Genomic DNA, 57,671 nt, shown 5'->3' on the forward strand with positions numbered 1-57,671 from the left:
AGCGTCACCCAAGGCATCCCCACGCTGGAGCGTGAGGAACGATAGGTGTCTGGCAGAAACTCCGCGTCCGGCCCTGGATCGCTCAGTCGCTGTACAGCGCCTGAGTGCGGCGCAGGCGCATGCGGCTGCCGTTGAGGTGCAGGTACATCGCCGAGCGCGCTGCGTCGACGTTGCCTTCGGCGATGGCGTTGTAGATTTGCCGGTGTTCGGTGTTGATTCCGGCCAGGTAGGCGTTGCGATCGCTCTGCCCTGTGTAGGCCGAGTTCATCCGCGTGCGGGGAATCAGCTTGGTGCCCAGATGTTTCATGATATCGATCAGGTACGCATTGCCTGACGCCTTGGCGATCTTGAGGTGAAATTGAAAATCGGCATTGATGGTGGTTCCGGATTTCTGCGGGCCTTCAAGCAGCGCATCAAACGCCCGCTTGAGCTCAAGCAACGCCTCAGGGCTGCGTCGTTGCGCAGCCAGCCCTGCTGCCTCGACTTCCAGGCTCAAGCGAAACTCCAGCAGGTTCAGCACATCGGACAAGGTGGCGATGGTCGCAGGCCCTACCGAAAAACCTTCAGGCGGTGGCATGTCGAGAACAAAGGTGCCGACGCCATGCCGGGTTTCCACCAGCCCGGCGGCCTGCATCCGCGACAGCGCATCGCGCACCACCGTGCGGCTGACACCCTCGGCTTCCATGATGTGGATCTCGGAAGGCAGTTTCTCGCCGCGCACCAGCACGCCGTCACGCATGCGCTGGGCGAAGCGGTCGACCAGGGTTTCTGCCAGGCGTCGATGGTTCTTTTGCGAGGAAAGCGCGTTGTCCGACATTGCAGCCTCAGTTCTGTCCGATACGCGAGTATAGGCTGCGATCCCCACACAAAACACGCCTTGAGTACGGTTATACTCAGCCACCCGACACGGACCCGATCATCCGCCATGGAACAACCTTCCACATCAAAAGGCCGTCGCTCCAGCCTGACTCAGCAACTGGTCGCCGAGTTTTCGCGCAGAATTCACGAAGGCGAGATCCAGAGCGGTGAAAAGCTTCCTACCGAACAGGTGATCATCCGTGAAACCGGGGTCAGCCGCACCGTGGTTCGTGAAGCGATGTCGCGTCTGCAAGCCGAAGGTCTGGTCGAAACCCGGCATGGCATCGGCACCTTCGTGGTCGATGCAGCGCAGCCAGGGAATTTCCAGCAGGTTGAACCGCCAATCGGCACACCCGGCGACGCGGTATCCATCATCGAGCTGCGCCTGAGCATCGAGCCGGAATCTGCCGCGCTGGCGGCTCAACGCCGCACGCCCGAGCAACTGGATGCCATCCGTCAGGCACTCGATGAGCTGCATCGCTGCGCGCGCCTGGGACACGACACCATGAAGGCCGACTTCGAGTTTCACCGACAGATATCACTGTGCACCGCCAACAGCTTCTTTACCGACGTGATGAGCCAGCTCGGCAGCAGCATCCTGCCTCGCACCCGCAGCGGCTTCGGCAATATCACGTCGTTGCACGCAGAGGATGATCCGGGCATCCAGCAACGCGAACAGGAGACCATCTTCGACGCCATCGTCCATCAGGATCGGGATGCCGCCCGAGCCGCGATGCGCCTGCATCTGATCAACAGTCTGCTGCGCCTGCGCGCAAAGGATTAGCCACTAAAACGCTTATAGTTTACCATGCCGCCCGTCGGTTTCCGAGAGGAACTAACAGGGAATTCGCACGCTTTGTCTGCACAAGGCCAAAACGAAACTGCCCCCGCAACTGTAGGCATCGAGCCTGCTCCATGACTGCCACTGGATTCAGCTCCGGGAAGGCCGGAGCCCGGCGATGACATGCCAGTCAGGAGACCTGCCGACCTGCTTCAACCCACTAACCGGCGGGGTGTCCGGGAAGGACATCCGCACGCGGCGGCATTTTCCGTCGTGCCCGGTCATTTGCCGGGGATGTGTTTCCTGATGTGCATTGCGCCTTGGCACCTGCTCCAACGGAGACCGCATTTCATGTCGCTGCCCCGCCTTGCCGTACTTGCCGCCAGCCTGACGCTGTCCACCCTGACCCTCGCCGCCCCCACTCAGTATCCGCTGACCCTTGAAAACTGTGGTTCGACCCTGACGTTCGCGCATGCACCGACCAAGGCAGTGACCATTGGTCAGGCCGGCACTGAAATGCTCTACGAACTGGGCCTGGGCGACCGGCTGGTGGGCACGTCGCTGTGGTTCAACAACGTTTTGCCACGCTTCAAGGCGCAGAACGATAAGGTAGAACGTCTGGCCGACAACGACCCAAGCTTTGAAGCGGTGATTGGCAAACGTCCGGAACTGGTGGCGGTGCAGCTGGAGTGGATGGTCGGCAAACAGGGCGTGGTCGGCACACGCGAGCAGTTCCATGACCTGAAAATACCCACTTACATTCTGCCGTCCGATTGCGAAGGCAAAGATAATCTGGTCGGTGCCGACGGCACACGCCTGGAGCCGTTCCGCATCGAGACCATCTACAAGAGCATCGAGCAACTGGCGCAGATTTTCGATGTACAGGACCGCGGTGACACGCTGGTTGCCGACCTCAAGGCCCGCTTGAGCGCCGCGATTGCCAACGTCAAACAGAACAAGGCGAACGACGTCTCGGCGCTGTTCTGGTTTTCCAGTTCCGATCTCGCCAGCGACCCGTTCGTGGCAGGCCGCAAAGGCATCCCGGACTTCATGCTCAACAGCCTGGGCATGCGCAATATCGTCAAGTCCGACGAAGAATGGCCGACAGTGGGCTGGGAGACCATTGCCAAGGCCAATCCAAGCATTCTGGTGATTGCACGCATGGATCGCCGCCGCTTCCCGGCCGACGACTACCTGAAAAAGATCGAATTCCTCAAGAGCGACCCGGTTACGCGCAACATGGACGCAGTCAAGCATGACCGGATCGTGATCATCGACGCCGAGGGCATGCAGGCTGGCCTGCGCCTGTTTACCGGGTTCGAGGAACTGGCTGACGCCGCCAACCGTTTCAACGCTGCACAATGAGATTACAGGTAGCGCTGGGCCATGTGCTCTGGGTCTCGGCAGTGCTGGTGCTGGCGATCATGGTCGGCGCGGCGATTGGTGAAACCTCGATCAGCCTGAAGGTGGTTTTTCAGGTGCTGGCCAACAAACTCTGGGCTGCCGGCTATGTGCTCGACCCTATCGACGAAGGCATCGTCTGGAACTACCGGCTGACCCGCGCGATTGTCGCGGCAGCCTGCGGGGCCGGGCTGGCGATCTGTGGCGTGGTGCTGCAATCCTTATTGCGCAACCCGCTGGCAGACCCGTATCTGCTGGGAATTTCCGCCGGGGCCTCGACCGGCGCGGTGCTGGTCGCCATTCTGGGCTTTGGTGCGGGGGCTATTTCGATGTCGGCAGGCGCGTTTGCCGGGGCCGTGGCGGCGTTTTCGCTGGTCGCCCTGCTGGCCCACTCGTCGCGAGGCACCACAGCAGCCGGGCAGATCATTCTGGCCGGAATCGCCGGTTCACAGCTGTTCAATGCCCTGACCTCGTTTCTGATCACCAAATCCGCCAGCTCCGAACAGGCACGCGGCATCATGTTCTGGCTGCTGGGCAACCTCAGCGGCGTACGCTGGCACTCGGTATGGCTGGCAGTGCCGACGGTGCTGGTCGGTCTGCTGGTATGCCTCTGGCACCGGCGAGCGCTGGACGCGTTCACCTTCGGCAGCGACTCGGCGGCGTCACTGGGGATTGCCGTGCGGCGCGTGCAGATCATCCTGATCGCGACCGCAGCCCTGGTCACCGCAGTGATGGTGTCAATCGTTGGCTCCATCGGTTTTGTCGGGCTGGTGATCCCGCACGCGGTGCGTATGCTGGTCGGTGTGCGCCATGCACGGCTGGTGCCGTTGAGCGCATTGAGCGGCGCGCTGTTCCTGATCGCTGCCGACATCCTCTCGCGCACGCTGATCAAGGGTCAGGCGCTGCCGATTGGCGTCATTACCGCGCTGATCGGCGCACCGGTCTTCGCTTTGATTCTTATCCGGGGCAATAGCACGCGATGAACGCCTTTCCTCATCTGGCCAACGCACCGGTGCTGGGCTGCACGGGGCTGGGTTATTCGGTGCGTGGCGCTGCGCTGCTGCGCGACGTCGACTTGAGCATCGCAGCCGGCGAGACACTGGCCGTGGTCGGCCCTAACGGTTCAGGAAAATCCACCCTGCTGAAACTATTGGCCGGTATTCAGAAACCGATCTGCGGTAAGGTCAGACTGGGCGGGCAACCACTTGAGACAATGAGCCGCAGAGACGTGGCGCGCCTGCTGGCGGTGGTCGAACAACAAGCAGAAACCAGCGATGCCGTGACGGTTCTGGATGCCGTCGAGCTGGGCCGCACGCCCTGGCTATCGGCACTCGAGCCGTGGAGTACCAACGATGACGCAATCGTTCGCCAGGCGTTGCAGGATGTGGACATGCTGCATATGCAGAAACGTGCCTGGCACACCCTGTCCGGTGGCGAGCGGCAGCGCGTGCACATCGCCAGGGCGCTGGCGCAACGACCCAGGATCCTTCTGCTGGACGAGCCGACCAATCACCTGGATATCCAGCACCAACTGACCATCCTCGGTCTGGTCAGGGCCTTGCCGGTAACCACTGTGATAGCCCTGCACGACCTGAATCAGGCGCTGGATTGCGACCGCGTGGCGGTCATGGAGAAAGGCCGGCTGGTCGCACTGGGTGCGCCGGTCGAGGTGCTGACCCCGGAACGCCTGCTGAGCACCTTCGGCGTCGTGGCGCACTGGCTGACCGACCCGTTCGACGGCGCGAAAATCCTGCGTTTGCGCTCTCACTAAAGACGCGCCGATGGTCAGCCGGTCACCTGGCGCATGCTTCAACAGGTGCGCCGCGCGGCCTGTAGCACTACAATGCGCGCTTTGCCCGCCGCAGGATCCCGTTGCCATGTCGTTACCCAAGCACCACCTGGAATTGCTCAGCCCTGCACGGGATGTAACCATTGCCCGTGAAGCCATCCTGCATGGCGCCGATGCGGTGTACATCGGCGGGCCGAGCTTTGGTGCGCGACACAACGCCTGCAACGAGGTCAGCGACATTGCCGAGCTGGTCAAATTCGCTCATCGCTATCACGCGCGGATCTTCACCACGATCAACACCATCCTGCATGACGACGAACTGGAACCAGCCCGCAAGCTGATTCACCAGCTCTACGACGCAGGCGTAGACGCCTTGATCGTGCAGGACCTCGGGGTGATGGAGATGGACATTCCGCCCATCGAGCTGCATGCCAGCACCCAGACCGACATCCGCACCATGGGCCGGGCGAAGTTTCTCGATCAGGCCGGTTTCTCGCAACTGGTGCTGGCCCGCGAGCTGAACCTGCAGGAAATTCGTGACATCGCCCGCGAAACCGATGCTGCTATCGAGTTTTTCATTCATGGCGCGCTGTGCGTGGCGTTCTCCGGGCAGTGCAATATTTCCCATGCGCAAAACGGCCGCAGCGCCAACCGCGGCGACTGCTCGCAGGCTTGCCGCCTGCCCTACACGCTCAAGGATGATCAGGGCCGCGTCGTCGCGTTCGAAAAGCATCTGTTGTCGATGAAAGACAACAACCAGAGCGCCAACCTGCGCGATCTGGTGGACGCAGGCGTGCGCTCGTTCAAGATCGAAGGTCGCTACAAGGACGCAGGCTACGTCAAAAATATCACCGCTTATTACCGCCAGCGTCTGGACGAGATTCTCGAAGACCGTCCGGACCTCGCCCGCGCTTCCAGCGGCCGTACCGCGCACTTCTTCGTGCCAGACCCGGAAAAGACCTTTCATCGCGGCAGCACCGATTATTTCGTCAGTGACCGCAAGATCGACATCGGTGCGTTCGATACGCCGACGTTTACCGGTCTGGCAGTCGGCACCGTCGAAAAACTCGGCAAGCGTGACCTGATCGCCGTGACCCATGAGCCGCTGTCCAACGGTGACGGTCTCAACGTGCAGATCAAGCGTGAAGTGGTGGGCTTCCGTGCCAATATCGCCGAGCTCAAAGGCGAGTTCGAAGAAGACGGCCAGAAACGCTGGCGCTACCGTGTAGAACCCAACGAGATGCCTGCGGCCCTGTCCCGTGTGCGCCCCAACCATCCGTTGAATCGCAACCTGGACCACAACTGGCAGCAGGCGCTGCTCAAGACCTCGGCCGAGCGCCGCATCGGCATTCAGTGGCAGGTTACCCTTCGTGAAGACCAACTGCGCCTGGAAGCCATCAGTGAAGAAGGTGTGAGCGTCGCGGTAAACCTTGACGGTCCGTTCGGCGCAGCCAACAAGCCCGAGCAGGCACTGGATCAGCTGCGCGATCTACTGACCCAGCTGGGCACCACGATCTACCATGCGCAGGACGTCAGGCTCGACGCGCCACAGGCGTTCTTCGTGCCCAACTCGCAGCTCAAGACCCTGCGCCGCGATGCCATCGAGGCGCTGACCGAAGCGCGCATCAAGGTGCATCCGCGCGGTGGCCGCAAGGCCGAAACCACCCCGCCGCCGGTGTACCCGGAGTCGCATTTGTCGTTTCTGGCCAACGTCTACAACCAGAAGGCCCGCGATTTCTACCATCGCCACGGCGTACAGTTGATCGACGCGGCCTACGAGGCCCACGAAGAAACCGGTGAAGTGCCAGTGATGATCACCAAACACTGCCTGCGTTTCTCGTTCAACCTGTGCCCGAAACAGGCCAAAGGCGTGACGGGCGTGCGCACCAAGGTCGCGCCCATGCAACTGGTGCAGGGTGATGAAGTGCTGACCCTGAAATTCGATTGCAAACCTTGCGAAATGCACGTGATCGGCAAAATGAAAGGTCACATTCTCGACCTGCCGTTGCCCGGCAGCGCTGCGGCTAAATCGGTGGTCGGCCACATCACCCCGGAAGACCTGCTCAAGACTGCGCGTCAGCGTTCTCCGCACTGATCGATACAAGGGGGTTGGCGCCCTGCCAGCCCCCTTCCGTCTTCTGACAAAGCCCTCTTAAAGAACGCGCTCCATATGGGTCGTATTCCACACCGGGTCGTTTTCCACATCGGTCACAGCAAAACCCTGTTTCTCCCAGAAACGGATCGCGCCGGGCAGAAACGGATGAGTATGCAGGTACAAAACCTCTATGCCACCTGCCTCGGCATGGGCCCAGAGCGCCTGACATAAACGGCTGGCAAGCCCGTCGCCGCGAAACTCCGGCATTACGAACAGGCGCACGATCTCAACGGTTCTGCGCCCGCGATAATCGAGCTGCGGGAAACGATGATCGAACGGCAGGTAGCCCACAGCCGCGATGATCTGCCCTTCACTGCAGGCGATCAGAAACTTGCCGTCCTCCCCGTCCAGATACACCTGCTCGAAACCGGCCAGATCGGGCGGAACGGTGACGGTGTCGAGCAAGGGAAAGATTTCGGCACGCGCACGCATGACGAAATCGACGGTGTGCGGGATCTCGGAGGGGTGTACCTCAGTAATAGTGATGTTCATGAGCACGGACTTATTGGGGGAATTGCAGGGTGATACAAATGTTACGCCAGACTTGGGCTTTTGAACGCACGGCTTAACTATAGAGCAGGCGGCGCGGCGCAGAATTGTGACGCGGAGCGTCACGACAGGCATTCCCACGCGGATTGAGGAACGATATGTGCCTGGAGCGACTGGGGTGCCCAGAGGCAAAAACGCCGATTATCGTGAGCGGGCAATGCGGCGCACAGCTTTACAGCGCAAACCCTTCGATGCGCACCAATGCAAGGCAGGAAAAATCATGCGCCAGACACCTCGTAAACGCGGCACAGCCTTGCGGGCATTGCCAATGCGCGTCTGAACCGCTGCAACCGCAAGCTGGCACAGCCCCTGCATGATGTTGGATAACCCCACCATGAATGTGGTCGGGCTGCCCCGGTTGATCGACGTTGATCGCCAGTCTCGAAGAGACCAGAGGGCCACATGGGTGCATCCGGCAACGTGGCTTGATGGCATCCCCGAACACCCAATAAGAGAACAGGCAAAGGCGCCTGGAACCGAAAGGTTCCGGGCGCTTTTTTTTGCTTCAAAAAACCTGATTGGCCTCGGCCGGGACTTGCTATGAACACCACAGTCTTCCCCATGAACGATGTAAAAACCCTGATCGTCGTCGGTAATGGCATGGTCGGGCACCATTGCGTCGAGCAGTTGATCGCAGGCGGCGCACTGGAGCGTTATCGCATCCATGTATTTGGCGAAGAAGCACAGCGTGCCTACGACCGCGTGCATTTGTCCGAATACTTTACCGGCCGCGATGCCGAGTCGCTGGCCATGAGTGAAATGTCTGTCTACGAACAACCTGGCCTGACGCTGCACCTGGGCGTACCGGTGCTGGAGATTGATCGTGATCGTCATGAAATCATCACTGCCGAAGGCTGCTTCAGCTACGACAAGCTGATCCTGGCCACCGGCTCCTTCCCGTTCGTACCGCCGATCGAGGGCGCACAGGGCAACTCGCGGCTGGTCTATCGCACGCTTGAGGACCTGGACACCATTCGCTACGCCGCCTCGAAAGCTCGCCGTGGCGTGGTAGTCGGCGGTGGTCTGCTCGGGCTTGAAGCGGCCAACGCACTGAAGTCGCTTGGCCTGGAAGCCCATGTTGTCGAGTTCGCCCCGCGCTTGATGCCGGTGCAACTGGACGAGCACGGCGGGGCCGCCTTGAAAGCGCGTATCGAAGCGCTGGGCGTTGGCGTACACCTGTCGCGCGCCACACAATCGATCAGCGACGGCAAGCAATACCGCTATCGCATGAACTTCGCCAACGACGAATTTCTGGAAACCGATCTGATCGTGTTCTCTGCCGGTATCCGCCCGCAGGACGCTCTGGCTCGCCAGTGTGAACTGGAACTCGGCCCGCGTGGCGGTATTGCAATCGACGAGCACTGTCGCACCAGTGACGCCGATATCTATGCAATCGGAGAGTGCGCGGCCTGGAACGGCAGCGTATTCGGCCTGGTAGCACCCGGTTATCAGATGGCCCGTGGCGTCGCCGCACAGTTGTGCGAAAAGGACACTGAGCCGTTCTTCGGTGCCGACATGTCCACCAAGCTCAAGCTGCTGGGCGTGGATGTCGGCTCCATTGGTGACGCGCACGGTGCGCTGGCCGGGGCTGTCAGTTATCGTTTCATTGACGAAGCCACCGCCAGCTATCGCCGGCTGGTGGTGTCGGCAGATGGCAAGCAAGTGCTCGGCGCGGTGCTGGTCGGCGACAACAGTTACTACGACACCCTGCTGCAATACGCCCAGAACGGCATCACCCTGCCCGCCGACCCGTCCAGCTTGATTCTGCCGCGTGGCGAAGGCGCGCCGACGCTGGGTGCCGATGCCCTGCCCGCCACCGCGACCATCTGTTCCTGCCATAACGTCAGCAAGGGCTCTATCTGTTCGGCAATCGACAATGGCTGCACCGACCTCGCCGGGGTCAAGGCCTGCACCAAAGCAGCCACCGGTTGTGGCGGCTGCACTGCGCTGCTCAAGCAGGTGTTCGAACATGAGTTGATGGCGCGCGGTGTGGCGGTCGACAAAAGCCTCTGCGAGCACTTCGCCTACACCCGCCAGGAGTTGTACTCGATGGTCCGCGTCGAAGGTATCGAGACCTTTGACGAACTGCTGACTCGCCATGGCAAAGGCGCGCATGGCTGCGACATCTGCAAGCCTGCGGTCGGCTCGATTCTCGCTTCGTGCTGGAACCGCCCGATCACCGAACCTTCGCTGGTGCCACTGCAGGACACCAACGATACCTTGATGGCCAACATGCAGAAAAACGGCACCTACTCGGTCGTACCGCGTATTCCGGGTGGCGAAATCACCCCTGACGGCCTGATCGCGATTGGTGCCGTGGCCAAGAAGTACGACCTGTACACCAAGATCACCGGCGGCCAGCGCATCGACCTGTTCGGCGCGCAACTGCATGAACTGCCGGACATTTGGAGTGAGTTGATTGAGGCGGGTTTCGAGACCGGGCATGCCTACGGCAAATCGACCCGGACGGTTAAGTCCTGCGTCGGCAGTACCTGGTGCCGCTATGGCGTGCAGGACAGCGTCGCCATGGCACTGCGCATCGAGGACCGTTACAAGGGTCTGCGCTCACCGCACAAACTCAAGTTCGCCGTATCCGGCTGCACCCGCGAGTGCGCCGAAGCGCAGAGCAAGGATGTGGGTGTAATTGCCACCGAGAACGGCTGGAACCTGTACCTATGCGGCAACGGCGGCATGCGTCCACGCCACGCCGAGCTGTTCGCCACCGACCTGGATGACGAAACCCTGATTCGCTACATCGACCGTTTCCTGATGCTCTACATCCGCACTGCCGACAAGCTGCAACGTACCTCGGTCTGGCGTGAATCGCTGGAAGGCGGCCTCGACTATCTCAAGGCAGTCATCATCGACGACAGCCTGGGCCTGGCCGCAGAGCTGGAGTCGCAGATGCAGCTAGTGGTCGACCGCTATGAATGCGAATGGGCCAATGCCCTCAAGGACCCGGAGAAGCTCAAGCGCTTCCGCACCTTCGTCAATGACGGGCGTGGCGACCCGGACGTGCATTTCGTCAAGGAGCGCGCCCAGCGTCGTCCGGCAAAACCCGAAGAGCTGGCCCTTATCCCGCTGTTCAAGGAGGTGGTGTAATGAATTCGTCCAACACCGTATTGGCGGGCGAAAACGCCCATTCTGCACTGCAACTGCACTGGCATGCCCTGTGCGGACGCAAGGATCTGGTCGCCAACTCCGGCGTGGTAGCGTGGCTGGACGGCACGCAGGTAGCGCTGTTCTACCTGCCTGAAACCCCTGAGGGCGAACAGCTCTTTGCCATCGACAACCGCGACCCCAAGTCCGGTGCCAATGTGATCGGTCGCGGATTGATTGGCCATATTGCTGGCGAGCTGGTGATTGCCTCGCCGTTGTACAAGCAGCATTTTCGCCTGCACGACGGTAGTTGCATCGAGTACCCGGAGCAACGTCTGGAGGTCTGGTCGGTACGGCTTAACGGAGATCAGGTAGAGATTGCCGTCTAGCTGATAACAATAGGGCCAGACAACCTGGTCGCTGGCCGACCAGGCTGTTGCGTGGGATGAATGACCGACTATTGCAGCTCGGACACCAGCGCTTTGTTGAAGCCCTGCGGATCTTCCATCTGCGGGGCATGCCCCTTGCCCTTGAACTCCACCAGTCTGGCGCCAGGGATCATCTGCGCCACCTGCTTGCCCAGTACCTTGTAATTGCCGATCTTCGCCTTGACCTCGGGCGGCGCGATGTCGCTGCCGATGGCGGTGGTATCGGCATCGCCGATCATCAACACGGTCGGCACCTGCAGCCTGGGAAACTCGTAGAACACTGGCTGGGTAAAAATCATGTCGTAGATCAGCGCCGAGTTCCAGGCAACGATCTTATGGCCCGGCCCCTTGTTCAGGCCCGCCAGCATGTCGACCCATTTGTCGTATTCAGGCTTCCAGCGCCCGTCGTAGTAGGTCTTCTGCTCGTAGGCGCGAATGCCTTCGGCGGTGGTCTTCAGTTCGCGCTCATACCACTGATCGACGCTGCGGTAAGGCACGCCAAGGGCCTTCCAGTCTTCCAGTCCTATTGGGTTGACCATCACCAGTTTCTCGGTCTGTTTCGGGTACATCAGCGCGTAACGCGTGGCCAGCATGCCGCCGGTGGAATGGCCGACGACCGACGCCTTGTCGATACCCAGCTTTTCGAGCAACGCGTGGGTGTTCATCGACAACTGCTGGAAGCTGTATTGATAGTGCGCAGGTTTGGTCGAGGTGCAAAAACCGATCTGGTCAGGCGCAACAACGCGATAGCCCGCAGCACTCAGCCCCTCGATAGTGTCTTCCCAGGTCGCGGCGCAGAAATTCTTGCCATGCATCAGCACCGCGGTGCGGCCATTGGCCTTGCCGGTGGGTGCGACATCCATGTAACCCATTTCCAGCGTCTGGCCCTGGGACTGAAAACTGAATTTGTGCAGCGCGTGGGGGTAAGTGAAACCTTCCAGTTGCTGGCCATAACCGGGCGTTTCAGCCAGTGCTGCGCCTGACAGCGTCAACGACATCAACATGCCGGCAATCTTTGCAGCCCGCATAAGGGGCACCTCCTGTAGCCTGTGGATAGGGGTCGAAATCTGCAGCCGCTTCCACGTTAAACCGCAGACCAGCAAGTAGACCTTGTTTCCCGCTACAGATTCGCCCCTTTCCTGCCTGTAGAACCGTAAGCAGACGTTTCATCATGCCAGCCCGACGGCGGCAAAACGCTGGACGCCCCCTGCCACGCTTGCCTAGACTGAGCCGTCGGTTACAGGCCGTCGTGGTCAGCCAGGTCTGATGCCAAGGAACAGCAATGAATCGAAATGAACTGCGCAAGGCCGACATCAACCTGATGGTGGTCTTCGAGACATTAATGCAGGAGCGTAACGTCACCCGGGCAGCCGAAAAGCTGTTTCTCGGCCAACCCACGATAAGCGCCGCACTGAATCGCCTGCGCAACCTGCTCAATGACCCGTTGTTCATCCGCGTGGGGCATCGTATGGAGCCGACCGCGCGTGCCCATGAAATTCTCAAGCACCTGACGCCAGCGCTGGATGCCATGTCTACCGCGCTGAGCCTGACCACCGATTTCGATCCCTCGGTCAGCAAGATGACTTTTCGCATCGGCCTGACCGACGACGTCGAATTCGGCCTGTTTCCCGCCATGCTCAAGGCCATCCGCGAGGAGGCGCCTGGCGTGGTGATCGTGGTCAAACACGTCGACTACCTGAATATCTCCGAAGTGCTGATGTCCGGCGACATCACCGTCGGCGTCTGCCTGACCCGTGAGCTGCCGGCCAATGCCAAACGCAAGACGCTGCGCAACGTGCAGCCACGGCTGGTGCGCGCCGACAAACCGCGCAGTCCGATGAGCATCGACGAGTATTGTTCACGACCTCATGTGGTGGTGTCGCACGTGGCCAGCATCAGCAGCTTTGCCGACGAGTGGCTGACCGCACTGGGTCGCAAGCGTCAGGTCGTGTTGTCAGTGCCGCAGTTCGCCACCCTGCCCGCACTGATGGCTGGCACCGACATGATTTCGGGCCTGTCCGACTACGCGGCCAAGGCCATGAGCGCATTGGGTTTGCTGTATGACGAGCCGTTGCCCTTCCCCACGCCGGGGCTGGACCTGTCGATGACATGGCTGAGTGTGATGGACAGCGACCCTGCCGAGCGTTGGCTGCGCAGCAGGATCGAGGAGTTCATGGGCGAGCGCCAGGAAGCGCCCGCCCTGGCCGGTTGATCAGCCGAAACGACCGGTAATGTAGTCTTCGGTCTGGGTCTTGGAGGGCTTGGTGAAGATGGTGTCGGTGTCGCCGTGCTCGATCAGTTCACCCATGAACATGAAGGCGGTGTAGTCAGAGCAACGCGCCGCCTGCTGCATGTTGTGGGTCACGATGATCACGGTGAACTGCTCCTTGAGTTCAGTGATCAGCTGTTCGATACGCCCGGTCGAAATCGGGTCAAGTGCCGAAGTGGGCTCATCGAGCAGCAACACCTGAGGGCGCAGCGCGATGGTGCGGGCGATGCACAGACGTTGCTGCTGACCACCGGACAGACCGGTTGCGCTCTGCTTGAGCTTGTCCTTGACCTCATCCCACAACGCCGCACCACGCAGTGCCTGCTCGACGCGATCTTCCATTTCCCGACGCGACAGCTTTTCGTGGTGCTTGATGGCATAGGAAATGTTGTCGTAGATCGACATCGGGAACGGCACCGGCTTCTGGAACACCATGCCCACATGACTGCGCAGGCGGTTCATTGAATAGCCAGGCGCCAGGATGTTTTCGCCATTGAGCAGCACTTCGCCGCGTGCTTCCTGTTTCGGGTACATCGCATAAATACGATTGAAAACGCGCAGCAGGGTCGATTTACCGCAACCCGACGGGCCGATGATCGCAGTGATGCGCTTCTCGGGGATGGTCATGTCGATGGACTTCAACGACTTCTGGTTGTTGTAGAAAAACTCCAGACCGCGCACTTGGATCTTGGTCTTTTCGTTGGCCAGGGAAAGGTTGTTCATCAGGACGCCCTATTGCGCAGAAGAATTAAGCGAGACAGCAGACTCAGTATCAGTACGAACAACGTCATGACCAGTGCACCGGCCCATGCCAGGGAGTGCCAATCATCGAACGGGCTCATGGCGTACTGGAAAACCACCACCGGAACACTGGCGATTGGTTTGAGCAGATCACTGCTCCAGAACTGGTTGCCGAAAGCGGTGAACAGCAGCGGCGCGGTTTCGCCGGTGATACGTGCCAATGCCAGCAATACGCCGGTAACCACACCCGCCTTGGCCGCACGCAGAACGATTTGCAGGGTCAGCTTCCATTGCGGCACACCCAGCGCCAGCGCGGCTTCACGCATGGTCGAGGGTTGCAGTTGCATCATTTCGTCAGTGGTACGCACCACCACCGGGATGACCAGCAATGCCAGAGCCAGTGCACCGGCAATCGCCGAAAAGCCCACCTGATGGCCTGTCACTGCGTTGAGCGGCAGTACCACAACGGTATAAACGAACAGGCCGAGTACGATGGAAGGTGCCGAAAGCAGGATGTCGTTGATGAAGCGTACTGCGTTACCCAGCTTGGTGTAGCGGGCAAACTCGGCCAGCCAGATACCGGCCATCAAGCCGATTGGTGTACCGATCAACAGGCCTATGCCAGACATCAGCACGCTGCCGTAGAACGCGTTGGCCAGGCCACCCTCGGTGCCAGGTGGCGGGGTCATGCCGGTGAACAACTGCAGGTTTAGCGCGTCGATACCCTTGATGATAGTGGTCAGCAGAATCCACACCAGCCACAGCAGGCCGAAGGCAGTGGCACCACAGCTGAGCACCATCGCAATCTTGTTCTTGATGCTGCGAACCCGATACAGGCTCTCGCTGCCTGTCACATCCTTACTCATAACCCCTCCTTACGCGAAAGGCGCGACAGCATCAGACGTGCAAGGGCCAGCACGATGAAGGTGACCACAAACAACAGGAAGCCAAGGGCGATCAGTGCCGAACGGTGCAAGTCGGTATAGGCCTCGTTGAACTCGTTGGCGATCACCGAAGCAATGGAACTGCTCGGCATCATCAGCGATGCAGAGAACTGATGGGCGTTGCCCAGTACAAAGGTTACCGCCATGGTTTCGCCGAGCGCGCGTCCCAACCCGAGGAACACACCACCGACCACTGCCGAACGGGTGTAAGGCAGCACGATGTCCCAGACCACTTCCCAGGTCGTGCCGCCCAGTGCGTAGGCCGACTCTTTGAGGGCCACGGGCACGGTACGGAAGACTTCCTGCATCACCGAGGTAATGAACGGCGTGATCATGATCGCCAGCACGATACCGGCGGTCAGCATGCCGATACCCAGCGGCGGGCCCTGAAACATCGGACCGATCAGCGGCAGTGCGCCGAGGTTTTCGGTGATCCAGGGTGACAGGTGTTCAGCCATGAACGGGCCAAAGACAAACAGCCCCCACATGCCGTAGATGATCGAAGGGATACCGGCCAACAGCTCGATGGCCGAGGCAATCGGCATGCGCAGCCAAGGCGGAGCCACTTCGGTCAGAAAGATTGCAATGCCGAAACTCACCGGTACGGCGATCAGCAAAGCCAGAAAAGAGGTAACCAGAGTGCCGTAGATCGGAACCAGTGCGCCGAACTTGCCGGCGTTTACGTCCCACTCGGTGCTGGTCAGAAAGCCAAACCCGAAAGTCTGGAATGCCAGACTGCCGCCCCACAGGGTCGACAAGGCAATACAACCCAGCAAAGCAAGCACCAGCATCGCTGCGGCCTGCAATGAACGCTTGAACCACAGGTCATGACGATGATCCCGTTTGGCGCGCTTCTCGCCCTCGGACTCACCAGCGGAGACGTTAGCGGACAGGTATTGGGTGTTTTCAGTCATGTTGAGGCCACTCGCAAGGAAAAGCCCCTGTCACCGAGCCGATATCGCGGCTGATGACAGGGGTGGTACGGGTTGAATCACTTACTTGGTGAATTCCGTTTTCCAGTAGCTTTCCACGCGTTCAACCAGCGATTTCGGCAATGCTACATATTCCAGTTTCTCGGCTTGTTTCTGGCCGTTTTCCAGGGACCATTTGAAGAAGTCGAAAGCGGCTGCGCTTTTCTCTTCGTTCTTGGCTTTCTTGTACATGATGATCCAGGTGGTCGCGGTGATCGGCCATGCAGCCTCACCCGGCGCGTTGGTCATGATCAGGTTGAAGTCTTTGGCGCTCGCCCAGTCGGCAGTGTCAGCAGCGGCAGCAAAAGCCTTGGCGTCTGGCTTGATGAATTTGCCGGCAGCGTTTTTCAACTGGGTGTAAGACAACTTGTTGGTCGTTGCGTAGGAGTACTCAACGTAACCGATCGAACCCTTGATCTGTTTCACGTAGGCAGAAACACCTTCGTTACCCTTGCCGCCCACACCGGCTGGCCATTGCACGGTCGAACCGAACTTCAGCTTCTCGTTCCACTCCGGGCTGACTTTGCTCAGGTAGTTGGTGAAGTTGTAAGTGGTACCCGAACCGTCCGAGCGGTGAACAACAGTGATCGCAGTATCAGGCAGCTTCACGCCCGAGTTCAGGGCAGTGATTGCCGGGTCGTTCCACTTCTTGATGTCGCCCATGAAGATCTTGGCGATAGTTGGGCCGTCCAGCTTCAGCTCGCCACTTTCAACGCCTTCGACGTTGACGATCGGCACGATACCGCCGATGACGCTTGGGAATTGACCCAGGCCGCCAGCCTGCAGGTCCTCAGCGGACATAGGGGCGTCGGATGCACCGAAGTCAACAGTCGCTGCCTTGATCTGGGCAATACCGCCGCCCGAACCGATGGACTGATAGTTGATACGGTTATCCTTGGTTTTGCTGTAGTCCTGGGACCACGCTGAAATAACCGGGTAGACGAAACTCGAACCAGCACCTGTGACATCAGTCGCATGGGCCACACCGCTGAGGCACAGCGAAGCGATCAGAAGCGACAAGCGTTTTTTAGTCAGCAGTATCACGGTAATACCTCAGTCCAGGAGATTGTGTGGTGGCCCAGTTAAGGAGGCCCGAGGCGGATTTAAAACCTGAAATGTTGCTGTTTCATGACAATCCAACGAATCGTGTCAGCGAAGGAACTTTTTTGTAGGCGATTTCCTACGCTGCCGACGTTGAAAAAACCCGTAGAGCCCAATGTTTACGGCGAAATCATGCCCCACAGCGCTAAATAGCTTTGTGCCACCTTTAGATGGATAGCCAAACGCCATCTGCGTTATAAAAATGTAAGAAAGTATGATTTTAAGAATCGTTGGGGATGACCGAACGGTCACGTTATAGCTAAATCAACTTAAAAATGTTCCATCAGCGCTCATCACATCTATGCAAACCAGCGAATGCAAAAGGTTTGAAACCGCCGACGCAAGGAGTCGGCATTGGTGGGAGCGGGTCGCACGAAGCTACCGTTCGTCGGGTTCAACGGCACCTATGGCCACTGGCCAATGACCAATATACGTACGTTAAAGAACTACTTTAAAACAACGGAGTAAGCATCATGATCAAGACTAAACTGACTGCCCTCACCCTGGCAGGCCTGATGGCCGTCGCTTCGGGTGCAGCTTTTGCCGAATCGACGACCAGCTCTGAAACGCCGATCAACAAGAATGCGACCAAGCTGCCGGGCACTAACACCCAGCCGATGGACCGCACCTCTTCCGAAACTCCTGGCGCGCAAACAGACAGCAAAAAAGCGGCTGCCGAAAAGTCGATGAAACATGACAAGGGCGCGCATGGCACGCACGACAAGAGCAACGTTACTGAAAAAACCAAGACTCAGTAATCAAGCTTCTGACGCGGGCAGGACAACAGGCTCTGCTCGCGTGTCAGTGACAGGCCCCGTAACACCGTTCTACCCCATTGCATTCACGGAGGTTGCAGCATGATCAGGAATAGATTGGGGGCATTAGGCCTTGCAGCACTGCTGGCGCTCTCGGGCGCAAACGCATTCGCAGGCTCTACAGGCCCGACGAACCCGGTAGGCGACGGCCCGAAAGTGCCCGGCACCGGAGCGGAAAAGAATGTCGACGGAACCAGTCCCGGCGCGCCAGGCACAAGCCCAGGCACCAAAGGCATGGACCCGCAGCCCGGAAACAACGGCAGTGCGGCTGACAAGCGTCATGACTCGAAACAACCGCATGACGCCAATCATCAAGACAGTCAGGATGAACATAAAGCGCCTTGATGGCAGGCCAACTCTTCAATGACGTCGGCAGCATGTTCAGTCGCCCACTGCACATAACACACCTCCACCGGCATACCATGCTCGGCGCAGAAGTCCAGCCAGCGCAGTTGGTTGTCCTGGAGACGATCCCCTGGTCCCTTGACCTCTATCATTCGATAGCGCCGCTGCTCCGGGAAGAACTGGATCAGGTCCGGCATTCCGGTGCGGTTGGCTTTTACATCCTGCAACAGACGATGAAACCAGTGACGCAGGTGCTCAGCGGGCAGGCAATACAGTGCCTGCTCCAATAGCTGCGGCGTCAACGCAGCCCAGAATACGAAGGGTGACTGCAGGCCGAATTTGCTTTGAAAATGCTCGCGAATGGTCGCCAGATATTCACCTGACTCCAGTTGCATCAGGCAGGCATCGAACAATGCCACCCTGCGCTGATAGAAATCCGGGCTGTACAGGTCGCTGGGTGCACTGTGAAACGGGTGAAAGAATGCGCCCGGCAAGGGCGCGAAAATGGCCTTCCAGCACAGCAGACCAAACAGGGAATTGACCAGCGCATTCTCGACGTAATGCACTTCCCCACCCTGCTCTTGTTCAAGGTGCTGGCGTATCAGACGCTCGACACTTATTCCCGATACTGGCGTGATCTGAACGTCCAGCCGCGCAATGGCCTGCACGGTGCGCTTGCGCGCGCCCGTCAGGCCGAGCTTGCGTTGCAGCCGTGGCAGTACGCGTGACAGGTGCTGGACCTCGGCATCACTTTCAGGAGCCAGACGGGCCTGTTCCGCCAGCGTCAGCGCCGCGGTGTACTCGGCGTTGCGCTCCAGCACGCGGATTTGCCTTGAACGCGCACCGGGATAGCTGGACTGACGGTACACCGCCATCGCCAGAGGCCAGTCCTGCAGGCGCTCAGCCTGTTGCCCGATACGAAACAGCAGTTTGGCGCGGCGCATATGCAACCAGGCATTACCGCACTGGACCGAGATGACCCGCTCGGCCAGCGCATGCAGCTCGACACAGGTTTCCAGCGCCTCTCGGCAGGCATGCAATTGCAGGCACACATCGATGTCAGCGCGCTGATTGATGACGCGCGACTGCACCGAGAACTCGACCTTTTCGTAGCGGTAGATGCCCAGATCAGCCAGCACGAACTCCGACCACTCCTGATAAAGATTGCCGAAGTACAACAATCGCAGGCGGTCACAGAGCGGCATGATATTCAGGCTGAACACGGCGTCAGACAATGTCGGGTGCCATTGCTCAAGTGCCTGCGGCGCTTCATACAACGGCTGCAAGCGCTCCAGCCATGCCTGCTTGCGCTCTGGCCCCTTGACCGCATGGGCTTTGAAGCACTGGGTCAGCTCGTCCCGGCGCAGCAGCTGGAACAGTTCGCTCAAACCCAGTGGCGGACTGGCGGCGACCCACCCCCGCTCCAGCAGCGGCTGCACCGCCTCATGGGGATCGCCGATCTCGACGTAACTCAGTTTGCTGGCCCGAAACAACACGCCCTTGCGCATCACCATGCGCACCAACAGGCCTTGGGCACACACGGGCACCTCGGCAAACTCGCTGATGAAGCGGCGCTCGGATGCGTCGAGCAGGTCGTCGTAGCGCCGGGCAATCCAGGCGAGGACCTGCCGGAAGTTTTCCAGGTAATAAAACGGATTGTCGAGAGGTGCAGTATTCAAGGCCAGCGTTCACATGACGAATGAGCAGACTGGGCAAGGATACTGGTTATCCGTACAGATTCCAGCGCAAACACCTGCCAAGCGCCGGTCGGCCGATCAATGGCATGTATCGCGGCCAGACAGTCGGCCTTAGAATCAGCCGGATAACATCTGTAGTCGAGAGCCGGATATGCAAGCGCCACTGATTTATCTCGCAGGCTTCGACGTGTTCCGGCCCGACGCCGTCGAGTACGGACGCTACCTCAAGGCATTGTGCTCGGCACACGGGCTTGAAGGTTTGTACCCCTTTGACAATGAAGTGCCCCTCGGGCGCACGCCGCACGAAACTGCGCAGCAGATTTACTCGATGAATGTCGCGATGATTCACCGCTGCGCTGCCGTACTGGTCAACCTGAATGTGTTTCGCGGTCTGGAGCCGGATTCGGGCAGCGCATTTGAGGTCGGTTTGGCGGTGGCATTGAACAAGCCCGTTTGGGCGTACTTTGAGCCGGTGACCTCGTTGCGCGAACTGGTTCCTCATGATGAACACGGGTTTGATCGCGACGGCTTCATGGTTGAGGACTTCGACTTGCCCCGCAACCTGATGCTCGCCTGTAGCTGGGCGGGTACCAGCTCTACCGTGGAGCTGGGTGCCGAGGCACTGGCAAGGTACCTGAGTGGCTTTGAGGTCATGCCCGGCGAGTAGCTGAACGCACGCGCTCAACCCCACCCCAGAAAGTCCCCACCGTTGTCACGCAGCATCTGCAACATGCCCTCTGCCGCTGGCGACAGGTAGCCGCCCTTGCGCAGGGTCACGCCGATGGTGCGTTTGAGAGTGGTCTGTTCCAGTGGCACTTCACGCAGGTGTTGCATGGTCTTGCCAAACTCCAACGACTCGCGGGCGATGAAGCTCAGCAGGTTGCTTTGGGCAATCAAGCCTGGCAACAGGGAGATCGAGTTCGCCTCGATCTGCACTGTCGGCAGCGGCAGGCCGTTGGCAGCAAAGGTCGCGTCCAGCCACTTGCGTGATGAAACGCTGACCGGCGGCAGTACCCAGCGATACGCGCAGAGGTCACTCATCTTCAATGAGGTCTTGAAGATCGGGTGTTTTTTGCTGGCGACCACCACGGCTTCGTCCCTGAGTATGGCAAAGCTGGTGACGTCTTCGCTGTCGGGCGCCAGTGCGCAGATGATCATGTCCAGTTGCCCTGAACGCAGCGACTCACGCAACAGGTCATCCTGGCCTATCACCAGCTTGAAGGTGACATCCGGCGTACGCTGCAACAAGGCCGAGGTCAGTTTCGGCATCAGGTATTCAGCCATCGTCGCGGCGCAGCCGACGCGAATGTTGCCCACCATGCCACTGGCGAAATCCCGTACCTCCCGTTGGGTCTGGGCAATGCTCTGCTGCAGTTCCTTGCCGCGTGCCTGCAACAGCTCACCCACCGGGGTCAGCTTGATGCGTCGACCGTCACGCTGAAACAGCCGTGTTCCGAATGATTCCTCCAGCCGCTGAATGCTTTTTGTCAGCGCGGGCTGACTGCGATTGAGCTTTTCTGCGGCTCGCCCGAGGTGGCCCAGTTCGGCAATGGTTTCAAAATAAGTCAGATCGCGCAGGTCCATATCTATCAACCAAAGTTATCAATTCATGATTATTAGAAAATAGACTTGATCGGTTGCCAAGTCGATACTGTTTGCATGTGATCCACCCGATTCAAGGAGAACGTCCTTGTCACACGCTTCACGCTTTTCGCTTTCCACCCTTGCCCCGTTGACTCAATGGACGGGCCTGATCCTGATGGCCGGTGCTGCCGGTCAACTGCTCAAACTGTTCAACATGCCTGCTGCGATGTTCCTCGGCCCCATGCTGGTTGCTATCGGCTTTGGTGTGTCGGGCGCCACCATCCGCATGCCCAAGCGGGCGTTTCAGCTCGGCCAGGGCACCGTTGGTGTGCTGATTGCGCATGCCATGTCAGTCAGCGTATTGCTCACGGCGCTACAGTCCTGGCACGTCATGCTGCTGGCCACGATCCTGACCGTGGTGCTGAGCGCTGCGGTGGGTCTGGTACTGGTGCGCTTTGGCGGAATCCCGAGTAACACGGCTGCCTGGGGCACGTCGCCCGGCGCGGCTTCGGCGATGGTCGCCATGTCCGAGGATTACGGCGCAGACTCGCGAGTCGTTGCCACCATGCAATATGTGCGCGTGGTCTGCGTAGTCACCATCGGCGCACTGGTCAGCCATTTCATCGGCGCACCGGATTCCGGCGCCGACCTGCACAGCACCGCAGCCGCCTTACCCGGTCTGAACCTGATCGATCTTGCCCTGAGCCTGGCAGTGATCGTAGCGGGCGTAGCATTGGGCTCGCGCTTGCCGGCGGGTGCCTTGCTGGTGCCGTTGATGCTGGGCGGCGCGCTGCAACTGAGCGGCGTCATGCAGATCAGCATTCCTGACTGGCTGCTGCCAATCGGCTATGGCGCTATCGGCTGTTATGTAGGGCTGCGTTTCGACCGGCCGACAGTTCAATACGTGTGGCGGCGGCTGCCGATGATGATTCTGGCCTCACTGCTGCTGATCGTACTGTGTGCCCTGTCGGCCTGGCTGATTGCAGCGATGATGGGCAAGGATTATCTCTCGGTGTACCTGGCAACCAGCCCGGGCGGCCTGGACACCATGGCCATTATTGCCATCGATACTCATGCCGATGTCGGCTTCGTGCTGGCCATGCAGACCCTGCGCCTGTTCGGCGTGATCCTGACCGGCAGCTTCCTGGCCCGGCAGATTATCCGCCTGAGCGACAAACGCATCCCTGCTCTCTGATTGCCGATGCCAGGCTCAGCCGTTCACTCATGCCCCGCCAGAGCACTGGCCAGGCTGGGTGCCAGCGGCAACACCGGCAACAGCGTCGCCTGATAGGCGTGATAAAGGTCAGGCTTGCCCGGCCAGATATCAGCACTGGGTTCGTTGCGCTGGTTCAGCTCATGGCGCCAGCTGCCATGCTCATGATCGATGAACAGGGTCTCGTTGAACTCCCAGAAGCAGCGATACCAGTCTTCATACTGTTGCTCGCCGGTACGTTGCAGCAACGCGGCGGCAGCAGCGGCCGCTTCGCAGTGGGTCCAGTGCAGACGATGACGGACCACTGGCTGGTTCTGCCAGTCGAGGGTGTAGACGATACCCGGCGCACCGTCGACATCCCAGCCGTAGCGGCAGGCATTGGCAAACAGCTGGCGGGCGTCATCCAGTAACCATTCAGGATTTGAACGCCCGGCGTGACGACGCGCGGCCTCCAGATGCAGCACCAGCCGTGCCCACTCGAACGCATGCCCCGGCGTGGTGCCGAACGGCCGGAAGCCGTCGGCCGGGTTTTCGCGGTTGTAATCGGGCAGCGGTTGCCAGTTTTGTGTGAAGTGCTCGATGACCTGAAAATTGTTGGCCCCGGCATGTTGGTGGATTACCCGCTCGACAATGCTCAGTGCCCGGTCGAGCCATTGAGCATCGCCAGTCACGTCGGCCAGCGCGAGGAAGGCTTCGGTGCTGTGCATGTTGCTGTTGGCGCCGCGATAGGCTTCTTCGTTGCTCCAGTCCTGCGCGAACGATTCACGCATGGCGCCTTCCTGCTCGCTCCAGAAACGGGTCTGGATGACCTGGATGGCGTCGGACAGCAACGCCTGCGCGCCAGGCCGCCCCGCCACCACGGCAGAACTGGCCGCCAGTGCGACGAAAGCATGCAGATACGCCTGTTTTTCGGTTCTGCCGCCGTCTTCCAGCGCGGCACTGAACCAGCCATCGTGTTCGGCATCGCGCAACGGGCCACGCAATGCGGCGATGCCATGATCGACCAGCGCGGCACAGCCGGGTATGCCTTGCACATGGGCCATGGCAAAACAGTGGGTCATACGTGCGGTATTCATGGTTTCTGCCGTGGCACCGACCATCAGACGGCCGTAGTCATCAAGACTGCCAAAACCGTTGTCGAGCCGGGAAGCCTTGGCGAAGGTCAACAGACGGTTGCCTTCCAGTGCCAGCCATTGGTGATGGGCTGGCGAGCGCAGCCAACTGCTGAAGGTGTGATTATTATTATCCATGACGCGATGCCGCCCCCTTCGATAAGGTTGTGCCCAGACTGTACCGGAGGTCATTTCGACCGAGGGCATAATGCGCGCCCGGTCGATCGTCGGCAAGCAGACACAATCTGTATCAATGTAGGGTTTTACACCTTGAAGCGTGAGACCACCTGATTCAGGTCAGCGGCAAGACGCGACAATTCGTGACTCGACGCACTGATCTGGTTGGCACCCTGAGTCGATTGCATGGACAGATCGCGAATGTTGACGATGTTGCGGTCGACTTCACGCGACACTTGCGCCTGTTCTTCCGCAGCGCTGGCGATTACCAGATTACGCTCGGATATCTGATTGATCGACGACGTGATTTCACTCAGCGACTCGCCCGCGCCCTTGGCCAGCGCCAACGTCGAATCAGCCCGGTCCCGGCTGGTGTTCATCGAGTCGAGCGCCTGCGCTGAACCGCTGCGCATGGCATTGACCATCGAGTCGATTTCCAGCGTCGACTGCTGGGTGCGATGCGCCAGCGCACGGACTTCATCCGCCACTACCGCGAAACCACGGCCCGACTCGCCCGCGCGCGCCGCCTCGATGGCCGCGTTGAGCGCCAGCAGGTTGGTCTGTTCGGCAATCGAGCGGATCACGTCCAGCACCTTGCCGATATCCTGGGACTGATTGGCGAGGTTTTGCACCAGTGTCGAGGTGGCCTGCACGTTGTCGGTGAGTGTCTGAATCGACTGTACCGTCTCGATCACCCGCGTCTGGCCTGCCAGTGCCGAGGTGCTCGACTGGGTGGAGGCGTCCGACGTGGACACGGCGTTACGCGCAACTTCCTCTACTGCCGAGGTCATTTCGTTGATCGCCGTGGCGGCCTGATCGATCTCTGCATTCTGCTGGTTCAATCCGCGATAGCTGTCCTCGGTGACCGAGTTGAGTTCGGTGGCCGCCGACGCCAGCTGGGTAGCTGAGCTGCCGATATGGCGCATGGCTTCACGCAGATTGACCTGCATCATTGCCAAGGCACGCAGCAGTCGGGTGACTTCGTCTTCGCCGTCAACTTCGATGGTATGGGTCAGGTCGCCGTTGGCAACCTGCTCGGCAGCAGTCACGGCACGTTGCAACGGGCCCACGATGCTGCGCGTCAGCCAGAGCGCCAGACCGATGGTGCACAATGCAGCGAGAACGACAAAGACGATGACGATGTCACGCGATTTGTCATATTGGGCTTCGGCCGACTTGCCTTCGGCATCGACCTTGGTGACATAGAAATCAGCCAGATCATTGAGCTGTTTGCCGGAACCATCGACGATCTGTTTCATATCAACCAGCAGCAGCTTGTTCAGACCGGTGCTGTCGCCCTGCCCGGCGAGAACAAAAGAGCGATCCAGCGCGCTGCGGTATTGGCCCATGGTGACCATGAACTGGTCAGTCAGGGTCGTCTCTTCAGGGGTGTCGACGAACGTCTTGAGGATGCCCAGCTTCTTGTCCAGATCACCCAGACGTACGTCCAACTGCCCGCGATAGGTCGGAATGCTCGCAGGGTCGGTATCCAGCGCCATGCGCAAGGAGATGGTCCGGATACGCAGCATGATTTCCCGGATATCGTTGACCACTCGCATGCTGGGCAGCCAGTTGGTCTCTACCGCCACTTCGCTCTGGCGAATGGTCGACATCTGTGCCAGCGCGAACCAGCCAAGTAAAGCCACCAACAGGGAAATCAGGGTAAAACCCAGACCGGCACGACGAGCGATTGTGAGTGTGCGTAGATTCATGACCAGTGCTCTTTTGTATTTGGAGGGCAGTATCTGACGCGAAGTTGTCAGACAACCGAGAGCATATCGTCCCTGTCCGACAATTCTTTAGGATTGCCGGTGATCATTCAGGCTTTTTACTCGAAAGGCAGATCGACTACCCGGACCGGGCCTGCGCAAAGCGCTGTCCGGAGGGCTGCACTCAGCGTGCTGCCGCCATTTGCCAGAGCCGCGCCAGGTCACGCGCGCGCTCATGCAGCAGACGACTGGTATCGCGACAGGCCTGTTCAAGGCTCATCGGTCCACTGACCAGCGCGAAGGCCGCGCCAATGCCGTGCGGGTAAAGCTGTTCGTAGCCTTCGCCCAGCGTTCCAGCCAGCACGATCACTGGCACTTGTTGGCGCTGCGCGACTCGTGCAACGCCAAGCGGCGTCTTGCCGCGCAAGGTCTGCGCATCAAAACGGCCTTCGCCGGTAATGACCAGGTCGGCCCCGGTCAACGCCTGCTCCAGCCCGGTCAGCTCGGCAACCACTTCAACGCCTGCGCGAAACGAGGCATTCAGATACGCCTTGGCAGCAAAGCCCATTCCGCCTGCCGCACCGCTGCCAGGGCTGTTGCGCAGGTCCAGCCCGAGGATCTGCGCCGAATGGTCGGCGAAACACCCAAGTGCGGCATCCAGCGCCACAACCTGCTCGGGCGATGCGCCTTTTTGCGGGCCGAAGATATGCGAGGCACCATTCGGTCCGCACAATGGATTATCGACGTCGGCAGCAATCTCGACGCACACGTCAGACAAGCGCGGATCGAAGCCGCTCAGGTCGATACGGGCCAGATCGGCAAGCGCGAGACCGCCCGGTGGCAAGGGCTGATCGTCGGCATCGAGAAAGCGTGCGCCCAATGCCGAGAGCATGCCGCTGCCGCCGTCGTTGGTTGCGCTGCCACCGATGGCCAGAATCACGCGACGGGCACCCGCATCCAGTGCCGCCGAGATCAACTGGCCCGTACCTGCTGTGCTGGTCACACAGGCGTCGCGCTGTGCCAGCGTCAGTAATTGCAAGCCGCTGGCCATGGCCATTTCGATGATTGCGGTTCTGCTCTCGGCCAGCCAGCCCCACTGAGCCTGGACCGGATCGCCCAGCGGACCGCTGACCCGGGCGCTCATCAGTTCACCATTGCAGGCCGCCAGCAGCGCTTCGATGGTGCCCTCCCCGCCATCTGCCATCGGGCATTTGATCAGTTGGGCATGCGGCCAGACCTCGGCCAGACCACTGGCGATGGCGTCGGCAACGGCCTGTGCACTGAGGCTGTCCTTGAACGAGTCGGGGGCGATGACTATTTTCATTGTTGTTCTCCATATCCGATGCTCGCATGCTCTCATCCGCCACCGGGTTTTCCGCCTGCCCTTCGCACAATGATCGGCAACCGTTATCGGGCATTTGAACAAAAACCGTGTTCAGTCGTGACGAGTGATCATCTGCGCGCCCAGATACAGACGCAGCAGGTCATCGGTCTTGTAAGGATCGCAGCCGGTCAGCTCGCCGATCTTCTCCAGCCGGTAACGCAGGCTGTTGCGATGGATGCCCAGGGCTTCGGCGCAGGCCTGGCTTTCGCCGCTGAACTCGAACCATTTGCACAGGGTATCAAGCAGTTGTACGTGGTTATGCAAACGGCCAATCGGCTCGGCGACGTCTTCGGCCAGCCAGTCGTGTCGATAGCGCCAGAACAGCACCGGCAGACGGTACGCCTCAAGACGCAGCAAGCGCTGCCCCGGCCTTGCCTGACTGGCGTAATCGAGCAGATCCCGCGCCGCCGCACAGGCATGACGCAAGGCGGGCAAGTCAGCAGACTGGGCCACGGTTGCCATGCGCAGCACCGGCCAGCGGTGCTCATCGAACTGCTTGAGCAGCAGCGCATCGTCACGTTCCTTGCCAGTGGCGCGGCACCAGTACAACAAGGTGGGCTCGCGCAGCACGCACCAGCTGTCGGCGTAACGCGTGCCAAGCCAGGTTGCCACCTGGCTGGCAACCTGCCCTTGCTGGTCAAACTGGATCAATACCACCTGACGCGCCACATGCGGTTGCAAACCGAGCTGGCGTGCTTCATCCACCAGGCTATCGGGGCAGTCCGGCAGCAGCAGGCGCGCCAGCAGGTCTTCGCTGCGCTGTGCCCGCCATTGCAGGTCAGCCTGCTGACGGCGGTGCTCCATAAGCATCTCGGCGGTCATCTTCACCAGCTCGCCGTACACCCGGACCTCGTCCGGCTCGCCGGTGATGCCGAGCACGCCCACCAACTGATGATCGAGCATCAGCGGCAGATTGACCCCCGGCTTGACGCCACCGAGCTGCAACGCCGCCAACGAGTCGATTTCCACCACCTGCCGGTTGGCCAGAACCCGCTGCGCACCCTCATGACGGGTACACAAGCGTTCGGGGTCGCCGCTGCCGATGATGATGCCCAGATAGTCCATGACATTGACGTTGTAAGGCAGAATGGCCATCGCCCGGTCGACGATGTCCTGGGCCAGCGCCCGATCAAGGGCGAACATGAAAAGCTCCAGACGCGTGGCGAGGCTTGCAATGGTTAGGCATATGGATACATTTTGTTGAAGTTATAGAACGCCCGAGTGTGCCTGAAAGTGGTCACCGGCGCGACGTACATGGCAGAGTGCCCGCATCGACCTTTTGAACTTCCACACACGCGTGCACAGGTCCCCTCTTGATCAAATCCCGACTCGCCAGTCTGCTGTCGCTAGTGACCCTGCAAGCCTGCACCTCAATGGCGGAAGGCGAAGCACCGACGCAGCGTTTTGAAGACTACCGTCAGCAAACCATTGAACTGATCCGCAAGCAACGCAACTTCCAGACCGCCGACCACGAGGCCGAACTGGGCTGGAACGCGCCGCGCCAATGGACCCCGACTGGAACGCCCAAAGGCGGCGTTCTGCTGGTGCACGGGCTGGGTGACTCAGCTTGGTCATTCAATGACGTGGCACAGAAGCTCGCCGCTCAGGGCTATCTGGTCAGGACCGTGCTGCTGCCAGGGCATGGCACCAAGCCCGAGGACATGCTCGATGTGCGTCTGGAGCAGTGGCAGCAGGTGGTGCGAGAGCAGACGCAACAGCTAAGCCGCGAGGTGCCGAACGTCTATCTGGGGGGCTTTTCAACCGGGGCCAACCTGGTGCTCGATTACGCCTATGACCACGAAGAAATTGCCGGGCTGGTGTTGTTCTCGCCGGCATTTCGTTCCAACAGCGGCTATGCCTGGCTGACCCCGTGGATCGGCTGGGCCAGGCCGTGGCTTGCCGCCCCCAACGACGGCCTGCGGCCGATGCAGACGCCGGTTCGTTACATGAACATGCCCACCAACGGTTTCGCCCAGTTCTATCGCAGCAGCGCGCTGGCTCAGGACCGCCTGCATCAACGTCGCTATGACAAGCCGGTGTTCATCGCCATCGCCGAGCACGACTCGGTACTCGACACTGATTACGTGCTGGATAATTTCAGCCAGCGCTTCAGTAACCCCGCCAGTCGCCTGATCTGGTACGGCGACCTGCCCGCCCGCGCTGCCAATACGCCGCGCGTCGAGGTGCGCAAGGACTACCTGCCGGAATACCGCATCAGCCGCTTTTCCCACATGGGCCTGCTTTTTTCAGCGGACAATCCGCTTTATGGCGTATCCGGTAGCCAGCGCATCTGCTGGAACGGTCAGAGCACACCGGACACCGCGAAATGCATGGCGGGCGAGCCGGTGTGGTATTCGGACTGGGGCTATACCGAACCGGGCAAGATCCACGCACGCCTGACCTTCAACCCGTATTTCGAGTGGCAAACCCAAGTGATGCTCGGCGTGCTGAATGCAACACAGTAAAACTCAAGGGCTCTACTCCAGCGGCACCAGTCGCTCACGGCTATTGCTCAGGTGCGTCCACATCGCTGCACGCGCTGCATCCGGGTCCTTGCGGCGAATGGCGCTGAGCAGTGCTTCGTGTTCCAGGTTGGCCAGATAGCCTTGATGCGCGAGGTTATTGCCCGCCCGCTCGCTTGACGCAATGCGGCTACGCGGAATGATCGCGCTGCCCAGGTGCTGCATGATTTCCATGAAATACGGGTTGCCAGTGGCTTCGGCGATGAGCATGTGAAAGCGTTTGTCGGCCTCCACACAACTGTCGTCATTGGCCAGCAGGTCCTGATAATCATCCAGTGCCTGACGCATGGCCGCCAGTTGCTCATCGGTGCGACGCACAGCGGCCAGCGCGACGGCCTGGGTTTCCAGGCCAATACGCAGTTCGATGATATCGCGCACCCGTGAAACGGTTTCAACCTTCAGACGCAGGCCGGTCTGGTCACTGCGCTCCAGCACAAACGTACCGATACCGTGGTGGGTCACCACCAGCCCTGACGCCTGCAACTTGGAAATGGCCTCGCGCACGACAGTGCGGCTGACGCCGTGCTCACGGACGATCTGGTTTTCGGAAGGCAGCTTCTGACCGGGTGCAATTTTGCCCAGCAAAATACGCTGGCTCAGTTCGGTGACCAGATCGGTGGCCAGGCTGTGCTGACGACGTTTGGGCGCTGCGCTGACAGGCTCTTGCATGGCGAATGGATCCTGACTTGTCTGGTTGGGCTGCCGTATCACGGTCATAACAGCGCGAATGTTAGGTTGAGTGCGCAAAAAGGCCGGTGGCATCGGCCTGCGCAGTTGTCTTACTTGTATTACAAGCTATCTGTCACTGTCAAAGCTCTTGATTAACCTCGAAGCGTTTTTTTCAACAGCACAGCTTGAAAGAAACGGCCCGTGAATAGGTCATACCCGACTCATAAAAAAGGCTAATACCCAGCAATCAATGGGTAAAAATATTAAATTAACATCGTCATACTGACGTGCCCTGCGCATGTACCTGCACCCAGAAAAACTTTCCCAATCGTCCAAATCATCAGCATCAGGGGATTGCACAAGCCTTTTTTACTTGTATGATGACCGACAATGCGAGGGACACACTTCGCACATACCCGCATAAAAACAACGAGTGGGAGATTCAACTGTGAGCACATCCAATTCCAGGATGGCCGACGGCACTGATTCGGTTCTGAGTTCAGCCGTATCGAAGGTCAAACGTCACGTCCTGCCGCTTTTCGTCATCATGTTTATCGTCAACTACATCGACCGGGTGAACATCGGCTTTGTGCGTTCGCACATGGAGCATGACCTGGGTATCGGTGCTGCAGCCTATGGCCTGGGTGCCGGACTGTTCTTCATCGGTTATGCCCTCTTCGAAGTCCCTTCCAACATCCTGCTGCAGAAAGTCGGCGCACGTATCTGGTTGACGCGGATCATGCTTACCTGGGGCATCGTTGCTGCCTGCATGGCCTTCATCCAGAACGAAACCCACTTCTACATCCTGCGCTTTCTGCTGGGCGTGGCCGAGGCAGGCTTCTTTCCAGGCGTGATCTACTACTTCACCCGCTGGTTGCCCGGGGTTGAGCGCGGCAAGGCAATTGCCATTTTCCTCAGCGGCTCGGCCATCGCTTCGCTGATTTCCGGACCACTGTCAGGCCTGCTGTTGCAGATCACCGGTTTCGGAATGAAAGGCTGGCAGTGGATGTATTTCATCGAAGGCATGTTCTCGGTGGGCCTGTGCTTCTTCGTCTGGTTCTGGCTGGACTCCAAACCGCACGACGCCAAGTGGCTGACCCGCGAAGAACAGGACGCGCTGGTCAGCGCCATCGATGCCGAACAGGCTGCCCGCGAAGCGGCGACGCCAGTCAAAGCCTCCATCGGCAAGTTGCTCAAGGACAGCCAGATCATTCTGTTCTGCCTGATCTACTTCTTCATTCAGTTGACCATCTACGCAGCGACCTTCTGGCTACCGAGCATCATCCGCAAAATGGGCAGCCTGACGGACTTTGAAGTCGGCATGTTCAACTCCATTCCATGGCTGCTGTCGATCATCGGCATGTACGCTTTCGCCACGCTGTCCGCCAAGTGGAAACGCCAGCAGGCGTGGGTCGCCATTGCGCTGCTGATTGCCGCTGCCGGGATGTTCATGTCCACCACTGGCAGCCCGATCTTCGCTTTCGTTGCCATCTGCTTTGCAGCACTGGGTTTCAAGTCGGCTTCGTCGCTGTTCTGGCCCATTCCGCAAGCGTATCTGGATGCACGTATCGCCGCAGCGGTCATTGCGCTGATCAACTCGGTGGGCAACCTGGGTGGCTTCGTGGCGCCGACCACTTTTGGCTTGCTGGAAGAGCACACCGGCTCGATCCAGGGCGGGCTGTATGGCCTGACGGTCACATCGATCATTGCCGCGATCATCGTCTTCGCTGCGCGCAATACGCCAAAGCCAGGCGCGACGCCGGTAGCCGCCATCCATACCCCGGCCACGCATTGATGCAGGTTCGAAGCGACGCCATTACAGGTCATATTTTTTTACGGGATCAGCTATGAACATTCAACACGCCAACATCACCAGCAAGGCCCCTGTCATTACCGAGATGCAAGTAGTGCCAGTGGCTGGCCATGACGACATGCTGCTCAACCTCAGCGGCGCGCACGGCCCTTACTTCACCCGCAATATCGTGATACTCAAGGACAATGCCGGGCATATTGGCGTCGGCGAAGTGCCGGGCGGCGAGTTGATCCGCCAGACGCTGGAAGACGCACGCTCGCTGGTGGTCGGCAGCAGCATCGGCACCTACCAGAAGATCCTCAATGAGGCACGCAAAGCCTTCGCCGATCGCGATTCGGGCGGCCGCGGCCTGCAGACCTTCGACCTGCGCATTGCCATTCACGCTGTCACCGCGCTGGAAGCCGCCCTGCTCGACCTGCTTGGTCAGCACCTGGGCGTACCGGTTGCTGCATTGCTGGGCGAAGGTCAGCAACGTGATCAGGTCGAGATGCTCGGCTACCTGTTTTATGTCGGCGACCAGCGCAAAACCGACCTGGCCTATCGTAGCGAGCCCGACGCCGATAATGACTGGTTCCGCATTCGTCATGAAGAAGCGCTGACTCCGCAGGCGGTGGTCCGTCTGGCTGAAGCTGCGCACCAGCGTTACGGCTTTCAGGACTTCAAGCTCAAGGGCGGCGTACTGAGCGGTGACGCAGAGATCGAAGCTGTCACGGCGCTGGCTGAGCGTTTTCCCGATGCGCGTATTACCCTTGACCCCAACGGAGCCTGGTCGCTCAAGGAAGCCATCCGCCTATGCCGCGATCAGCATCACGTGCTGGCGTATGCCGAAGACCCGTGCGGCGCGGAAAACGGTTATTCCGGTCGTGAAGTGATGGCCGAGTTCCGCCGCGCCACCGGCCTGAAGACTGCCACCAACATGATCGCCACCGACTGGCGGGAAATGGGCCATGCCATTCAATTGCAATCGGTGGACATTCCACTGGCTGATCCGCACTTCTGGACCATGCAGGGCTCGGTACGTGTGGCGCAGATGTGCAACGAGTGGGGTCTGACCTGGGGCTCGCATTCCAACAACCATTTCGATATTTCTCTGGCGATGTTCACCCACGTTGCCGCTGCGGCGCCGGGCAACATCACGGCGATTGACACCCACTGGATCTGGCAGGACGGCCAGCGCCTGACCAAGGCCCCGTTGCAGATTATCGGCGGCAAGGTCGATGTGCCCAAGCAGGCGGGGCTGGGCGTCGAGCTGGACATGGACCAGCTGGCCAAGGCTCACGAACTCTACAAAGGCATGGGCCTGGGCGCACGCAATGACGCAGTGGCCATGCAGTTTCTGATCCCGGACTGGAAATTCAACAACAAGCAGCCTTGCCTGGTGCGTTGAGCCAGCTTAAAAAACCACTCGCCGCCTGCTGACAATCTGGCTGGCACACGGCGCGCAACCCCCTTGCGCGCCGTTTTTTTCAAATCCGGCTTGGCATGCAAAGCCGGCATGCTACTGTCTCGTAACCTCCAGTAACGACTAGACCGCATGCGCCATCTTGCCCGCACCCGCCCTCGCCTGACTCTCGCAGCTCTGGTTGGCCTCACCGCCGGCATCGCCTGGGCCTGGCTGATCCCCCACGCAACACTCACGCAGAGCCTGCTGACCGGCTGGGACACAGGCGTGTGGCTGTATCTGATCCTTATTTTCGTTCGCACGCTGCGCAGCAATGCCGACGATGTCCGCCGAGTCGCGATGATGGAAGACGAAAACGCGGGCGTCATTCTGGTAACGGTCTGCGTGGCGGCACTGGCCAGTCTGGCGGCGATCATCTTCGAAGTCGCGAGCAGCAAGGGCCTGTCCAGCGACGCCAAAATGCTCCATCACGCCTTCACCGGCCTGACCGTCATAGGTTCGTGGCTGATGATCGGGGTGATCTTCAGCCTGCATTACGCACGCATGTTCTATACCTGGAAAGGCAAGGAGCCCGCGCTGGCGTTTGTCGGCGGAGAAAAGCACCCCGACTACTGGGACTTTCTGTACTTTTCGTTCACCCTCAGCGTTGCGGTACAGACCTCCGACGTCGGCGTCGCGACCCGTGAAATGCGCAAGGTCGTGCTCGGCCAGTCGTTGATCTGCTTTGTGTTCAACACCGCGATTCTGGGCTTTTCGATTAATATCGCTGCCAGCCTGTTCAATTAGTGCTCTGTTTCATAAAAACCCGTCAAGAGGCCTTCAGACAATGACCCAATTGAAAATCGCGGTGCTCGATGATTGGCAAAACGTCGCCAGCGATGTGGTGGACTGGTCGGTGCTCGACTCAGTGGGCGACATCAGCTTTCTGCACGACTTCCCGGCCGACACCGCAACCATGGTGCAACGGCTGCAAGGCTTCGACATCATTTGCCTGATGCGTGAGCGAACCTTGTTCGATGAGGCACTGCTCAGCCAACTGCCTGCGCTCAAATTGCTGGTCACAGGCGGCATGCGCAATGCGGCGATTGATATCCCTGCGGCCAAGCGCCACGGCATTGTGGTGTGCGGAACAGAAAGCTATAAACACGCGGCACCGGAACTGACCTGGGCGCTGATCATGGGTATCACCCGCAATCTGGTGGCCGAGGCCAACTCTTTGCGTGCAGGCAACTGGCAGGTCGGGCTGGGCAGCGACCTGCACGGCAAGACCCTGGGCATTCTCGGGCTGGGCAGTATCGGCAAATGGATTGCCCGCTACGGTCAGGCGTTCGGCATGCAGGTCATTGCCTGGAGCCAGAATCTGACACCCGAAGCGGCTGCCGAATCGGGCGTCACGTACGTCAGCAAACAGCAACTGTTCAAACAGGCTGACGTGCTCTCGGTGCACCTGGTACTCAGCGACCGCAGCCGTGGCCTGGTGGACGCGGAGGCACTGGGCTGGATGAAGCCGAGCGCCTACCTGATCAACTCGTCGCGCGGCCCGATCATCGATCAGACTGCTCTGCTTGAAACACTGCAACAGCGCAACATCGCAGGCGCCGCACTAGACGTGTTCGACATCGAACCGCTGCCCGCCGATCACCCGTTCCGCACGCTGGACAACGTGTTGGCAACACCGCATATCGGTTACGTCACCAAGAACAACTACCGAACCTTTTATGGGCAGATGATCGAAGACATTCAGGCCTGGCATGCGGGGTCGCCGATTCGGCTGCTTGGCTGACACGTTGTACTCCGTCAAAGCAGTAATCTGTCGGCTCGGTCAGTCAGCCTTTTTGTTGCTCTAAAAACCCTGTTTGTGCGACCCTGCGCCGTTAACAGATAACGCTCGAAACAGGATTACGCCAGGAAGCCATATTTCAAGGAAGAACAGCAAAAGAAAAACGTTAATAAAAGCGTCATCTTAAGTTCCCCTCCTCGTTATATGAATACTGCAATCCACTAAGTTACAGCTGGCCTGGCGACTTATTCTTTTGTTTCGCAGGGTGCAGCCACTTGTCGCACGGGTCCTACAGAGACATTCGATGAATATTCGCTCAGACAGGTCATATGACCCCTTCATGGCCGCCAGGGAAAAGCCTGTAATGGCCGACCGAACCACGCGGGCCGTGGACGCTGGCGTTGCTGAGGCCAACCCTGAAAAGCAGGCGAAACTCGACACCTATACGGCCTCCGACAGCCGCTCCGCCGAGACACCGGAAGCGTCCCCTGTTTATACAAGAATGATGCTCAGCCGAAATACCCGGTCACTGGAGAGCGAAGATTCCTCGTCAGACACGGCTCTGCTTGCCAGTCAAAAGGCGCTTGTCAGCCAGAACGATACAAAGGCTGCTGGCAGCGAAGTGGCTGCGGTGAAGGACAGCACGGCCCTTTCGGACGCAGAAAAAAAAGCCAAGGAAGCAGAAAAGGCCGCTTCTTCAGAGGCAGCCAAAGCTGCCCAGAACGTCGCGCGCGGGGGAGCCAACGTCAACCCTGATGACATCGCCACAGCCGCTGCTGCCACGAAGATGATTCAGGACCTGAAAACGATTGGAGGCGGAACCTTACGCTTTCAGATGACGCATGATCAGATCAACGACGCCAGGCAGATGGATAAGCTCAGGGCATTGCTTGGCGAAGGAGACAAACAGGGTGTGAAGGTTCAGTTCACCTTTCGCGACAATGCGAACCAGGGTGGCGGAAATGTGCTGACGGGAGAAAAGTTGAAGCAGGCCTCGGCCGACATCAGTAATGTGGTCAAAAAGTTTGGCAGTCGTACCAGTTTCGTCCTGGACACTTTCAATCAGGGCGGCAAAAGCGCCAGTCAGGACTGGGCTGACATGCAGACCACATTAATCAAAGCCGCGCGCAACTCCGGCTATAAAGGAACTATTGTTGTCGAGGACAGTAACTGGGGAGGTGGCCTGACCGCTGGCCCGCAAAGCGGCCTGGTCAAGTTTGCCGATCAATTAAAGGCCGCCAATGGCGAAAGCAACCCGGCCCTGGTTGGCAGCTTTCATGTGTATGCCAGGGAAAGCGAAGCCTCTTCCCGGCTTGCCAACCAGATCAAGGCACTGCGAGAGGCTGGCTATAAATTCCAGATTGGCGAAGTGGGTAACGCCAAATTTCTGATAGGAAACACCTTCCAGCAAAAGGACGAAGCCACCAAAGCCTTGAAAGATAATATGGCAGCTCTCAAAGCAGCCGGAGCGGACATTCTACCCGGCAAGGACCAGTTCCAGGATGGCAAACTTCGCCGCCGTGCCGGCTTTTCAAAGACAGATCAATTCCTGTGATTCAGTACGGCGTGTGATCAGGCTCCGGTATCCATGACACACGCTGCTGAACCTGACCCTCAAAGGGTCAGGCTTTGCACCTAGGAATCAGATACCTGCACCATCACAACGTATAAGCAATCCCCACCTGCACGGTCCGCGGTGCCCCCGGATACGCATAGACGTTGCCAAACGCGCCTTCCTCATACTCGGTATCGAAGACGTTCTTCAGGTCGAGGTTGAGCTTCACGTGCTGATTGACCTTGTAGTAGGCCAGCAGGTCGAACACGGTGTAGCTGTCCATCGAAAAGGCGACGTTGGCGGTGCGCCCGGCGCGCTGGTCGACATAACGACCGCCGCCGCCCAGACCCAAGCCGCGCAAGGCACCTTCCTGAAACTCGTAGACGTTGAGCAGGCTGAAGGTCTGCTCAGGGATGTTCATCAACCGTGTGCCGGAGCGCAGCGTGTTGTCCTTGGTTACTTCAGCGTCGACGTAAGCGTAGCTGCCCATCATCCGCCACTCGGGCGTCAGGTTGCCGACCACGTTGAGGTCCAGGCCACGGCTGCGCACTTCGCCTGCCGCGACACTGAATGTGGAATCAACCGGGTCAGTGGTCAGCACGTTACGCTTCTCGATCTGGTAGATCGCCGCATCAACACTCAACTGGCCGTCCAGCGCTTCCCACTTGGTGCCGATCTCGTATGACTTGCCCTCTTCCGGCTTGAAGCCGCCACCCAGCCGGCTGGCACCGCTGTTGGGCTTGAACGAACGTGCGGTGTTGGCGTAGACCGCGACGGTGTCGGTCAGGTCGTAGCTCAGGCCAACGCGCGGTGTGACGGCGTTATCGCTGGCGGTCCAGCTGCTGGTGCCAGGCAAGAAGGAATCGTAGTCATGTTCAAAACGCTCCAGACGCACGCCGCCCAATAACTTCAGGCGCTCGGTCAGCGCCACCTGATCCTGCACGAAGGCAGCCCAGGTCTTGAGGTTTTCCTTGTCATGGGTCGTGGTCCGGGTCAGTGCCGGTCGGGCCTGACCATAGACAGGGTTGAAGATGTCAATCGGGTAGGCGCCGACGGCACCGCTGGAACGCTGGATGATCGACTTGTAGTCATAATCCTCATACTCGACCCCGGTCAGCAGCGTGTGATCGAAGCCACCGGCGGAAAAGTGCCCGGTCAGGTTCAACTGCACATCGCGGTCTGTCCATTCCAGCTTGCGATAGTTGAAGTTGCGCCCGAGGGTACGACCATCAGCCGCCAGGCCGTTGGCCTCGATGGCATCGCCTTGCAGGGAACCGTCGAGAAGCTGGACGCCACCGCCCAGCTTCCAGTCGGCATTTAGGTCATGGTCGAAGCGCAACTGTGCCATGTTGTTATCGTTATGCAGCTTGCCCACGCTCTTCTCGCCGAAGAACGTGTCGCGCGAGGCGGTGCTCGTCTGGTTGGCGTAACGCGTCAGGCCACGATCCAGCGGTGCATTGTTGCGCATGAAGTCGCCTTCGAAGGTAATGCGCGTGGCGTCGTTGACCTCCCAGCTCAAGACCGGAGCCACACCATAGCGCTCGGTCTCGACGTGATCACGAAAGGTATCGCCGCCTTCGCCCACGACGTTGAGGCGATAGGCGAAACGCCCTTCGTCATCCAGCGGACCGGACGCGTCCAGCGTGCCGCGCTTCATGCCCTGATCATTGAGCTGGCTGCCCAGCGTGACCTTGCGCTCGGCCAGTGGCTGCTTGGAGACCACGTTGAAAGTGCCGCCCGGATCGCCCCGGCCGTACAGCGTGGTGGCCGGACCGCGCAACACTTCAAGGCGCTCGATGGTGTTGGCATCCGGCATGTTCGGATAGCCGCGATTGATCGGGAAGCCGTTGCGATAGAACTCGCCGGTGGTAAAACCGCGCACCGTGAATGTAGTCAGCCCTTGACCGCCGAAGTTGTTGGCCCGCCCGACGCCGCCCGCGTAGTCCAGAGCGTCCTGCAAGCGCGTGGAGCCGATGTCTTCTACCGCGTCGCGGGTCACAACGCTGACGGACTGTGGCGTTTCATGCAGCGAGGTATCGGTGCGCGTGGCGCTGGCGGAGCGTGTGGCGCGATAGCCCTCGACCGGCCCTTGCGCCGTTTCAGCATTGGCAGCGCCCTGAATGTCGATATTCTGCAACTCTATGGAAGGTTGCCCGGCAGTAACCTGGTCAGCCCAGGCGGCTTGAGAGATCGCTTGAATGACGCAAAGTGAAACGAGAGTACGACGCATCGACGTGCAGCCCTTGGCAAGAAACCAGGCCTCTTGGGACCCGGCAGGATTTTTCGCGAATAGTACAGATTCGTATTAACGCCTGATACAAATTCGCAAAAATATCTTTTGCCTATGCTGCGCATCTCGCTTCGCAACCGTGGGGACAAACAGGCAAACTGGCGCTCATCGCACTTCACAAGAGAACCGACAATGCCTCTTTCCGACAAGCCTGCCGACCCGCGCTGTGCTTTGCTGGTGATCGACATGCAGTACGACTTCATGCCCGGCGGACAACTGGCGGTGGCTGACGGCGATGCGTTGCTGCCGTTGATCAATCGTCTGGGCGCGCGCTTTGCCCGAGTGATCATCACGCAGGACTGGCATCCTGCCGGGCATATTTCGTTTGCTTCAAGCCACGCTCAGCGCCTGCCATTCGAGAGCATCACCCTGCCCTACGGCCCGCAAACGCTATGGCCGGACCATTGCGTGCAAGGCAGCCACGGTGCGCAGTTGCACGCCGATCTTGACCTGCCTCACGCGCAACTGATCCTGCGCAAGGGCTGCAATGCGCATATCGACAGCTATTCGGCATTTCTGGAGGCAGACCGTACGACCAGCACAGGCCTGGCCGGGTATCTGAAAGAGCGCGGCATCGACACTGTATTCGTGGTCGGTCTGGCGCTGGATTTCTGCGTCGCCTGGTCTGCTCAGGATGCACGCAGTGCCGGTTTCAATACGTATGTCATCGAAGATGGCTGTCGCGCCATCGACATGAACGGCTCGCTGGAGAACGCCTGGAAGACCCTGCTGAGCATGGGTGTAGAACGCGTGCAAAGCGCCGATCTGCTGGGCTAGACAGGCGCATCCTGCAACCGGTGCAAACAATCGTTGATACGTCCCGCGGTTAGCGAACGACCGCGCGTGGCGCCTGTCTGAACCATCGGACCGGCAATGCCCGTGCCGGTCCATTTCATCACTGGCGCTGAGGATGTTGTATGGATCACGAAGTAGACGGCAAGACCCCCGGCCTGTCAGCCGAGGAAGAGCGCGAGATTGATGAAAACCAGCCGCCCCGCGCGGCGGTGCTGCACGAAACCATCCGTATTCAGGGCGATCACGAACTGGAGCGCAGTGTTGCCGCCCTGTGGTGGTCGGCACTCGCGGCCGGGCTGACCATGGGCCTGTCGTTGATGGCCATGGGGCTGTTCAAGTCGCGGCTGGAAGGCATACCCGGCAGTCACGTCATCAGCAGCCTTGGCTATTCGGCCGGATTTCTCGCGGTCATCCTGGCGCGCCAGCAATTGTTCACTGAAAACACTATTACCGCCGTGCTGCCGATCATGAGCAAGTTGAACCTGGCCAATATCGGTCGATTGTTCCGACTATGGGGTGTGGTACTGGCGGGCAACCTCGCTGGGACGCTGCTGGTGGCCTATGTCATGCTCAATCTGCCGATTTTCGACACCAGCACAGACAAGGCATTTCTGGAGATTGGCCACAAGGTCATGGAAAACGACGTCAGTCAGATGTTTTCCAAGGGCATCGTGTCCGGCTGGATGATCGCGACCATGGTCTGGATGATTGCGTCCATGGAAAATGCCAAGATCGCCATTATCATTCTGATCACCTACTTGATGGCGCTCGGAGACTTCACGCACATTGTCGTGGGCTCGGCCGAAGTGTCCTATCTGGTATTTGCCGGGGAAATGGGCTGGAAGGATTTCTGGTTTACCTTTGCCGCTCCTACATTGGCAGGCAATATCATTGGTGGCAGCTTTATCTTTGCCTTGATCAGCCACGCACAGATCCGCAGCGAAAAAGACACGACCGCCAAACTGGAACGCGATCGTCAGAACAAGGCAGAAAAAAGCCGCCGCGAAAAGCAGCAGCAAGAGCTCAAGGACGCGGATATCAGCATGCGGAATGACATATGATCCCTATCATTAAACTTTCTTTCAGGAAGCGCAGTGGCTTTTAAAGGCAGAATGAGTTTTTGAACGCACTTATTCAGGCAGGGACCATGACCCGAATTCTGGCAATCGAAGATGATGCCATCACAGCAAAGGAAATCGTGACCGAGCTCAGCAACCACGGACTGGAAGTGGACTGGGTGGACAACGGCCGTGACGGTCTTGCACGTGCAGTGAGCGGAGACTATGACTTGATTACTCTGGACCGCATGCTTCCGGAGATGGATGGTCTGACCATCGTCACCCACCTGCGCGCCCAGGGTATCTCCACGCCGATCTTGATGATCAGCGCCCTTTCCGACGTGGACGAGCGGGTGCGCGGGCTGCGCGCAGGCGGTGATGACTATCTGCCCAAACCGTTTGCTTCCGACGAAATGGCAGCACGTGTCGAAGTGCTCCTGCGCCGCAGCAACCCGGTCAGCGCGGGCAAGACCGTGCTGCAGGTCGCTGATCTGGAACTGAACCTGATCAGCCGCGAAGCCTGCCGTGGTGGTGAGCCGCTGACCCTGCTGCCCACCGAGTTCAAGCTGCTGGAATTCCTGATGCGCAACAGCGGCCAGATCATCACCCGCATGATGATTTTCCAGGAAGTCTGGGGCTATCACTTTGATCCGGGTACCAATTTGATCGACGTACACATTGGCCGTCTGCGCAAGAAGATAGACCAACCTGGCACCGCACAGCTGATCCAGACCGTGCGAGGTTCAGGTTATGTTATTGCCGAACCCGTCTAAGGGCTGGCGATCTTCAACAAGCCGATTACTGGCGCTATACAGTTCCTTGTTCGTCGCCTGGAGCGTGATGCTGCTGGGCGTTCTCTACTGGGAGGTCAACTCCTACCTGGATAACCTCGCCCGCCAGTCACTCACTCACCGCCAGCAGCTGTTTTCGCGCTTTGAAGGTCAGGCACTGGTTGACGCTCTGGCCACCAGCATGACCTTCGATACGCGCGCAGTGGACGCCTACGGCCTGTTCGACCGAAACTTTCGCCCCGTGGCAGGCCCTATCACCCGCGTGCCGAAAAACCTGCCCATCGACGGCCAGATCCATGTACTGAGCGACTGCATCGAATCGGATGACCCGGGCCTGCCGCAAGGCAGCTGTGATGCGATAGTCAACCGAACGTCCGACGGGCGCTGGCTGGTACTGGTGCGCGAGAATGGCTCGTTGCTTGCCGTCAGCACCCTGATCCTGCACGCCTTGCTGTGGGGCATCTCTCTGACCATTATTCCCGGGGTCGCCGGTTGGCATTTGCTGCGCCGCCGACCGTTGCGCCGCATACGCGCCATTCAGGCCAGCGCCGAATCAATCATCGCCGGCGACATGGCCGGTCGCCTGCCGGTCTCGAACAGGCGCGATGAGCTGGACATGCTGGCGGTGATCGTCAACGCCATGCTCGACCGTATCGAAAAGCTCATGAACGAGGTCAAGGGCGTCTGCGACAATATCGCCCATGACCTGCGCACGCCACTGACCCGGCTGCGCGCCCAGCTTTATCGCATTCAGCAGCAATCAGCGCACGATTCGCCCCACTCCACCCAGATTGCCCAGGTAATCAGTGAAGCAGACACGCTGATGGCGCGTTTTCGTGGGCTGCTGCGCATTTCGGAACTGGAAGACCGTCAGCGACGCTCAGCCTTCGTAGAACTAGAGCTGCAGCCACTGCTGCAGGAACTGCATGATTTCTACCTGCCGCTGGCCGAAGAAGACCAGATCACCCTGTTGCTGGACCTGCACGACACGTTACCCACACTGGTAGGCGACCGAGCCCTGCTGTTTGAAGCGCTGACCAACCTGCTGGGAAATGCAATCAAGTTCACCCCTTCCGGCGGGATTGTGAAAATCAGCGCCTACCCCTCCAGCGACGGCCTCACGCCATGCATCGAAGTACAGGACTCCGGGCCCGGCATCCCCGTCGCCGAGCGCGCAGCCGTCTTCCAGCGCTTCTATCGCAGCGAAACCGGCACTGAACAGAGCGGTTTCGGGCTCGGTCTCTCCGTAGTCGCCGCCATCGTCAATCTGCATGGTTTTACGCTGCAGATAGGCATCAGCGAATACGGCGGCGCAAGCTTGTTGCTGGAATGTCGCACCGTAAACACCCTCGCCTGAGATTCAGTCACAACCCCCTTCCGTAAAACGCTGCGCGCCTGCTTTTTGACGAGCTTGAAGCGTCTGCCTCAATGCTTCCAGAGCTTTCGATAGTTATCTGGCGCAGTCTGCCAAGCGCTAAATTGTAACAATATGTTTCAAAAAACGACACAGCTTGACCGTTTCAGCGCTCACAAGTTCCACTCAATAAATGCGCTTTTCTGGCTTTATATGACGGTTTTCCCCGAATAAATCACCCCATCGAGCAGATGGGAGTTCTTCGCCTCACAGGCAAAATGTGAACGAATAGACATTTTTATGACGTCAGCGTCTTGTCGCTGCGCTGGCACTGCGCTATCTATAACCGGGCAAACGAGGTACCTGCTGCACCGCTTGGCTGCACCCAAAATAATAACTCACCGGATTTCGCCACTAACAAGGCGAGGCTTTGACATGGCTGCCAGAGCAGAGAACGCTGTACTAATTAGTTGGATCAACATCGGCTGGGAGGCTGTTATGGGCGCACAATCAAAGATTTTAAGCGTAGGTCAGTACAAGGTTTACACCGAGACTTACTGGAAAGGCAGCGAGGCCAAGACCATCTTGCTGGTCAACGGTGCGTTATCGACCACCGGCTCTTTCGGGCAGACCGTCAAGTACCTGCAACCGCACTACAACCTTGTACTATTCGACCTGCCGTTTTCGGGGCAATCCCGAGCCCACAACCCGGACGACATGATTGTCAGCAAGGAAGATGAAGTAAATATCCTGCTGCAGTTGATCGACCTCTACCAGGTGAACCACCTGCTGTCGGTGTCCTGGGGCGGTGTATCGGCGCTGCTGGCCCTTGCCGAATGCCCGCCATCCGTGGAAAAGGCGATCATCAGTTCGTTCTCGCCGGTCCTCAACGAGGCCATGCTCGACTACATCGACAACGCCCAGATCTACCTGGCCGCCCGCGAGAAGCGCAAGATCGGCTCACTGCTCAATGACACCGTGGGCAAGTACCTGCCGCGTCTGTTCAAACTCTATAACTACAAGCACCTGATCAGCCTTGCCGAACACGAATATCGCCAGATCGACTTTCACATTAGCCAGATTCGTAAACTAAGCGCCACTAACTATGTCGAGCGTTTCTCCTCGATCAAGATTCCGGTGCTGTTCATCAACGGTGAAAAAGATGAGTACACCACCGTTGAAGATGCGCGGATGTTTTCCAACTACATCGCCAAAAGCAGTTTCAACGTAGTTCCGGACACCGGGCATTTTCTGGACCTTGAGAGCAAGGCGGCGTGGCACCACTCGCAACGCACCGCACTGACTTTCCTGGGCACTGAAGCCACTCAACAGGTATGGCCAAGCGTCACCGCGATGGCCTGAAGCACGCTCGCCTGCGCCCGGGAAGCCGTTCAGCTTTTCCGGCGTGACGCAGTGATTCACCGGTGTTGGTTTCTTTGATCGGGCAGTGCTATTCGTTGATGACTTTTCCTTTTGCAACGCGTTTGCGTTGGTACTGCCGTGCTACCGGAAATGTCCGGCCATCGCACTTCATACCTGTTCAGCCCGGCCTGGTGCTGGGGTTCATTTCACTGCTCTCGCTCAGCGCTTGCTCCGCAGGAAAACCTGCGGAAAAGGCGCTGGTGCGAGTCGAGGTGCAGCCAGTTGCCTTGGTGGACGTCTCAAGCAGTGTGACGCTGACAGGCGATATCCAGGCGCGCAAGGTGACCGAGCAAGCGTTTCGCGTGTCGGGCAAGCTGATCAAACGCTATGTCGATGTCGGGGACCGCGTGCGTGCCGGGCAAGTGCTTGCCAGGCTGGACCCGCAAGAACAGAAGAACGAACTGGCGTCGGCCAATGCCGAAGTGGCCATACGACAGTCGCGTTTATACCTAGCCGAACAGAATTACCAGCGTCAGCAAGTGCTGCTGCCCAAGGGCTATACCAACCTCAGTGAATACCAGAAGGCACACTCCGGCCTTGCGAGTGCGCGTGCTGAATTGGCAGCGCTGCAAGCTCAACAGGCCAACGCACGTGATCAAGTCGGTTACACCGAACTGCTCGCAGTAGCCGATGGCGTCATCACTGCACGGCACGCCGAAGAAGGTCAGGTGGTCCAAGCCGCCGCGCCGGTGTTCAGTGTTGCTCACGATGGCGAACGCGAAGCGGTATTTTCCGTGTATGAATCGCTGCTGCGCTCCGATCAGACAGGCACCACGGTGATCATCAGCCCTATTGCTCAGCAGAGCATTCAGTTGACCGGCATCATCAGGGAAATCACGCCCATCGTTTCCGCCGCAAACGGCACGTTGCGAGTGCGCGTTGCGCTGCCGAAAGTCGCCGCTGCGCCTGCGCTCGGCTCAGTGGTCAGCGCCCGCCTGCAGGTTCGGTCGCAACGGGCGTTCGCCCTGCCCTGGTCAGCGCTGAGCCGCACCAAGGGTCAACCGGCAGTCTGGCAGGTGGACGCTCAGGCCAGGGTCAAGCTGACGCGGGTCAATGTGCTGCGCTATGAACAAGGTCAAGTGATCGTTTCAGAGGGGCTGTCCGAGGGCGATCGGGTGGTTTCCCGCGGGCTGCAGTTTCTCTATCCGGGGCAACAGGTCGAGGTGGCCGAAGTGATGACTGCCGGCGTCAACGGCATGCAGTCCGGACAGAAAGTACGCATGCAGCGAGAGGTCAGTTTGTGAGGGAACGCTTCAATCTGTCGGCCTGGGGGCTCAGGCATCGCACGCTGGTCTGGTACATGATGTTCGTTTCACTGCTGATGGGCAGTTGGTCGTTTCTGAATCTGGGCCGCGAGGAAGACCCTTCCTTTGCCATCAAGACCATGGTCATTCAGGCGCGTTGGCCGGGTGCGACGCTACCCGACACCTTGCAACAGGTTACCGACCGGCTGGAAAAGAAGCTCGAAGAAATCGACGCGCTGGATTACGTGAAAAGCTACACACTGGCCGGCGAATCGACGCTTTTTGTCTTTCTCAAAAGCGAGACCCGCAGCGCCGATATTCCGGCAGCGTGGTATCAGGTGCGCAAGAAGATCAGCGATGTACGCAGCGAATTGCCCAGCGGCATTCAGAGCCCTGCATTCAACGATGAGTTTGGTGACGTGTTCGGCAGTATCTATGCGTTCACCGCTGATGGACTGTCCTTTCGCCAGTTGCGCGATTACGTCGAACAGGTACGCGCCGACATCCGCAGCGTACCCAACCTGGGCAAGATCGAGCTGCTCGGCGCCCAGCGCGAAGTCATTTATCTGAATTTCTCGATCCGTAAGCTTGCGGCGCTGGGCATCGATCAGCGCCAGGTGCTGCAAAGCCTGCAAGCGCAAAACTCGGTAACGCCTGCTGGGGTGATTGAGGCAGGCCCGGAACGCATTGCGGTGCGCGCCAGCGGTCAGTTCAGCAGTGAAAAGGACCTTGAGGCCGTCAACCTGCGCTTCGGCGAGCGGTTCTTTCGCCTCAGCGATCTGGCGACCATCGAACGCCGCTACGCCGACCCGCCCTCCTCGCTGTTCCGTTTCAATGGCCAACCGGCCATCGGGCTTGCGGTGGCCATGAAACAAGGCGGCAACATTCAGGCATTCGGTACGCAGTTGCAGCAGCGCATCGACCAGCTGACCACCGAGCTGCCATTGGGCATCGGCGTGCATCTGGTGTCCAGCCAGGCCGACGTGGTTGAAAAAGCTATCGGCGGCTTCACCCATGCACTCTTTGAAGCGATCCTGATTGTGTTGGTCGTGAGCTTCATCAGCCTCGGCATTCGCGCAGGTCTGGTGGTGGCCTGTTCGATTCCGCTGGTGCTGGCGCTGGTCTTCGTGTTCATGGAGTACAGCGGCATCACCATGCAGCGCATCTCGTTGGGCGCGCTGATCATCGCCCTGGGCCTGTTGGTGGATGACGCAATGATTACCGTCGAAATGATGGTGACCCGCCTGGAAAGCGGCGATTCGTTACCGCAGGCCGCGACCTTTGCCTATACCTCGACCGCCTTCCCGATGCTGACCGGCACGCTGGTGACGGTTGCCGGTTTCGTGCCCATCGGCCTGAATTCCAGTTCAGCGGGCGAATATGTGTTCACCATGTTCGCGGTCATCGCCGTGGCCCTGCTGCTGTCCTGGCTGGTGGCGGTGCTGTTTGCGCCGCTGATTGGCGTGCACATTCTAAAGGCGTCGGCGCCGCATGCCGCGCCGGGGCGCTGGATGCGCGGCTTCAGCGGCCTGCTGGTCAAGACACTGGAGCACCGCTGGTGGGTAATCGGCATCACACTACTGATGTTCATCGCCTCGCTGTTTGCGGCCAGGCTGCTGCAGAACCAGTTCTTTCCGGACTCCGACCGCCCGGAAATCCTGGTGGATATCTATATGCCGCAAAACGGCTCCATCGAAGGCACACGCCAGACCATGGATCGCTTTGAAGCCACGCTCAAGGACGATCCCGATGTGTTGCGCTGGAGTTCCTATGTGGGCAAAGGTGCGGTGCGTTTCTACCTGCCGCTGGACCAGCAACTGAGCAATCCCTTTTATGGGCAGCTGGTGATCGTCAGCCAGGGCGGCGCAGCGCGTGATCGTCTGATCGAGCGTCTGCGCCAGCGCTTTCGTGACGATTATGTCGGGGTGGGCGGCTACGTCCAGCCACTGAACATGGGGCCGCCAGTGGGCTGGCCGGTGCAATACCGGGTAAGCGGCCCGGACATCGAACAGGTGCGCAGCCAGGCGATGGCACTGGCGGCCATCCTCGACGCCAACCCGAACATCGGCCAGGTCATCTATGACTGGAACGAGCCGGGCAAAGTACTGAAGATTGATATCGCGCAGGACAAGGTGCGTCAATTCGGCCTGTCTTCGGAAGACGTGGCGCAAATTCTCAACAGCATGGTCAGCGGAACGACCATCACGCAGGTGCGCGACAGTACCTACCTGATCGACCTGGTCGCGCGCGCAGAAAACGATGAGCGCAACTCGGTACAAAGCCTCGGCAACCTGCAGATCCCGACACCCAATGGTGCGAGCGTGCCGCTGCTGGCGTTCGCCACGCTCAGTTACGAGCAGGAACAGCCGCTGGTCTGGCGTCGCGACCGGCTGGCGACCATCACCCTGAAAGCCAGCGTGCTCGGAAAATTGCAACCGGCCGCGCTGGTCAGGCAATTGAAACCGGAAGTCGACGCCTTCAGCGCGCGCCTGCCACTGCGTTATTCGCTGGCTACTGGTGGCGCGGTCGAGGCCAGCGCCCGCTCGCAAGGGCCCATATTGAAGGTCGTGCCACTGATGTTGCTGCTGGTGGTGAGCTTTTTGATGATCCAGCTGCACAGTGTCAAAAAGCTTCTGCTAGTGGTCAGCGTGGTGCCGCTCGGGCTGATTGGCGTGGTCGCAGCGTTATTGATATCCGGCTATCCGCTGGGCTTCGTCGCGATTCTTGGTGTGCTGGCGCTGATCGGCATCATTATTCGCAACTCGGTGATTCTGGTCACACAGATCGACGAGTTCATCGCTGCCGGTGAGAGTGCCTGGACATCGGTGGTCAAGGCCACCGAACATCGCTGCCGGCCGATTCTGCTGACCGCAGCAGCTGCAAGCCTGGGCATGATCCCGATTGCCCGCGAGGTGTTCTGGGGCCCGATGGCGATCGCCATGATCGGCGGTATCGCCATTGCCACCTTGCTGACATTGTTTTTTCTGCCTGCGCTGTATGTGGTCAGCTACAGGATCAGGCCGCCTGCGGCTTAGCGGGTCAGATTTCGATTGGCAGAAAATCAAACAACGCCTGAGGAGCCTCGACCAGCAACATGTTTTTGAGCGGTTCCGGACATTCAAGCGCCCGGAACTGCTCGACCACACTGGCGTAACTGACTTCTTGTTCATGCTGGGTGTGTGGCCAGTCGCTGCCCCATACCAACCGGCGCGGACCAAAGCTTTGCAGCAGCAGCGGCAATGCAGCGTGGGCAAACGCCGCATTCTGCTCGGCACTGCCGCCCAGTCGATAAATTGCCGAGACTTTCATCCACAGCTGCCCGCTCAGGCCCAATTCCAGCAATGCCTGGAACGCCGGGTCATCAATACCAAGGCGCGCATCGGGTCGACCAAAATGGTCGATCACAATCTTGCAACCGAATGGTAGCAACTGCCGGATCAGCCCCGGCAAGTCGGCAACCTCACGGTGCAGTTCAATATGCCAGCCAAGGGTCCAGACGTTCTTGAACAACGACTTCCATTCAGGTGCCGTGAAGTCAGGCAACGCCCTGCCGATGAGGTTCAGGCGAATACCGACAATGCCCAGCCCGGCCATACGCTGCAAGGCGCCACGGCTGATATCGGTATCAACCACTGCCACACCGCGCAACCGATCAGGGGCCTGTGCCAGAGCGTCGAACAGGAACCGGTTATCGGTACCCAGAAAACTGGGCTGCACCAGTACGCCATGACTCAAACCATGTTCGTGCAGGTGGGCCAGATACGCTTGCACAGTGGCATCGTAGTCCGGGCTGTAACGTCGTCCTGACGTCAGACTCAAATCCTTGCTGAAGACATGAGCATGGGCATCAATGCCCAGGATTGGCGTGGTGGGGTCGGTCATGAGTTCATCTGTAAGTCAACGCGGTGCTGTAACACCGCGGGTGAAAGGATATTCAAGCCTGCTGCGCCGCGCCCTTATCCAGCGGGTCTGCAGCAACCGGCGTGGCCTCAAGATTGCGCCCACGGGTTTCCGGCAGGCAGAAAGCAGCCACCATCGCCACGCCATAGGCAATACCGGCATCGATGCCGATGGCAGTGCCCAGCGACATCGATTCGCTCATATGGCCCACCAGAAACGGGAACACCGCCGACAATACGCGCCCGAAGTTGTAGCAGAAGCCAACCCCTGCCCCACGTACGTCTGCCGGGTACAACTCGTTGAAAAACGAACCCAGGCTGGCCGGAATGCCAGCGGCGAAGAACCCCAGCGGAAAGCCGAGAAACAGCATTTGCGTGTTACTCAACGGCAGCATCAGATAGCACTGCACCGTGACCACGCAGCACAGCGCGAACAGCATGATGTTCTTGCGTCGGCCAATGCGGTCGATCAACAGACCGCTGCATACGCAACCGCACCAGAATGCAACGATAATGACCGCCAGATAGCCGCCGGAACTGAGCACTGACAGGTTACGTTCGGTTTTCAGAAAGGTGGGCAGCCACGTCATGACCGCGTGATAACCGCCGTGCGCACCAAGGCCAAGCAAGCCGCCGAGCAAGGTGACGCGCAATAATTCGGGGCGAAAGATTCCGGCCATAGACTTGAAGAAATTGCCCTTCGGCGCAGCGTTTTTCTGCATGCGCTGGAAGCTGTCCGGCTCCTCGACGTTGCGGCGCACCCAGATAATCATCAGTGCTGGCAGCAGGCCGACGAAAAACATTACCCGCCAGGCAATATCCTCCGGCACAAACGAATAGATCAGGGTAAACAGCACCACCGCCAGCCCCCAGCCGACAGCCCAAGCGCTTTGCACCGTTGCCATGACCTTGCCGCGGTAACGCGACTGGATCGTTTCGGCCATCAACACCGCGCCCGCCGCCCACTCACCGCCGATGCCGAAGCCCTGCAGCGCCTTGATGATCAGCAACTGATTGAAGCCGGTCACGAAGGCAGACAGAAAGGTAAAGAAGGAAAACCACAGGATCATCCATTGCAACGTGCGAACCCGGCCATAACGGTCGGACAACGTTCCGCCGACCCAGCCACCCAGTGCCGACGTCACCAGCGTCACGGCGCTGATCAGCCCTGCGTCGCCTTTGGTCAGGGCAAAGGCGGCAATCAAGGCTGGAATGGCCAGACCGAACATCTGCACTTCCAGGGCGTCCAGCGACCAGCCGCCGAAACAGGCCCAGAAGGTCTTGCGCTCCTTGGGAGTGACTTCGCGATACCAGTTGAACATGGCTTCGTATCCTTATGAGCGTTGAATGAGTCGGGGTGATTGCAGTGCGATCAGCGAATTTCCACGCTGTAGCGGAAATGGCTGGCGTGCCCTCGTGAACGTCGCCACTCCAAAGGTTCACCGGCGTAATTGCGCGCCAGTCGTTCGATGACCACTACCGGGCTGCCGACCGAAACCTGCAGCAACCGACCGTACACATCGTTGACCGCTTCAGCCGTCAGGCTCTCTTGCGCATAAGCCACAACCTGACCGCAGGCCTCCTCATAGATCGGATAAAGCAACGGCCCCTGGGTATCGAGGTCCAGATCCAGCAACGCCTGGAAGCGCATCCGAGGCAGCCAGATTTCTTCAGCCAGCACCGGTTGACCATCCAGCAAGCGCAGCCGGATCATCCGAATGACCGGCGCACCGGACACCAGGCCCAGTGCCTGGCTGACCGATGAAGGCGCTGCCACAGGCTCTATCGATAAAATTCGGCTTTCCGGTACACGGCGCTCACCCGCTTCGGTCTGAAAACGGAAAAAACGGAACAGTGACGACTGAAACCGGGCACGCCGAATAAACGTGCCACGCCCCTGCTGGCGCTCCAGAACGTTGTCGCTTACGAGCAGATCAATGGCCTTGCGCACGGTGCCTGTGGACAGGCAATACTCAGCGGACAGCGCCGCTTCAGTAGGAATGGCTTCGCCCGGACGCCAACGATTATTGGCAATCTGTTCGGCCAGACTGTCGCGCAGACGTTGATAAAGCGGAAGGCGTTCGTCGCTGGAGAGCTTGTTCATTGTTGTAGTTATCCAGTCATATATATGAATATTTGAGCGGATTATTGGCACGTCGCCGTTGGGCGTCAAGGGCCGATAGTCAGGACGTCAGATCGGGGATATGAATTCAAAAGGTTTCTTGATGGTGCGGAAATAGCCTTGGTCAACGCTGACGAGCGCGTTGGATGCCGATAATTACATTCACCAAAACCGGAGAAAAGGGCTGAAGAAACTGCTGGGCATCTACCTCAAGCAGGTCATTTTTTAACAGATTGAGAACATCATCTTCCTCAATAAACAGCTCAGCAGGGTCAATGCTGCAAGAAAACAGCAGTGCATCAATCATCTGCTTGCGCTCTCCCACAAGACCCCGGTTCGACTCATGGGTATCGCCTAAATTGAGCACGTTGATACTTGCGCACGCCCGAGGCGTGGTGCCTGCCACCAGACCCGAAAGCTCAAACTGCAGCTCTTTTTCACATTCGATCATCAGCGGCGTAAGCGGCAAAAACTGACGGCCATGAGCCTTGTCACACCGCTTGGCGTTAGTGCAGCTCGCGACAATATTGCCGAAATCCAGAGTGCGACGCGGTGCTAGATGCTGCGCTTCAACATGTTCATTGCAGGCACTGCCTTTCTCGGCAGTGATCCTGCAGCAGCAATAGGCGCACAAACCATGCTGTTCAGTGACACAGGCGTAGCGAATGGCATCCTTGATATCTTCATGCCCCACCAGGTCGGCGTATTTCTTTCCCTTGTTCGCGCGCTTCCATTTTTCCAGCACCGCGAGACTTCCCTTTTCAATCTTTCTCACGGCGCACTTCCAGCTTGCGAATCAGCAGCGAAGCTTTCGCCAGTTCGATGTGATTTGCAGGTAACTCGTCAGCCAACCCTGTGTAGAGAGTACGAGCTTCATCGAGCTCTCCTCTCATCAAAAAGTGCTGCAGTTTATCCAGAGCTGTTTGAATCTCCTCATTTCGAATATCAGTGTCCATGACACTCGACAGCACCTGATTGGCATCAAGACCATAAAGACTGTCCTGCTCACGTAACTCGCCATCGTCCATGACGTACACCAGCACATCCTTGCTGTCGCTGATGACCAACGGCGAATGCGTGGTCAAGAGGAACTGGCAATTGGGGAACGTTGTAGTGAGTTGGGCGATGAGACTGCGTTGCCATTTGGGGTGCAGGTGCAAATCAACTTCGTCGATCAGGACGATGCCATTGCCGTGTAACGGGTTTTCCAGCGCCGGGTTCATCATGGCTAGGCGTCTGGCGATGTCGCCGACGAGCGCCATCATCGATTTTTCGCCCTGGGACAGCTGGGATACGTTTAGCGTCTTACCGTCTTTATCAATAGCCATGTGCAAGCGCGGCTTACGCTTGACGCGCAGTTTTGTGAAGCCTGGCATGAACGCCTCAACCGCAGTTCTGACCGCAGTCAGCTGGCGGTCACGTGAAGAGGCATGCTCCCTGGTCAGCACTTTCCAGAGTTCTGTATCAATCAAGATCTTTTGAGACAGCTCATTCAGCAACTCTGTCGAGATACCCGTTTCATTCTCGCTGTCTTCGCGCTCCCGAAACCACTCGAAAAAGCGGCGAAAATCCACGCCACGCCCCAAGGCGTTGTCGTAGCCGTCGAGTTGATCAAAGGTATGTCTGGCGTGGACTTTGAGCGGTATCTCAATGACAGAGCGCTCGACGGGGTAGAAAGCCAGAAGAGGAAGAGACGTATCACTTTTTTCAGTCAACTTTGAGCGATAGCCATCAGCAAGTCTGTTGAGCTCGCTTAATACTGTGGATGAGGTGGCGTTTCGGCCTTTCCGAGTAGCGGTTATTCCCCATTCAGTTTCAAGTGGATTGATCTCGTCATCCGAAATCAACACATCCTCTATCCGAATGGTAATCGAGGATGTAGCGGCACCGTTCTGAACCATACCCTCATCGATACGACTGCCAGCACCTTTCGGCGTCCTGACTCTCGCTACCAGCCAGCTCAACGATGTAGCGACAGACTTGAGCAGCGTAGTCTTCCCCGCTCCATTATTGCCAACCAGCACGGTCACCTTCGACGCATGTCTTTCGGTAGGCGCCAGAGCGACTTCAAGATCGCTGAAACGCCCCACATTAACGAGCCTGAAGCTTTTGATTTCCATGAAGGTCCCTGAGGGGATTGATCCAGAACACAATGACGGTCGGCATTATGGCACTCCTGCACGCTCCGTGAAGACCTCGCCATAAAACGACTTACATCAAATCATCATTCCCGGAAATATCCTGTATCAACTCGCCGCACCTACTTAATCCGCGACAAAACCGTTAGCCTGCTTGCCATCAGTCAAAAACCCGCCTGACAGATGCGCCTCGCGTGTCTGCCAGGTTTACGCTCAAGCGAGAATCTTCATGCCCAACTCGTCCCACGCGGCGCACAAAGCCGTGAGCATGACCCCGGCCATGGTCATGCTGTTTGCCTTCTGCTGCGGCGCGATTGTCGCCAACATCTACTATGCGCAGCCGATCATCGAGCTGATTGCCCCGGACATCGGGCTGTCGAGTACGGCCGCCAGTCTGATCGTTTCGTTAACGCAGATCGGTTATGCGCTGGGCTTGTTCTTTCTGGTGCCACTGGGGGATCTGCTGGAGAACCGCAGGCTGATGCTGATCACCACTGCGGTTGCGGTGCTCAGCCTGCTGAGCGCTGCGTTTGCCGAGCAGCCGAATCTGTTTCTGCTGGTGTCGCTGCTGGTGGGTTTCAGTTCGGTGTCGGTGCAGATGCTGATCCCGCTGGCGGCGCACCTGGCGCCGGAGGAATCCCGCGGCCGGGTGGTGGGCGGAATCATGGGCGGGCTGTTGCTGGGGATTTTGCTGGCGCGGCCGATTGCCAGTCTGGTGGCTGACCATTTCGGCTGGCGCGCAGTGTTCGGGGCGGCGGCCGTGGTGATGATCGGCATCAGTGTGGTACTCGCCACCACCATGCCCAAACGCGTTCCGGATCATCGTGCATCCTACGGCCAGTTGCTGTTCTCGCTCTGGACGCTCTTGCGCACCCAGCCGGTGCTGCGCCAGCGGGCCTTTTATCAAGCGTGCATGTTCGCAACGTTCAGCCTGTTCTGGACCGCCGTGCCTCTGGAGCTGTCACGCAATCACGGGCTGTCGCAGACCCAGATCGCGATCTTTGCCCTGATCGGCGCAATTGGTGCCATTGCGGCCCCCATCAGCGGCCGTCTGGCAGACGCCGGTTACACCCGCATCGCGTCCTTGGGCGCTCTTCTATTCGGTGCACTGAGCTTTCTTCCGGGGCTTATTCATCCTGCCTACAGCGTGATAGGCCTGGCGGTAACAGGCGTGGTGCTGGATTTCTGCGTGCAGACCAGCATGGTGTTGGGCCAGCGCACCGTCTATGCACTGGATGCCGCGAGCCGCAGCCGGCTCAACGCGCTGTACATGACCAGCATTTTCATCGGCGGCGCGATTGGCTCGGCGGTGGCCAGTCCGTTGTTTGATCATGGCGGCTGGACCTGGGTGCTGATCGCAGGCACGGTGCTGCCACTGACTGCCTTGCTGGCGCTGCTCAGGGATCGATCCAGGCAGAATGCGTAAACGCTGCACTTTGTAACTGATTTGCAGGATAATGCCGCGGCGATGGCATGGCCCATCGCCCTTCTGGCTCTCTCTCGCACCTCAAGGCTCGCGTATCCGGCACCTCTGGATCTGCGCGATTGAACACGGATTGTACAGACGCCTCATCCCAAGGCCCCCACCCGACGATACCGCTGCTCAAGCGTATCGGTATGCATTCCCGCAACCCGAACAAGGCAAAAACAGCAATGGACGCAGCACCACGAACAAGCAAGATTTCCGCGATTCTGGTCAAAATATCGGCAGGCATAGTCTGGATGATCGGGGTCATCTGGAGCATCTTCACCTACCTGTTTCCGGACCCGACCATTCTTGGCCTCAGTGTCGACTTCATCAACTGGAAGACACTGATCATCATTGTCAGCACAGTCATGCTGTTCAGCGGGCTGGGTATCGCCATCCTCGCCAGAAAGCTCCCCTCGTTACTGAAGCTTGGCGTGTGGATGGCGCTGTCACTGTTTCTCTGCGCGGTGTTCTTCAAGTTGGGCGGCGAATACGCAAAGCCTTCGGTGGAGTTCGCCCGCAGTCAGAAACTGTTTACCGAGAATGACAACGCCAACATGTTCGGCAAGCGGTCCGAGACCGTCGACAATCTGAGTATTGAGCTGCTCGACTGTGATCAGAATGGTCAGTCGCCTACCTGCACGCTCGAACTGATCAATAAAAGCGCCGATCGCGACTTTCGCTTTCTGAACCCTGTCAGCCTGTTTGAAGAAACCGGTGGCGCGCTGGGCCTGACACAAATGCATGTTGGCGATGCGAAGTATGATCGCTGGGACAGCTTCCAGCTGATCCGTAACGTGCCAACCAGAGTCACACTGATATTTGAGGCGACCAAGGGTCGACTGAAGAAATCACCCGCCTTGAAACTGACCTTTCGCGACCGCGAGAGCAAGGAAAACGTGCTCAAGTTCAAAGAGGTCAAGGTCAACTAGGTAACCGAGGATCTCGCGTCGCCCCCCCCTCGGACGACGCACGTATTCACTGACGGTTTGACTGCTTCAACCAAGCCGCCAGGTCAATGACCTCGGCTTCGTTGATGCTGTGCCCCAGCCCTTCATACCCATGAAATTGCGGTGTCAGGCCGAGCGACTTCAGCGTGGCTTCGGCTTGCGGGCCGCTGGCGTAGGCCACCTGGCGATCCTGTACCCCGTGACCGATGAAGACGTTCAGGCGCTTGAGATCATCAGAGGCTTTGACCTCGGACTGCACCACCGGCAACAACCGCCCGCTCAACGCAGCAATCCCCCCTACCAGCTTCGGCTGACGCAGGGCGACTTCGTAGCTCATCATCGCGCCCTGACTGAACCCGACCAGAAACACCTTGCCCGGCTGCGTGTGGAACTTGCCGGTGGCCTGGGTGATGAATGCGCTCAGTTGCTTGCCGCTGCTCTTGAGGTCTTCAGTCACGCCATCGTAGTCAGACACGCCCGGTTTCTGGGTGAACCACTTGTAACTGTCAGCGCGCAACTCCATTGGAGCCTGCACCGACAGGTAGTTGTAATCGGCCGGAAGATTTTCCTTGAGCCCGAACAAGTCCGCCGCGTTACTGCCGTAGCCATGAATGAAGATCACCAGCGGCCGGTTCGGGGTTTCGACGTTGGCCTGTGCCAGGTAATCCAGCGGCAGATCAGTGTGCAGGGTGTCCTGCGCCTGCGCCATGCCAGCAATGGCAAACAGCATGGCAGCGAAAAATTTCAGCATCGGTTCATGACCTCTGTTTGACGCTGCCGACAAGCAGCGTCGTGAGTGGGCGTGGAGACAAAACCAACAATGCCTCAGTTCTGCATGCTGGTCCGCGAGACCTCTGGCTTGAGCAACTGCATCTGCTGACGGTAATCATCCGTCACCTGACGTGCCTGGCTGCTGCTGGTGATGACCCGCGGCGTGATCAGCACGATCAGCTCGGTACGGCCCTTGGATTTGGTGGTATTGCCGAACAACCATCTCAAGCCCGGGATGCGGCCCAGGTAAGGTACGGCGCTGACCGTCTCGGCATTATCCTGCTTGATCAAACCGCCCAGCAGCACGGTCTGACCGCTCTGCGCGGCCACCTGCGTGGCGACCGAGCGCGTGGAAATACGCGGATTGCCGTTGGCGTCAGTGGTGCCGCTAGTGGTGTCGGCACTGCTGACCTGCTGCTGAATGTCCATGTACACCAGCCCGCCCGGATTGATGCGCGGCACGACGTCGAGAATCACACCGGTCTGCACGTATTCGACGCTGCTCA

At 59.0% G+C, this 57,671-nt stretch carries 49 protein-coding genes, 1 pseudogene and 1 riboswitch (1 of these 51 running past the window's edge); of the genes and pseudogenes, 27 read left to right on the plus strand and 23 right to left on the minus strand.

The annotated features are described in order from the left end of the window. Positions 1–82: 82 nt before the first annotated feature. Positions 83–817, minus strand: coding sequence for a FadR/GntR family transcriptional regulator (locus AO068_RS04495; RefSeq protein ID WP_005755744.1), 735 nt, complete (start codon positions 815–817; stop codon positions 83–85). Positions 818–925: 108 nt separating this feature from the next. On the opposite strand from AO068_RS04495, the gene AO068_RS04500 reads away from it, so the two are divergent. The 5 genes from AO068_RS04500 (at position 926) to AO068_RS04520 (ending at position 6,924) form a co-directional block, all read left to right on the plus strand. After that, positions 926–1,642, plus strand: coding sequence for a FadR/GntR family transcriptional regulator (locus AO068_RS04500; RefSeq protein ID WP_058407761.1), 717 nt, complete (start codon positions 926–928; stop codon positions 1,640–1,642). Between the two features lie 18 nt (positions 1,643–1,660). Continuing rightward, a riboswitch (cobalamin riboswitch) is annotated at positions 1,661–1,860 on the plus strand. A 130-nt stretch (positions 1,861–1,990) separates the two neighbouring features. After that, on the plus strand, positions 1,991–3,004 hold the full coding sequence (locus AO068_RS04505) for an ABC transporter substrate-binding protein (RefSeq protein WP_005731962.1): 1,014 nt from the start codon (positions 1,991–1,993) through the stop codon (positions 3,002–3,004). Next, positions 3,001–4,023 (plus strand): FecCD family ABC transporter permease, encoded by a 1,023-nt coding sequence (locus tag AO068_RS04510; RefSeq protein ID WP_016981376.1) that lies wholly within the window; start codon positions 3,001–3,003, stop codon positions 4,021–4,023. Before AO068_RS04505 ends, AO068_RS04510 begins: the two co-directional genes overlap by 4 nt. After that, entirely contained in the window at positions 4,020–4,811 is a 792-nt protein-coding gene (locus AO068_RS04515) for an ABC transporter ATP-binding protein (RefSeq protein ID WP_058407762.1), read from the plus strand. The genes AO068_RS04510 and AO068_RS04515 overlap by 4 nt, the downstream gene beginning before the upstream one ends. Positions 4,812–4,917: 106 nt before the next feature. Beyond that, positions 4,918–6,924 (plus strand): peptidase U32 family protein, encoded by a 2,007-nt coding sequence (locus tag AO068_RS04520; protein WP_058407763.1) that lies wholly within the window; start codon positions 4,918–4,920, stop codon positions 6,922–6,924. A 57-nt stretch (positions 6,925–6,981) separates the two neighbouring features. Here the strand turns inward: AO068_RS04520 and AO068_RS04525 are convergent, their stop codons facing one another. Further along, positions 6,982–7,476 (minus strand): GNAT family N-acetyltransferase, encoded by a 495-nt coding sequence (locus AO068_RS04525; RefSeq protein ID WP_058407764.1) that lies wholly within the window; start codon positions 7,474–7,476, stop codon positions 6,982–6,984. Between the two features lie 597 nt (positions 7,477–8,073). Here AO068_RS04525 and nirB point away from each other — a divergent pair. Further along, on the plus strand, positions 8,074–10,635 hold the full coding sequence (nirB, locus tag AO068_RS04535) for a nitrite reductase large subunit NirB (protein WP_058407765.1): 2,562 nt from the start codon (positions 8,074–8,076) through the stop codon (positions 10,633–10,635). Further along, on the plus strand, positions 10,635–11,021 hold the full coding sequence (gene nirD / locus AO068_RS04540) for a nitrite reductase small subunit NirD (RefSeq protein WP_058407766.1): 387 nt from the start codon (positions 10,635–10,637) through the stop codon (positions 11,019–11,021). The genes nirB and nirD overlap by 1 nt, the downstream gene beginning before the upstream one ends. Positions 11,022–11,089: 68 nt before the next feature. On the opposite strand, the gene AO068_RS04545 is transcribed toward nirD, so the two are convergent. After that, positions 11,090–12,088: an alpha/beta fold hydrolase gene (locus tag AO068_RS04545; protein ID WP_005780116.1), complete on the minus strand. Its 999-nt coding sequence runs from the start codon at positions 12,086–12,088 to the stop codon at positions 11,090–11,092. A 254-nt stretch (positions 12,089–12,342) separates the two neighbouring features. On the opposite strand from AO068_RS04545, the gene AO068_RS04550 reads away from it, so the two are divergent. Further along, on the plus strand, positions 12,343–13,272 hold the full coding sequence (locus AO068_RS04550) for a LysR family transcriptional regulator (RefSeq protein WP_058407767.1): 930 nt from the start codon (positions 12,343–12,345) through the stop codon (positions 13,270–13,272). Here the strand turns inward: AO068_RS04550 and pstB are convergent, their stop codons facing one another. The 4 genes from pstB to pstS form a co-directional block, all read right to left on the minus strand. Further along, positions 13,273–14,052, minus strand: coding sequence for a phosphate ABC transporter ATP-binding protein PstB (gene pstB / locus AO068_RS04555; protein ID WP_002553918.1), 780 nt, complete (start codon positions 14,050–14,052; stop codon positions 13,273–13,275). Next, complete coding sequence (gene pstA, locus AO068_RS04560; protein ID WP_002553919.1) at positions 14,052–14,936, minus strand: phosphate ABC transporter permease PstA; 885 nt, start codon at positions 14,934–14,936, stop codon at positions 14,052–14,054. The genes pstB and pstA overlap by 1 nt, the downstream gene beginning before the upstream one ends. Continuing rightward, the gene (gene pstC, locus AO068_RS04565; protein ID WP_003371940.1) at positions 14,933–15,928 is read right to left on the minus strand and encodes a phosphate ABC transporter permease subunit PstC; all 996 of its coding nucleotides are present in this window, start codon (positions 15,926–15,928) and stop codon (positions 14,933–14,935) included. Before pstC ends, pstA begins: the two co-directional genes overlap by 4 nt. 81 nt (positions 15,929–16,009) lie before the next feature. Further along, on the minus strand, positions 16,010–17,029 hold the full coding sequence (pstS, locus tag AO068_RS04570) for a phosphate ABC transporter substrate-binding protein PstS (protein ID WP_002553921.1): 1,020 nt from the start codon (positions 17,027–17,029) through the stop codon (positions 16,010–16,012). Between the two features lie 530 nt (positions 17,030–17,559). Here pstS and AO068_RS04575 point away from each other — a divergent pair. Continuing rightward, positions 17,560–17,844: a hypothetical protein gene (locus AO068_RS04575; protein ID WP_058407768.1), complete on the plus strand. Its 285-nt coding sequence runs from the start codon at positions 17,560–17,562 to the stop codon at positions 17,842–17,844. A gap of 99 nt (positions 17,845–17,943) precedes the next feature. Further along, positions 17,944–18,246 (plus strand): hypothetical protein, encoded by a 303-nt coding sequence (locus AO068_RS04580; protein WP_058428011.1) that lies wholly within the window; start codon positions 17,944–17,946, stop codon positions 18,244–18,246. Here AO068_RS04580 and AO068_RS04585 read toward each other — a convergent pair. Beyond that, positions 18,222–19,925 carry a VRR-NUC domain-containing protein gene (locus AO068_RS04585; RefSeq protein ID WP_058407770.1) on the minus strand — a complete coding sequence of 568 codons (1,704 nt, stop codon included), beginning with the start codon at positions 19,923–19,925 and terminating at the stop codon, positions 18,222–18,224. The genes AO068_RS04580 and AO068_RS04585 overlap by 25 nt on opposite strands. Positions 19,926–20,094: 169 nt before the next feature. Between AO068_RS04585 and AO068_RS04590 the strand changes: the two genes are divergently transcribed. Beyond that, positions 20,095–20,610 (plus strand): nucleoside 2-deoxyribosyltransferase, encoded by a 516-nt coding sequence (locus tag AO068_RS04590; protein WP_058407771.1) that lies wholly within the window; start codon positions 20,095–20,097, stop codon positions 20,608–20,610. A gap of 14 nt (positions 20,611–20,624) precedes the next feature. On the opposite strand, the gene AO068_RS04595 is transcribed toward AO068_RS04590, so the two are convergent. Further along, positions 20,625–21,527 (minus strand): LysR family transcriptional regulator, encoded by a 903-nt coding sequence (locus tag AO068_RS04595; protein WP_004665637.1) that lies wholly within the window; start codon positions 21,525–21,527, stop codon positions 20,625–20,627. A 106-nt stretch (positions 21,528–21,633) separates the two neighbouring features. Between AO068_RS04595 and AO068_RS04600 the strand changes: the two genes are divergently transcribed. Further along, on the plus strand, positions 21,634–22,722 hold the full coding sequence (locus AO068_RS04600) for an AbrB family transcriptional regulator (protein ID WP_058407772.1): 1,089 nt from the start codon (positions 21,634–21,636) through the stop codon (positions 22,720–22,722). Positions 22,723–22,745: 23 nt separating this feature from the next. On the opposite strand, the gene AO068_RS04605 is transcribed toward AO068_RS04600, so the two are convergent. From AO068_RS04605 to AO068_RS04620, 5 genes and pseudogenes are all read right to left on the minus strand, one after another. After that, the gene (locus AO068_RS04605) at positions 22,746–23,990 is read right to left on the minus strand and encodes a D-mannose isomerase (protein WP_058407773.1); all 1,245 of its coding nucleotides are present in this window, start codon (positions 23,988–23,990) and stop codon (positions 22,746–22,748) included. A gap of 125 nt (positions 23,991–24,115) precedes the next feature. Then, on the minus strand, positions 24,116–24,982 hold the full coding sequence (locus tag AO068_RS29625; protein ID WP_371321916.1) for a methyl-accepting chemotaxis protein: 867 nt from the start codon (positions 24,980–24,982) through the stop codon (positions 24,116–24,118). Then, positions 24,971–25,741 (minus strand): annotated as a pseudogene (locus tag AO068_RS29630) (MCP four helix bundle domain-containing protein); the annotation flags it as partial. The pseudogene AO068_RS29630 and the gene AO068_RS29625, both read right to left, overlap by 12 nt. Before the next feature lie 181 nt (positions 25,742–25,922). Continuing rightward, positions 25,923–27,062: a glycerate kinase gene (locus AO068_RS04615; RefSeq protein WP_058407775.1), complete on the minus strand. Its 1,140-nt coding sequence runs from the start codon at positions 27,060–27,062 to the stop codon at positions 25,923–25,925. Between the two features lie 111 nt (positions 27,063–27,173). Then, complete coding sequence (locus tag AO068_RS04620; RefSeq protein ID WP_058407776.1) at positions 27,174–28,265, minus strand: sugar diacid recognition domain-containing protein; 1,092 nt, start codon at positions 28,263–28,265, stop codon at positions 27,174–27,176. Between the two features lie 230 nt (positions 28,266–28,495). Between AO068_RS04620 and AO068_RS04625 the strand changes: the two genes are divergently transcribed. Next, on the plus strand, positions 28,496–29,587 hold the full coding sequence (locus AO068_RS04625; RefSeq protein ID WP_058407818.1) for an alpha/beta fold hydrolase: 1,092 nt from the start codon (positions 28,496–28,498) through the stop codon (positions 29,585–29,587). A gap of 12 nt (positions 29,588–29,599) precedes the next feature. On the opposite strand, the gene AO068_RS04630 is transcribed toward AO068_RS04625, so the two are convergent. After that, a complete protein-coding gene (locus AO068_RS04630) occupies positions 29,600–30,313 on the minus strand; it encodes a FadR/GntR family transcriptional regulator (RefSeq protein ID WP_002553932.1) in 714 nt (237 codons plus the stop codon). A 469-nt stretch (positions 30,314–30,782) separates the two neighbouring features. Here AO068_RS04630 and AO068_RS04635 point away from each other — a divergent pair, with 469 nt between their 5' ends. The 5 genes from AO068_RS04635 to AO068_RS04655 all read left to right on the plus strand — a co-directional run bounded on the left by AO068_RS04635 (position 30,783) and on the right by AO068_RS04655 (position 36,863). Then, positions 30,783–32,108, plus strand: a complete 1,326-nt coding sequence (locus AO068_RS04635; protein WP_005745896.1) for an MFS transporter — start codon at positions 30,783–30,785, stop codon at positions 32,106–32,108. A 52-nt stretch (positions 32,109–32,160) separates the two neighbouring features. After that, a complete protein-coding gene (gudD, locus tag AO068_RS04640) occupies positions 32,161–33,513 on the plus strand; it encodes a glucarate dehydratase (RefSeq protein WP_058407777.1) in 1,353 nt (450 codons plus the stop codon). A gap of 147 nt (positions 33,514–33,660) precedes the next feature. Further along, positions 33,661–34,314, plus strand: a complete 654-nt coding sequence (locus AO068_RS04645; protein WP_004665647.1) for a DUF1345 domain-containing protein — start codon at positions 33,661–33,663, stop codon at positions 34,312–34,314. 40 nt (positions 34,315–34,354) lie between these two features. Beyond that, positions 34,355–35,311, plus strand: a complete 957-nt coding sequence (locus AO068_RS04650) for a D-2-hydroxyacid dehydrogenase family protein (RefSeq protein WP_058407778.1) — start codon at positions 34,355–34,357, stop codon at positions 35,309–35,311. 301 nt (positions 35,312–35,612) lie between these two features. After that, positions 35,613–36,863, plus strand: a complete 1,251-nt coding sequence (locus tag AO068_RS04655; RefSeq protein WP_058407779.1) for a cellulase family glycosylhydrolase — start codon at positions 35,613–35,615, stop codon at positions 36,861–36,863. 103 nt (positions 36,864–36,966) lie between these two features. Here AO068_RS04655 and AO068_RS04660 read toward each other — a convergent pair whose 3' ends face one another. Next, positions 36,967–39,093 (minus strand): TonB-dependent siderophore receptor, encoded by a 2,127-nt coding sequence (locus tag AO068_RS04660; protein WP_058407780.1) that lies wholly within the window; start codon positions 39,091–39,093, stop codon positions 36,967–36,969. 192 nt (positions 39,094–39,285) lie between these two features. On the opposite strand from AO068_RS04660, the gene pncA reads away from it, so the two are divergent. The 7 genes from pncA to AO068_RS04695 all read left to right on the plus strand — a co-directional run bounded on the left by pncA (position 39,286) and on the right by AO068_RS04695 (position 48,852). Further along, the gene (pncA, locus tag AO068_RS04665) at positions 39,286–39,930 is read left to right on the plus strand and encodes a bifunctional nicotinamidase/pyrazinamidase (protein WP_058407781.1); all 645 of its coding nucleotides are present in this window, start codon (positions 39,286–39,288) and stop codon (positions 39,928–39,930) included. A 140-nt stretch (positions 39,931–40,070) separates the two neighbouring features. Continuing rightward, the gene (locus tag AO068_RS04670; RefSeq protein WP_058407782.1) at positions 40,071–41,009 is read left to right on the plus strand and encodes a formate/nitrite transporter family protein; all 939 of its coding nucleotides are present in this window, start codon (positions 40,071–40,073) and stop codon (positions 41,007–41,009) included. Between the two features lie 86 nt (positions 41,010–41,095). Beyond that, positions 41,096–41,779, plus strand: coding sequence for a response regulator transcription factor (locus AO068_RS04675; RefSeq protein WP_004661386.1), 684 nt, complete (start codon positions 41,096–41,098; stop codon positions 41,777–41,779). Beyond that, the gene (locus AO068_RS04680) at positions 41,757–43,154 is read left to right on the plus strand and encodes a sensor histidine kinase (protein WP_058400429.1); all 1,398 of its coding nucleotides are present in this window, start codon (positions 41,757–41,759) and stop codon (positions 43,152–43,154) included. Before AO068_RS04675 ends, AO068_RS04680 begins: the two co-directional genes overlap by 23 nt. Before the next feature lie 432 nt (positions 43,155–43,586). Beyond that, positions 43,587–44,513: an alpha/beta fold hydrolase gene (locus AO068_RS04685; RefSeq protein ID WP_058400428.1), complete on the plus strand. Its 927-nt coding sequence runs from the start codon at positions 43,587–43,589 to the stop codon at positions 44,511–44,513. A 98-nt stretch (positions 44,514–44,611) separates the two neighbouring features. Further along, positions 44,612–45,817, plus strand: a complete 1,206-nt coding sequence (locus AO068_RS04690) for an efflux RND transporter periplasmic adaptor subunit (protein WP_080394755.1) — start codon at positions 44,612–44,614, stop codon at positions 45,815–45,817. Then, positions 45,814–48,852: an efflux RND transporter permease subunit gene (locus AO068_RS04695; RefSeq protein WP_058407783.1), complete on the plus strand. Its 3,039-nt coding sequence runs from the start codon at positions 45,814–45,816 to the stop codon at positions 48,850–48,852. Before AO068_RS04690 ends, AO068_RS04695 begins: the two co-directional genes overlap by 4 nt. 4 nt (positions 48,853–48,856) lie before the next feature. On the opposite strand, the gene AO068_RS04700 is transcribed toward AO068_RS04695, so the two are convergent. From AO068_RS04700 to AO068_RS04720, 5 genes are all read right to left on the minus strand, one after another. Beyond that, the gene (locus AO068_RS04700) at positions 48,857–49,699 is read right to left on the minus strand and encodes an amidohydrolase family protein (RefSeq protein WP_058407784.1); all 843 of its coding nucleotides are present in this window, start codon (positions 49,697–49,699) and stop codon (positions 48,857–48,859) included. Between the two features lie 52 nt (positions 49,700–49,751). After that, on the minus strand, positions 49,752–51,038 hold the full coding sequence (locus tag AO068_RS04705) for an MFS transporter (protein ID WP_058400425.1): 1,287 nt from the start codon (positions 51,036–51,038) through the stop codon (positions 49,752–49,754). Between the two features lie 50 nt (positions 51,039–51,088). Then, positions 51,089–51,820 carry a GntR family transcriptional regulator gene (locus AO068_RS04710; RefSeq protein ID WP_058400424.1) on the minus strand — a complete coding sequence of 244 codons (732 nt, stop codon included), beginning with the start codon at positions 51,818–51,820 and terminating at the stop codon, positions 51,089–51,091. A gap of 142 nt (positions 51,821–51,962) precedes the next feature. Continuing rightward, complete coding sequence (locus tag AO068_RS04715; protein WP_058407785.1) at positions 51,963–52,613, minus strand: hypothetical protein; 651 nt, start codon at positions 52,611–52,613, stop codon at positions 51,963–51,965. Continuing rightward, positions 52,600–53,958 (minus strand): AAA family ATPase, encoded by a 1,359-nt coding sequence (locus AO068_RS04720; RefSeq protein WP_058407786.1) that lies wholly within the window; start codon positions 53,956–53,958, stop codon positions 52,600–52,602. The genes AO068_RS04715 and AO068_RS04720 overlap by 14 nt, the downstream gene beginning before the upstream one ends. A gap of 247 nt (positions 53,959–54,205) precedes the next feature. Between AO068_RS04720 and AO068_RS04725 the strand changes: the two genes are divergently transcribed. Both AO068_RS04725 and AO068_RS04730 read left to right on the plus strand, forming a co-directional pair. Beyond that, positions 54,206–55,402: an MFS transporter gene (locus tag AO068_RS04725; RefSeq protein WP_058407787.1), complete on the plus strand. Its 1,197-nt coding sequence runs from the start codon at positions 54,206–54,208 to the stop codon at positions 55,400–55,402. Between the two features lie 227 nt (positions 55,403–55,629). Continuing rightward, a complete protein-coding gene (locus AO068_RS04730; RefSeq protein WP_003435958.1) occupies positions 55,630–56,376 on the plus strand; it encodes a hypothetical protein in 747 nt (248 codons plus the stop codon). 46 nt (positions 56,377–56,422) lie between these two features. Here AO068_RS04730 and AO068_RS04735 read toward each other — a convergent pair whose 3' ends face one another. Continuing rightward, a complete protein-coding gene (locus tag AO068_RS04735; protein WP_058407788.1) occupies positions 56,423–57,145 on the minus strand; it encodes an alpha/beta hydrolase in 723 nt (240 codons plus the stop codon). A 74-nt stretch (positions 57,146–57,219) separates the two neighbouring features. Then, positions 57,220–57,671 carry the final stretch of a type II secretion system secretin GspD gene (gene gspD / locus AO068_RS04740; protein ID WP_058407789.1) on the minus strand. Its footprint extends 1,876 nt past the window's final position, so only the last 452 of its 2,328 coding nucleotides appear in the window; the start codon falls outside the window, past its right edge — the gene reads right to left on this strand; the stop codon is at positions 57,220–57,222.

The organism is Pseudomonas sp. ICMP 3272, from assembly GCF_001466905.1.
Taxonomy (GTDB): domain Bacteria; phylum Pseudomonadota; class Gammaproteobacteria; order Pseudomonadales; family Pseudomonadaceae; genus Aquipseudomonas; species Aquipseudomonas amygdali.

Coding starts and splice junctions, on each gene's coding strand:
- AO068_RS04495 (WP_005755744.1), bottom strand. CDS start 817: ATGTCGGACAACGCGCTTTCCTCGCAAAAGAACCATCGACGCCTGGCA.
- AO068_RS04500 (WP_058407761.1), top strand. CDS start 926: ATGGAACAACCTTCCACATCAAAAGGCCGTCGCTCCAGCCTGACTCAG.
- AO068_RS04505 (WP_005731962.1), top strand. CDS start 1,991: ATGTCGCTGCCCCGCCTTGCCGTACTTGCCGCCAGCCTGACGCTGTCC.
- AO068_RS04510 (WP_016981376.1), top strand. CDS start 3,001: ATGAGATTACAGGTAGCGCTGGGCCATGTGCTCTGGGTCTCGGCAGTG.
- AO068_RS04515 (WP_058407762.1), top strand. CDS start 4,020: ATGAACGCCTTTCCTCATCTGGCCAACGCACCGGTGCTGGGCTGCACG.
- AO068_RS04520 (WP_058407763.1), top strand. CDS start 4,918: ATGTCGTTACCCAAGCACCACCTGGAATTGCTCAGCCCTGCACGGGAT.
- AO068_RS04525 (WP_058407764.1), bottom strand. CDS start 7,476: ATGAACATCACTATTACTGAGGTACACCCCTCCGAGATCCCGCACACC.
- nirB (WP_058407765.1), top strand. CDS start 8,074: ATGAACACCACAGTCTTCCCCATGAACGATGTAAAAACCCTGATCGTC.
- nirD (WP_058407766.1), top strand. CDS start 10,635: ATGAATTCGTCCAACACCGTATTGGCGGGCGAAAACGCCCATTCTGCA.
- AO068_RS04545 (WP_005780116.1), bottom strand. CDS start 12,088: ATGCGGGCTGCAAAGATTGCCGGCATGTTGATGTCGTTGACGCTGTCA.
- AO068_RS04550 (WP_058407767.1), top strand. CDS start 12,343: ATGAATCGAAATGAACTGCGCAAGGCCGACATCAACCTGATGGTGGTC.
- pstB (WP_002553918.1), bottom strand. CDS start 14,052: ATGAACAACCTTTCCCTGGCCAACGAAAAGACCAAGATCCAAGTGCGC.
- pstA (WP_002553919.1), bottom strand. CDS start 14,936: ATGAGTAAGGATGTGACAGGCAGCGAGAGCCTGTATCGGGTTCGCAGC.
- pstC (WP_003371940.1), bottom strand. CDS start 15,928: ATGACTGAAAACACCCAATACCTGTCCGCTAACGTCTCCGCTGGTGAG.
- AO068_RS04575 (WP_058407768.1), top strand. CDS start 17,560: ATGATCAAGACTAAACTGACTGCCCTCACCCTGGCAGGCCTGATGGCC.
- AO068_RS04580 (WP_058428011.1), top strand. CDS start 17,944: ATGATCAGGAATAGATTGGGGGCATTAGGCCTTGCAGCACTGCTGGCG.
- AO068_RS04590 (WP_058407771.1), top strand. CDS start 20,095: ATGCAAGCGCCACTGATTTATCTCGCAGGCTTCGACGTGTTCCGGCCC.
- AO068_RS04595 (WP_004665637.1), bottom strand. CDS start 21,527: ATGGACCTGCGCGATCTGACTTATTTTGAAACCATTGCCGAACTGGGC.
- AO068_RS04605 (WP_058407773.1), bottom strand. CDS start 23,990: ATGGATAATAATAATCACACCTTCAGCAGTTGGCTGCGCTCGCCAGCC.
- AO068_RS29625 (WP_371321916.1), bottom strand. CDS start 24,982: ATGATGCAGGTCAATCTGCGTGAAGCCATGCGCCATATCGGCAGCTCA.
- AO068_RS04615 (WP_058407775.1), bottom strand. CDS start 27,062: ATGAAAATAGTCATCGCCCCCGACTCGTTCAAGGACAGCCTCAGTGCA.
- AO068_RS04620 (WP_058407776.1), bottom strand. CDS start 28,265: ATGTTCGCCCTTGATCGGGCGCTGGCCCAGGACATCGTCGACCGGGCG.
- AO068_RS04625 (WP_058407818.1), top strand. CDS start 28,496: ATGGCGGAAGGCGAAGCACCGACGCAGCGTTTTGAAGACTACCGTCAG.
- AO068_RS04630 (WP_002553932.1), bottom strand. CDS start 30,313: ATGCAAGAGCCTGTCAGCGCAGCGCCCAAACGTCGTCAGCACAGCCTG.
- AO068_RS04635 (WP_005745896.1), top strand. CDS start 30,783: ATGGCCGACGGCACTGATTCGGTTCTGAGTTCAGCCGTATCGAAGGTC.
- gudD (WP_058407777.1), top strand. CDS start 32,161: ATGAACATTCAACACGCCAACATCACCAGCAAGGCCCCTGTCATTACC.
- AO068_RS04645 (WP_004665647.1), top strand. CDS start 33,661: ATGCGCCATCTTGCCCGCACCCGCCCTCGCCTGACTCTCGCAGCTCTG.
- AO068_RS04650 (WP_058407778.1), top strand. CDS start 34,355: ATGACCCAATTGAAAATCGCGGTGCTCGATGATTGGCAAAACGTCGCC.
- AO068_RS04655 (WP_058407779.1), top strand. CDS start 35,613: ATGAATATTCGCTCAGACAGGTCATATGACCCCTTCATGGCCGCCAGG.
- AO068_RS04660 (WP_058407780.1), bottom strand. CDS start 39,093: ATGCGTCGTACTCTCGTTTCACTTTGCGTCATTCAAGCGATCTCTCAA.
- pncA (WP_058407781.1), top strand. CDS start 39,286: ATGCCTCTTTCCGACAAGCCTGCCGACCCGCGCTGTGCTTTGCTGGTG.
- AO068_RS04670 (WP_058407782.1), top strand. CDS start 40,071: ATGGATCACGAAGTAGACGGCAAGACCCCCGGCCTGTCAGCCGAGGAA.
- AO068_RS04675 (WP_004661386.1), top strand. CDS start 41,096: ATGACCCGAATTCTGGCAATCGAAGATGATGCCATCACAGCAAAGGAA.
- AO068_RS04680 (WP_058400429.1), top strand. CDS start 41,757: ATGTTATTGCCGAACCCGTCTAAGGGCTGGCGATCTTCAACAAGCCGA.
- AO068_RS04685 (WP_058400428.1), top strand. CDS start 43,587: ATGGCTGCCAGAGCAGAGAACGCTGTACTAATTAGTTGGATCAACATC.
- AO068_RS04690 (WP_080394755.1), top strand. CDS start 44,612: ATGACTTTTCCTTTTGCAACGCGTTTGCGTTGGTACTGCCGTGCTACC.
- AO068_RS04700 (WP_058407784.1), bottom strand. CDS start 49,699: ATGACCGACCCCACCACGCCAATCCTGGGCATTGATGCCCATGCTCAT.
- AO068_RS04705 (WP_058400425.1), bottom strand. CDS start 51,038: ATGTTCAACTGGTATCGCGAAGTCACTCCCAAGGAGCGCAAGACCTTC.
- AO068_RS04710 (WP_058400424.1), bottom strand. CDS start 51,820: ATGAACAAGCTCTCCAGCGACGAACGCCTTCCGCTTTATCAACGTCTG.
- AO068_RS04720 (WP_058407786.1), bottom strand. CDS start 53,958: ATGGAAATCAAAAGCTTCAGGCTCGTTAATGTGGGGCGTTTCAGCGAT.
- AO068_RS04725 (WP_058407787.1), top strand. CDS start 54,206: ATGCCCAACTCGTCCCACGCGGCGCACAAAGCCGTGAGCATGACCCCG.
- AO068_RS04730 (WP_003435958.1), top strand. CDS start 55,630: ATGGACGCAGCACCACGAACAAGCAAGATTTCCGCGATTCTGGTCAAA.
- AO068_RS04735 (WP_058407788.1), bottom strand. CDS start 57,145: ATGCTGAAATTTTTCGCTGCCATGCTGTTTGCCATTGCTGGCATGGCG.